The sequence below is a fragment of the Klebsiella sp. Ech2A genome, assembly GCF_030078455.1.
Lineage (GTDB): Bacteria > Pseudomonadota > Gammaproteobacteria > Enterobacterales > Enterobacteriaceae > Klebsiella > Klebsiella terrigena.
Window position 1 is genome coordinate 1 of sequence record NZ_JAQGFU010000012.1, and the last position, 56,125, is coordinate 56,125.

General features: G+C 57.2%; 57 protein-coding genes and 3 pseudogenes. 20 read left to right on the top strand and 40 right to left on the bottom strand.

Annotated elements, in window-relative coordinates; translation table 11 throughout:
* The 17 genes from PFH44_RS04735 to PFH44_RS04815 form a co-directional block, all read right to left on the bottom strand.
* Positions 1-510 (bottom strand): iron-containing alcohol dehydrogenase (locus tag PFH44_RS04735; protein WP_283824439.1); only part of this gene is annotated, 510 nt, incomplete at its 3' end.
* Positions 511-525: 15 nt separating this feature from the next.
* Complete coding sequence (locus PFH44_RS04740) at positions 526-783, bottom strand: EutN/CcmL family microcompartment protein (protein ID WP_159871445.1); 258 nt, start codon at positions 781-783, stop codon at positions 526-528.
* Positions 784-809: 26 nt separating this feature from the next.
* Complete coding sequence (locus PFH44_RS04745) at positions 810-2,411, bottom strand: acetaldehyde dehydrogenase (acetylating) (protein WP_283824440.1); 1,602 nt, start codon at positions 2,409-2,411, stop codon at positions 810-812.
* A 53-nt stretch (positions 2,412-2,464) separates the two neighbouring features.
* Entirely contained in the window at positions 2,465-2,743 is a 279-nt protein-coding gene (locus PFH44_RS04750) for a BMC domain-containing protein (protein ID WP_015585230.1), read from the bottom strand.
* Positions 2,744-2,757: 14 nt separating this feature from the next.
* Complete coding sequence (locus tag PFH44_RS04755) at positions 2,758-3,042, bottom strand: BMC domain-containing protein (RefSeq protein ID WP_041143877.1); 285 nt, start codon at positions 3,040-3,042, stop codon at positions 2,758-2,760.
* A 16-nt stretch (positions 3,043-3,058) separates the two neighbouring features.
* Positions 3,059-3,337 carry a BMC domain-containing protein gene (locus PFH44_RS04760; protein ID WP_010634659.1) on the bottom strand — a complete coding sequence of 93 codons (279 nt, stop codon included), beginning with the start codon at positions 3,335-3,337 and terminating at the stop codon, positions 3,059-3,061.
* A 424-nt stretch (positions 3,338-3,761) separates the two neighbouring features.
* Positions 3,762-4,280 (bottom strand): FidL-like protein, encoded by a 519-nt coding sequence (locus tag PFH44_RS04765; RefSeq protein ID WP_283824441.1) that lies wholly within the window; start codon positions 4,278-4,280, stop codon positions 3,762-3,764.
* Entirely contained in the window at positions 4,277-5,089 is an 813-nt protein-coding gene (locus PFH44_RS04770) for a winged helix-turn-helix domain-containing protein (RefSeq protein WP_283824442.1), read from the bottom strand. Before PFH44_RS04770 ends, PFH44_RS04765 begins: the two co-directional genes overlap by 4 nt.
* Positions 5,090-5,133: 44 nt before the next feature.
* Positions 5,134-5,718, bottom strand: coding sequence for a TetR/AcrR family transcriptional regulator (locus PFH44_RS04775; protein ID WP_045860243.1), 585 nt, complete (start codon positions 5,716-5,718; stop codon positions 5,134-5,136).
* 149 nt (positions 5,719-5,867) lie between these two features.
* On the bottom strand, positions 5,868-6,614 hold the full coding sequence (dagF, locus tag PFH44_RS04780; RefSeq protein WP_259224051.1) for a 2-dehydro-3-deoxy-phosphogluconate aldolase: 747 nt from the start codon (positions 6,612-6,614) through the stop codon (positions 5,868-5,870).
* Entirely contained in the window at positions 6,601-7,710 is a 1,110-nt protein-coding gene (dgaE, locus tag PFH44_RS04785) for a D-glucosaminate-6-phosphate ammonia lyase (protein WP_283824443.1), read from the bottom strand. Before dgaE ends, dagF begins: the two co-directional genes overlap by 14 nt.
* 3 nt (positions 7,711-7,713) lie before the next feature.
* The gene (locus PFH44_RS04790; RefSeq protein ID WP_164846786.1) at positions 7,714-8,574 is read right to left on the bottom strand and encodes a PTS system mannose/fructose/sorbose family transporter subunit IID; all 861 of its coding nucleotides are present in this window, start codon (positions 8,572-8,574) and stop codon (positions 7,714-7,716) included.
* Positions 8,571-9,320 (bottom strand): PTS mannose/fructose/sorbose/N-acetylgalactosamine transporter subunit IIC, encoded by a 750-nt coding sequence (locus PFH44_RS04795; RefSeq protein ID WP_045860234.1) that lies wholly within the window; start codon positions 9,318-9,320, stop codon positions 8,571-8,573. Before PFH44_RS04795 ends, PFH44_RS04790 begins: the two co-directional genes overlap by 4 nt.
* A gap of 24 nt (positions 9,321-9,344) precedes the next feature.
* A complete protein-coding gene (locus PFH44_RS04800) occupies positions 9,345-9,830 on the bottom strand; it encodes a PTS sugar transporter subunit IIB (RefSeq protein ID WP_283824444.1) in 486 nt (161 codons plus the stop codon).
* A 10-nt stretch (positions 9,831-9,840) separates the two neighbouring features.
* The gene (locus PFH44_RS04805; protein WP_045860230.1) at positions 9,841-10,269 is read right to left on the bottom strand and encodes a PTS sugar transporter subunit IIA; all 429 of its coding nucleotides are present in this window, start codon (positions 10,267-10,269) and stop codon (positions 9,841-9,843) included.
* A gap of 120 nt (positions 10,270-10,389) precedes the next feature.
* Positions 10,390-13,191, bottom strand: coding sequence for a transcriptional regulator DagR (dagR, locus tag PFH44_RS04810; protein WP_283824471.1), 2,802 nt, complete (start codon positions 13,189-13,191; stop codon positions 10,390-10,392).
* 191 nt (positions 13,192-13,382) lie between these two features.
* Positions 13,383-14,165 carry an NAD(P)H-dependent oxidoreductase gene (locus PFH44_RS04815; RefSeq protein WP_045860226.1) on the bottom strand — a complete coding sequence of 261 codons (783 nt, stop codon included), beginning with the start codon at positions 14,163-14,165 and terminating at the stop codon, positions 13,383-13,385.
* An 87-nt stretch (positions 14,166-14,252) separates the two neighbouring features.
* Here PFH44_RS04815 and PFH44_RS04820 point away from each other — a divergent pair, with 87 nt between their 5' ends.
* From PFH44_RS04820 to PFH44_RS04835, 4 genes are all read left to right on the top strand, one after another.
* The gene (locus tag PFH44_RS04820) at positions 14,253-15,152 is read left to right on the top strand and encodes a LysR family transcriptional regulator (RefSeq protein WP_123710242.1); all 900 of its coding nucleotides are present in this window, start codon (positions 14,253-14,255) and stop codon (positions 15,150-15,152) included.
* A gap of 3 nt (positions 15,153-15,155) precedes the next feature.
* A complete protein-coding gene (locus PFH44_RS04825; RefSeq protein ID WP_045860222.1) occupies positions 15,156-15,575 on the top strand; it encodes a FosA family fosfomycin resistance glutathione transferase in 420 nt (139 codons plus the stop codon).
* Positions 15,576-15,692: 117 nt separating this feature from the next.
* Positions 15,693-15,980 (top strand): BrnT family toxin, encoded by a 288-nt coding sequence (locus tag PFH44_RS04830; RefSeq protein ID WP_076946524.1) that lies wholly within the window; start codon positions 15,693-15,695, stop codon positions 15,978-15,980.
* Positions 15,967-16,272, top strand: a complete 306-nt coding sequence (locus tag PFH44_RS04835; RefSeq protein WP_222826159.1) for a BrnA antitoxin family protein — start codon at positions 15,967-15,969, stop codon at positions 16,270-16,272. Before PFH44_RS04830 ends, PFH44_RS04835 begins: the two co-directional genes overlap by 14 nt.
* A gap of 133 nt (positions 16,273-16,405) precedes the next feature.
* Here the strand turns inward: PFH44_RS04835 and symE are convergent.
* From symE to PFH44_RS04865, 6 genes and pseudogenes are all read right to left on the bottom strand, one after another.
* Positions 16,406-16,741, bottom strand: a pseudogene (gene symE / locus PFH44_RS04840) (endoribonuclease SymE).
* Between the two features lie 340 nt (positions 16,742-17,081).
* Entirely contained in the window at positions 17,082-18,785 is a 1,704-nt protein-coding gene (locus PFH44_RS04845; protein ID WP_283824445.1) for a restriction endonuclease subunit S, read from the bottom strand.
* Entirely contained in the window at positions 18,785-20,254 is a 1,470-nt protein-coding gene (locus PFH44_RS04850) for an N-6 DNA methylase (RefSeq protein WP_283824446.1), read from the bottom strand. The genes PFH44_RS04845 and PFH44_RS04850 overlap by 1 nt, the downstream gene beginning before the upstream one ends.
* Before the next feature lie 74 nt (positions 20,255-20,328).
* Positions 20,329-22,758 (bottom strand): EcoAI/FtnUII family type I restriction enzme subunit R, encoded by a 2,430-nt coding sequence (hsdR, locus tag PFH44_RS04855; protein WP_283824447.1) that lies wholly within the window; start codon positions 22,756-22,758, stop codon positions 20,329-20,331.
* 46 nt (positions 22,759-22,804) lie between these two features.
* A complete protein-coding gene (locus PFH44_RS04860; RefSeq protein ID WP_283824448.1) occupies positions 22,805-23,593 on the bottom strand; it encodes a hypothetical protein in 789 nt (262 codons plus the stop codon).
* 27 nt (positions 23,594-23,620) lie between these two features.
* Positions 23,621-25,033, bottom strand: coding sequence for an aminotransferase-like domain-containing protein (locus tag PFH44_RS04865; RefSeq protein WP_045860214.1), 1,413 nt, complete (start codon positions 25,031-25,033; stop codon positions 23,621-23,623).
* 177 nt (positions 25,034-25,210) lie between these two features.
* Between PFH44_RS04865 and PFH44_RS04870 the strand changes: the two genes are divergently transcribed.
* From PFH44_RS04870 to PFH44_RS04885, 4 genes are all read left to right on the top strand, one after another.
* Positions 25,211-25,375 carry a DUF1127 domain-containing protein gene (locus PFH44_RS04870; RefSeq protein ID WP_283824449.1) on the top strand — a complete coding sequence of 55 codons (165 nt, stop codon included), beginning with the start codon at positions 25,211-25,213 and terminating at the stop codon, positions 25,373-25,375.
* A gap of 451 nt (positions 25,376-25,826) precedes the next feature.
* Complete coding sequence (locus PFH44_RS04875) at positions 25,827-26,291, top strand: MarR family winged helix-turn-helix transcriptional regulator (RefSeq protein WP_283824450.1); 465 nt, start codon at positions 25,827-25,829, stop codon at positions 26,289-26,291.
* Positions 26,292-26,297: 6 nt separating this feature from the next.
* Positions 26,298-27,365 (top strand): HlyD family secretion protein, encoded by a 1,068-nt coding sequence (locus tag PFH44_RS04880; RefSeq protein WP_283824451.1) that lies wholly within the window; start codon positions 26,298-26,300, stop codon positions 27,363-27,365.
* Positions 27,355-28,419 (top strand): DUF2955 domain-containing protein, encoded by a 1,065-nt coding sequence (locus PFH44_RS04885; RefSeq protein WP_283824452.1) that lies wholly within the window; start codon positions 27,355-27,357, stop codon positions 28,417-28,419. Before PFH44_RS04880 ends, PFH44_RS04885 begins: the two co-directional genes overlap by 11 nt.
* Before the next feature lie 2 nt (positions 28,420-28,421).
* Here the strand turns inward: PFH44_RS04885 and PFH44_RS04890 are convergent, their stop codons facing one another.
* The 7 genes from PFH44_RS04890 to PFH44_RS04920 form a co-directional block, all read right to left on the bottom strand.
* Positions 28,422-28,670: a putative Se/S carrier protein gene (locus PFH44_RS04890; RefSeq protein ID WP_283824453.1), complete on the bottom strand. Its 249-nt coding sequence runs from the start codon at positions 28,668-28,670 to the stop codon at positions 28,422-28,424.
* The gene (gene yjiL / locus PFH44_RS04895) at positions 28,667-29,434 is read right to left on the bottom strand and encodes a putative 2-hydroxyacyl-CoA dehydratase activator YjiL (protein WP_283824454.1); all 768 of its coding nucleotides are present in this window, start codon (positions 29,432-29,434) and stop codon (positions 28,667-28,669) included. The genes PFH44_RS04890 and yjiL overlap by 4 nt, the downstream gene beginning before the upstream one ends.
* Positions 29,435-29,443: 9 nt before the next feature.
* On the bottom strand, positions 29,444-30,595 hold the full coding sequence (locus PFH44_RS04900; protein WP_045860203.1) for a double-cubane-cluster-containing anaerobic reductase: 1,152 nt from the start codon (positions 30,593-30,595) through the stop codon (positions 29,444-29,446).
* A gap of 107 nt (positions 30,596-30,702) precedes the next feature.
* Positions 30,703-30,942: a DUF2164 domain-containing protein gene (locus tag PFH44_RS04905; RefSeq protein WP_041143893.1), complete on the bottom strand. Its 240-nt coding sequence runs from the start codon at positions 30,940-30,942 to the stop codon at positions 30,703-30,705.
* Between the two features lie 223 nt (positions 30,943-31,165).
* Positions 31,166-32,449: a DUF445 domain-containing protein gene (locus tag PFH44_RS04910; RefSeq protein WP_283824455.1), complete on the bottom strand. Its 1,284-nt coding sequence runs from the start codon at positions 32,447-32,449 to the stop codon at positions 31,166-31,168.
* Complete coding sequence (locus tag PFH44_RS04915) at positions 32,442-33,104, bottom strand: LysE family translocator (RefSeq protein ID WP_283824456.1); 663 nt, start codon at positions 33,102-33,104, stop codon at positions 32,442-32,444. Before PFH44_RS04915 ends, PFH44_RS04910 begins: the two co-directional genes overlap by 8 nt.
* 46 nt (positions 33,105-33,150) lie before the next feature.
* On the bottom strand, positions 33,151-33,966 hold the full coding sequence (locus tag PFH44_RS04920; protein WP_283824457.1) for an AraC family transcriptional regulator: 816 nt from the start codon (positions 33,964-33,966) through the stop codon (positions 33,151-33,153).
* A 217-nt stretch (positions 33,967-34,183) separates the two neighbouring features.
* Here PFH44_RS04920 and PFH44_RS04925 point away from each other — a divergent pair, with 217 nt between their 5' ends.
* The 5 genes from PFH44_RS04925 (at position 34,184) to PFH44_RS04945 (ending at position 37,978) form a co-directional block, all read left to right on the top strand.
* Positions 34,184-35,089, top strand: coding sequence for an Rpn family recombination-promoting nuclease/putative transposase (locus PFH44_RS04925; RefSeq protein WP_283824458.1), 906 nt, complete (start codon positions 34,184-34,186; stop codon positions 35,087-35,089).
* 212 nt (positions 35,090-35,301) lie between these two features.
* On the top strand, positions 35,302-36,672 hold the full coding sequence (locus PFH44_RS04930) for an NAD-dependent succinate-semialdehyde dehydrogenase (protein ID WP_283824459.1): 1,371 nt from the start codon (positions 35,302-35,304) through the stop codon (positions 36,670-36,672).
* Positions 36,673-37,323: 651 nt separating this feature from the next.
* Entirely contained in the window at positions 37,324-37,518 is a 195-nt protein-coding gene (locus PFH44_RS04935) for a hypothetical protein (RefSeq protein WP_283824460.1), read from the top strand.
* A complete protein-coding gene (locus tag PFH44_RS04940) occupies positions 37,505-37,744 on the top strand; it encodes a hypothetical protein (RefSeq protein WP_283824461.1) in 240 nt (79 codons plus the stop codon). Before PFH44_RS04935 ends, PFH44_RS04940 begins: the two co-directional genes overlap by 14 nt.
* A 9-nt stretch (positions 37,745-37,753) precedes the next feature.
* Entirely contained in the window at positions 37,754-37,978 is a 225-nt protein-coding gene (locus tag PFH44_RS04945) for an Hcp family type VI secretion system effector (protein WP_045860188.1), read from the top strand.
* A gap of 224 nt (positions 37,979-38,202) precedes the next feature.
* Here the strand turns inward: PFH44_RS04945 and PFH44_RS04950 are convergent, their stop codons facing one another.
* Positions 38,203-38,748, bottom strand: a complete 546-nt coding sequence (locus PFH44_RS04950; protein WP_045860186.1) for a YfaZ family outer membrane protein — start codon at positions 38,746-38,748, stop codon at positions 38,203-38,205.
* 690 nt (positions 38,749-39,438) lie between these two features.
* Here PFH44_RS04950 and PFH44_RS04955 point away from each other — a divergent pair.
* Together PFH44_RS04955 and PFH44_RS04960 are read left to right on the top strand one after the other, a co-directional pair.
* Complete coding sequence (locus tag PFH44_RS04955) at positions 39,439-40,131, top strand: hypothetical protein (RefSeq protein WP_283824462.1); 693 nt, start codon at positions 39,439-39,441, stop codon at positions 40,129-40,131.
* A gap of 578 nt (positions 40,132-40,709) precedes the next feature.
* A complete protein-coding gene (locus tag PFH44_RS04960) occupies positions 40,710-41,189 on the top strand; it encodes an Hcp family type VI secretion system effector (protein ID WP_283824463.1) in 480 nt (159 codons plus the stop codon).
* A gap of 48 nt (positions 41,190-41,237) precedes the next feature.
* On the opposite strand, the gene yjiA is transcribed toward PFH44_RS04960, so the two are convergent.
* The 9 genes and pseudogenes from yjiA to PFH44_RS05005 form a co-directional block, all read right to left on the bottom strand.
* Positions 41,238-42,194: a GTPase gene (gene yjiA, locus PFH44_RS04965; RefSeq protein WP_283824464.1), complete on the bottom strand. Its 957-nt coding sequence runs from the start codon at positions 42,192-42,194 to the stop codon at positions 41,238-41,240.
* An 11-nt stretch (positions 42,195-42,205) separates the two neighbouring features.
* On the bottom strand, positions 42,206-42,409 hold the full coding sequence (locus PFH44_RS04970) for a YbdD/YjiX family protein (protein ID WP_045860179.1): 204 nt from the start codon (positions 42,407-42,409) through the stop codon (positions 42,206-42,208).
* Between the two features lie 173 nt (positions 42,410-42,582).
* A complete protein-coding gene (locus PFH44_RS04975) occupies positions 42,583-44,733 on the bottom strand; it encodes a carbon starvation CstA family protein (protein ID WP_283824465.1) in 2,151 nt (716 codons plus the stop codon).
* 264 nt (positions 44,734-44,997) lie between these two features.
* Positions 44,998-45,510 carry a 4-hydroxyphenylacetate 3-monooxygenase reductase subunit gene (locus PFH44_RS04980; RefSeq protein ID WP_283824466.1) on the bottom strand — a complete coding sequence of 171 codons (513 nt, stop codon included), beginning with the start codon at positions 45,508-45,510 and terminating at the stop codon, positions 44,998-45,000.
* 19 nt (positions 45,511-45,529) lie between these two features.
* Positions 45,530-47,092 (bottom strand): 4-hydroxyphenylacetate 3-monooxygenase, oxygenase component, encoded by a 1,563-nt coding sequence (hpaB, locus tag PFH44_RS04985; RefSeq protein WP_283824467.1) that lies wholly within the window; start codon positions 47,090-47,092, stop codon positions 45,530-45,532.
* 299 nt (positions 47,093-47,391) lie between these two features.
* Entirely contained in the window at positions 47,392-48,282 is an 891-nt protein-coding gene (gene hpaA, locus PFH44_RS04990) for a 4-hydroxyphenylacetate catabolism regulatory protein HpaA (protein ID WP_045860170.1), read from the bottom strand.
* A 9-nt stretch (positions 48,283-48,291) separates the two neighbouring features.
* On the bottom strand, positions 48,292-49,668 hold the full coding sequence (gene hpaX / locus PFH44_RS04995) for a 4-hydroxyphenylacetate permease (protein WP_045860167.1): 1,377 nt from the start codon (positions 49,666-49,668) through the stop codon (positions 48,292-48,294).
* A 47-nt stretch (positions 49,669-49,715) separates the two neighbouring features.
* Positions 49,716-50,159, bottom strand: a pseudogene (locus tag PFH44_RS05000) (aldolase/citrate lyase family protein); the annotation flags it as partial.
* Positions 50,133-50,423, bottom strand: a pseudogene (locus PFH44_RS05005) (GNAT family N-acetyltransferase); the annotation flags it as partial. The pseudogenes PFH44_RS05000 and PFH44_RS05005, both read right to left, overlap by 27 nt.
* Before the next feature lie 359 nt (positions 50,424-50,782).
* On the opposite strand from PFH44_RS05005, the gene PFH44_RS05010 reads away from it, so the two are divergent.
* From PFH44_RS05010 to gntU, 5 genes are all read left to right on the top strand, one after another.
* Entirely contained in the window at positions 50,783-51,820 is a 1,038-nt protein-coding gene (locus PFH44_RS05010; protein ID WP_283824468.1) for an oxidoreductase, read from the top strand.
* 121 nt (positions 51,821-51,941) lie between these two features.
* Entirely contained in the window at positions 51,942-52,637 is a 696-nt protein-coding gene (yhhW, locus tag PFH44_RS05015; RefSeq protein ID WP_041143039.1) for a quercetin 2,3-dioxygenase, read from the top strand.
* A 180-nt stretch (positions 52,638-52,817) separates the two neighbouring features.
* Positions 52,818-53,813, top strand: a complete 996-nt coding sequence (gene gntR, locus PFH44_RS05020; RefSeq protein WP_041143038.1) for a gluconate operon transcriptional repressor GntR — start codon at positions 52,818-52,820, stop codon at positions 53,811-53,813.
* Positions 53,814-53,998: 185 nt separating this feature from the next.
* Positions 53,999-54,529 carry a gluconokinase gene (gene gntK / locus PFH44_RS05025; RefSeq protein WP_045854011.1) on the top strand — a complete coding sequence of 177 codons (531 nt, stop codon included), beginning with the start codon at positions 53,999-54,001 and terminating at the stop codon, positions 54,527-54,529.
* Complete coding sequence (gene gntU / locus PFH44_RS05030) at positions 54,529-55,869, top strand: gluconate transporter (RefSeq protein ID WP_283824469.1); 1,341 nt, start codon at positions 54,529-54,531, stop codon at positions 55,867-55,869. Before gntK ends, gntU begins: the two co-directional genes overlap by 1 nt.
* Positions 55,870-56,125 lie beyond the last annotated feature (256 nt).

A 56,125-nucleotide genomic window follows, 5' to 3' on the forward strand; every position in this document is an offset into this window, starting at 1 on the left:
CGCCGGCGGAACCGAGGCCACCAGCGCCGGGTCGAGAATGGCGATATCCGGCAGCAGCGACGGGTCCACCAGCACCAGCTTTTCGGCGCCGGCTTTCACCACCGAAAAGGCGGTCACTTCCGAGCCGGTACCGCTGGTGGTGGGGATCGCCACGAAGCAGGGGCGCTCGCGGCGGGCGTCCGGACGGGTTTGCGCCAGGGCGAAGATAACCGCTTTGGCGGCATCAATCACCGAACCGCCGCCGAGGGCGATAACCAGATCCGGATAGCGGCTGTCCATCAGCTTCATACCGCGCACGACGGTGGCGATATCCGGGTCGGCCACCACGTCGTCCCATATCTGGAAGGTGATGCTGCGCTGCTGCAGGATCCGGGTCACGCGCTCGGCGAGGCCAAATTTCACCATCGCCTTATCGGTGACCAGCAGGACGCTGCGGGCGGGAAGCTCGCTCAGGACCGCAAGCGCGTCCTGACCAAAGCGGATCCGGGGTTTCAGCAAAAATTCACTCATTGGACTATTCACTCCTTAAGCGTCCCGAAACACGTTCTCGACAATGGCAACCACCGACATGGCCTTATAGCGGTCCCGGTTGAGCGCTAAATACTCTTCAGCCAGCACGATGTCGTGCATGCCTGCGCCGACGCTGTCTACGGCGACCCAGGTCTGGTCCTTCATTGGCCGCTGCTCATCGTCTAACCTGGCGATTAACAGCAGGTTGCTGCCGCGTAGCTCAGCGCATTTCTGCGTGGCGACGACATGTCCGACTACCTTTGCGAGAATCATTGTTTTTATCGCCTTATCTCAATGCATTACTTACCGAGGCGCTCCAGCACCTGGCGGATAACGCGCTCCACGTTCTGCTCGCTGATGTCGCCTTCCGCCTCGACGGCGGCGCGGACCGCAAAACGATCGTCCGCCGTTGCGCTAAGGGTCGCCGCGGCGGTGGCAGGGGCGGTGAAGCGCTGGTCGTCAACAATGCTGCGATGCGGGTTATCGACCGGTGCGACGATGGTGGGCTGCGGCTCGGGACGGCTGCCCGGAGCGCGTAGCTCATCAATGGAGCGCACGCCGTAGCCGACCCTGCGGATGTTGAGCAGGTTCATTGGCCCGACGTTATCGGAGCTGGAACCGCCGCCCACGGCGCCGCAGCCGAGGGTCAATGCCGGGGTAATATTGGTGGTCGCCCCGATGCCGCCCAGCGCCGCCGGGGTGTTGATCAGAATGCGGTTCACCGGTTTTTCGAGGCAGAACTGGCGGATGACGTCCTGGTTGCGGGTGTGGATCACCAGAGTGTGGCCGAGGCCTTCGTTGGTCAGCAGCTCCATCACCCGATTGCAGGCCGCCTTCCAGTCCTCTTCCACGTACAGGCCGAGTACCGGGCACAGCTTTTCGCGCGAATAGGGGTTTTTGTGCGAGACGGTGGTCTGCTCGGCGATCAGCACCCGGGTGCTGGCCGGAACGCTGAAGCCGGCCATCTGGCTCAGATAGAGCGCGGTTTTGCCGACCACTTTCGGGTTGATGGTGCCGTTGGCGCGCAGCAGCAGGGCCGCCATTTTCGCCGCCTCGCCCTCGTTCATAAAGTACGCGCCCTGGGCGTCCAGCTCCCGGCGTACTTCGTCGTAAATGCAGCGTTCGACGATGATCGACTGCTCGGAGGCGCAGATCACCCCGTTATCGAAGGTTTTGCTGGTGATGATATCTTTCACCGCGTGGTGGATATCGGCGCTGCGCTCGATAAACGCCGGGCCGTTACCCGGGCCGCCGCTGATGGTCGGGGTGCCGGAAGCATAGGCCGCGCGCACCATCCCTTCGCCGCCGGTGGCGAGGATCAGCGAGACCTCTTTGCTGTGCATCAGTTCGGAGGTGGCTTCGAGGGTCAGCTGGGTGATGGCGCCGACGCTGCCCGCCGGGGCGCCTGCCGCTTCGGCGGCGCGCTTAACGATCTCTATCGCCTTCCAGCTGCATTCGCGCGCGCCGGGATGCGGGGAAAAGATAATCGCGTTGCCGGCCTTGAGGGCGATCAGCGTTTTATAGATTACGGTTGAGGTCGGGTTGGTTGAGGGGACTAGCGCACAAATCACCCCCAGCGGCACGCCCACGTCCATCACTTTTTTTAGCGGATCGTCATGAATGATGCCGACGGTCTTCATATCTTTGATGGCGTCGTAGACGCGCAGCGAGGCAAAACGGTTCTTCAGCACCTTGTCCTGCCAGTTGCCAAATCCGGTCTCTTCCGAGGCCATTTTCGCCAGCGCTTCGGCGTGGTGCGCCGCTTCCTGGGCCACGTTTTTCACGATGGCGTCGATTTGCTGCTGCGAAAAGGTGGCCAGAATCGCCTGGGCCTTTTTGGCGCTGCGCACCAGTTCCCGCGCGTTCTGGCGGGACTGCAAATCGTTATCCAGTTCAATCATGAGTCTATCCTTCATCAGACGAAAAGAGTGGAGACGGGGCGCGCCCTGTCAGGTCATGCTTTGTGCTGCGACGCGATTTTCTCGATATCGTTATGCGGTCGCGCAATGACGCGAGAGGTGACGACTTCGCCGATGCGTTTCGCCGCTTCCACGCCGGAGTCCACCGCCGCGTTCACCGCGCCGACGTCGCCTTTCACCATCGCGGTGACCAGCCCGGAGCCGACGTTTTCATAGCCAATCAGCTCGACGTTGGCGGCTTTACACATCGCATCGGCGGCTTCAATACAGGCCACCAGACCTTTGGTTTCGATCAGACCAAGCGCTTCTTTCATCATGTTGTCTCCCGTTATTCCGCGACTTTGTAATGCGCGACGATTTTGTTGATGTCGTTATGTGGACGCGCGATAACCAGCGAGGTCACCACTTCCCCGATGCGCTGCGCCGATTCCACGCCGGAATCCACCGCCGCTTTCACCGCGCCGACGTCGCCTTTCACCATTGCGGTGACCAGCCCGGAGCCGACGTTTTCATAGCCAATCAGCTCGACGTTGGCGGCTTTACACATCGCGTCCGCCGCCTCGATACAGGCCACCAGACCTTTGGTTTCGATCAGACCTAATGCATCACCCATTTGCGTTCTCCTGGCCTTAAGCCTTGTGTTTAATAACAATTTTGTTGATGTCGTTATGCGGACGCGCGATAACCAGCGAGGTCACCACCTCGCCGATGCGCTGCGCCGATTCCACGCCGGAATCCACCGCCGCTTTTACCGCCCCGACGTCGCCCTTCACCATTACGGTGACCAGCCCGGAGCCGATGTTTTCATAGCTAATCAGCTCGACGTTGGCGGATTTGCACATCGCATCCGCTGCTTCAATGCAGGCCACCAGGCCTTTGGTTTCAATAAGCCCCAATGCATCACCCATGGTTGTTCCTCCAGACAGGTTTGTGATTCGGGAAAACCGTCCGCGTAACGGCGTCAACACGCGGTAGCGGCGTTCGGGGTTCACTATAGGGATTGGCGGGCGAAGTGAAATTTAAATCCGTGATAGCTATGTTTTTAGTTTTTTACTCTGTGATTTAGCGTTTTAAGGGCCTGTGTTTATCTCTTTGTGCTGGCAGGGGCGATAGGATTGGCTGCGGATGCGGCGTGTTTTTCGCCATCCTGACGGACGGCGGTAAATGTTAATGGATTGATAATTTAATGCTGGGGTCGGGTAATATATCCATTTATTAAGTGTGGTTATGGTCATGTTTTCCGCCGGGAGATAAACGCAAAAAGTGCGGTTTTACAGCGTGAGGCGGCGCGGGAAAAAAATGGGACGGGGCCGGCGTGGGCGGAGCAGGCCGTCAGTCGAGCTTGCTGCCGGACTTGAGGGTGCAAACGTAGAGCGGGGAATTGATCGAGCTGAGCAGAATCGCCTTCTCGTTGAGCTTCTGGGCGTTGAGAAACAGCCCGTCGTGGCTGTCGGACATCTCGCGCATAAAGTAGGCGAAGATGACGTCGGGGGATTCGTCGATCGATGAGGCGCTCGATTCCCACCGGCTGATGCGGTAGTGGCGCTCGGTTGAGGAGATGCGTTTGCTGGTGTAGCTGAATTTAACGTAGCGCTGCAGGTAGAGCCAGCCGGCGGCGGAGTCGGTATAGCCTTCAACGACCATCGAGCCTTTGCCGTGGGCGGCAAAATTGAAGTGAACGTTGCCGTTAACGTTCTCTTTATCCATGTTTTCAAAGCGCATGATGGCTTTGGTCGAGCAGCTCATCGCCCCGTCGTTTTCCGCCGGCAGCAGCTTCCAGGCGCTAAGCCCGGCGGCGGTGATAAACGCCAGGGCTGAGAGGGCGAAAAAAGGCCGGGGTGCGAGTCTCATTGCGGTTTCCAGGAGTAGTAGAAATAGTTGTCGCAATAGCTGAAGGGGTTGTCTTCATGCATCGCGCAGTGGGCGAGGAAGACGCGGCCCAGGCCGTTGGTCTCCAGCCGATCGCCGTAGAAGAAGACAAAACGTTCGCCGGGTTTGCACTCCAGCTTCAGCCGCTGGCGCACGGCGTCAAAGTTGTTGCCGTAGGCGGTTTCGGCCACGGAGCGCAGCATCTCATCGCTGGCCAGCAGTTCGCACTGGCTGTGGGTCATCTGCGTCAGGGTAATGGGGCGCGATTCGCTGCTGCCGAAAAAGCTGAAAAGCACCAGCAGCAGGGCGATGGTCAGCAGGCAGACGCCGGCGATATACCAGCAGGTGCCGCGCGCGTGCCGGGTTGGTTTCGGGCTCTGCGTCGCGGCCGGCGGCACGGCGTCCGGCTCCTCGGGCGGGGGCGACGGCGGTTCCGCCTGCGGCTCCGGCGGCGCGGGGGCGTCCAGCGGATGAACGGTGATTTCCGGGTTCAGCTGCAGCAGCCCGCGCGAGACGGTGACGATAATATTGTCGATCTCGTAGTGGCGGAAGGTTTTGCGCAGCATGCTCAGGTACTGATTGAGGTTGCTGTTCGAGGAGGTTAAGCCGTTGTCGTCCCAGACCTTTTTGAGCACCTCATCGCGGCTGACAATCTCCGGATGACGCAGAAAAAACCACAGTAGCGCGCTGGCGGTGATCGACAGCTGGCTGTCCGCCTCATCGCTTCCCGGTAGGATTAGTGTGCCGTCCGTTGCATCATAAATGAGACGGCCATTGATGTTGTAGCGCATCGCGGCCTCAATCTAATCGCCTGACTTATCAGGCTCAACGTGCTTCACGCGGGAAGCGTCATCCTCGTCAGATCGCTGACCAGCGATCGCCGGTGTTCGGCGCTCATGGTGCGCCCCTCGGTTAGCTCCGATAGCCAGATGCCGTCCGCCGCGTAGCGTACCAGGGTGCCGGTGTGGCCGTTGTCCAGCGCGTCGCCCTGCGCGAGGTGATCCAGCATCCAGTCGCGCCAGCATTTTCGCAGCACCGGCTCATCCGGCATCGCCAGCGACAGCACCATCAGCTGGCGGCTCTCCTGGGTGTCCGTCAGCTCAGGGGCCGACAAATAGTGCAAATAGGCGCGGGTAAAGCGGCCGTAGGAGACGTTATCCGCGGCCATCAGCTCGGCGATCGCCTCTTCCATAATCGCCAGCAGGCGGGCGAAGAGGGCAAAAATCAGCGCCTGCTTGTTGGGGAAGTGGTGCAAAAGACCGCCTTTGCTCACCCCGGCTTCGCGCGCCACGGCGTTCAGCGACAGCGAGGCGATGCCGTCTCTGCCGGCAATCATCGCCGCGGATTCCAGCAGCTGCTGATGCAGGCGGACGGGGTCTTTTTTCCGGTGTTGGGCTTCTATGTTCATGGCCTGAATCATACCGACCAGACGGTATGATTATTTTTGATCGCTATCAATGTGCAGGGGAGTGGGCGGCGGCGGAATGCCGTTATTGCGCGGGGGCTCACAATTCGTCATAGAAATCAGCGCGTGGCGTGCGGCAGTTGCTGCCGCACGCGGCCGGGTCTTTAATCGACAAGATCCTTGACGATACTCATCAGCTGGCGAATATCTTCCGGTCGGGTATTCCCGCTCTGCGGGTCGATGATTGAGCTGTAGATATGCGGCATCACCTGCGCAACGCCGGCCTGCAGGCAGGCCTGCAGAATGGCGGCGAAGTTATTCAGGTCGATACCGCCAGTGGGCTCAATCAGCGTCATGCCGTTTTGCGCGGCGCTTTGAGCGAGGACCTTTAGCTCGTCCAGGGAGCGTTCGCCGCCCATGGGAAAGAACTTAGCGGCGTGCGCGCCCATATCCTGAATCATCCTCACCGCCGCATCGGCGGAGACCCTGGCCGGCGTTCCCTGCGCGCTGCTGACCCCGGTGGAGATAAGCACCTCTCCGGGCCTGCCGGTGGGGCTTATCAGCGCGTTAATCCGCGTGTTCTGTCCGCCGGTGGCGGCCAGTGCGCCTGCCGCAAAGCCGCAGCCGGTAAAGGTCTGATTGACGTGGGCGGGATGAAGCCGCGCCGCAATCATCGCCGCTTTATAGAACTGGGCCGGATCGCCCGCCCCCAGGCCGACGGAAATCGACGGAACTTCCTCCATCCAGCGGCGCACCTCCGTCACGCCCTCATCCGCGGTCGCAAACTGCGCCGATAGCACGCCAATCACCGCATGGCCTTCGGCGGCGTCGTGAATCTCCCGGGCGTTGGCGATATCTTTTGCCAGAACGTTAATCGCGACCCGCCGGCGGTAAAAGTTAATCTGCTGCATGTTCGGTAATCTCCTTGAGTCGCGCGATAATAAGCGCCATCTCACCTTCGGCAATGGTCCGCGGGTCGAGGCTAAACGCGCCCTGGTGCAGGGCGTAGCGGCGGGCATAGATGGCGATTTCGCCGCCGCGCAGCCGGGCTTCGACTTCGCCGGCGTCGAGGCCGAGGGCCGCTTTATCGACCCTGACCCGAATGCGCCAGATCGCCCGCCCGGCTTCGTCCTGTTCGATATCCGCCTTCAGCCCGCGCAAGGCGGATATCGCCTCGGCGAAGGGGCGCAGGGCGGCCGCATCGGGTGCCGGAGCCGCCGCCTGATAGCGGTTGAGGGCGTACACCAGGCCCACCATATTCTCTTTGCCCACCTTCATCGCTCTGGCGATGCCGTTATGCTGTGCCCTGCAGGCCGCGATCCAGGTGCGTTTTCCGCTAATAAAGCCGGAGGTGGGGGCGTTGAAGGCCTTGGCGCCGCTGTAAATCACCATATCCGCGCCGGTGGCGACCCAGCGGCGAAGATCCTCTTCGGCGGCGGCATCGACAATCAGCGGCAGGTTGTGCTGCCGGGCGACCTGGACAAAGTCATCGATGGCGAGCATCCCTTTTTGCACGCAGTGGTGCGATTTCACAAACAGCAGCGCCGCGGTGCGTTCGCTGACGGCGCTCTCCAGCTGCCAGCGCGCGGCGAGATTGCTGGAGCCGACCTCGACCACCCTTCCGCCGCCAAGGCGGATCGCGCTGGTTATCGGCGCGCCGTAGTCGACGTTGTGGCCGCGCAGGATGATGATTTCGTTGGCCATGCCGCTGCTGTCCGGCATCAGCGCCACTTTATCCGGCTCGCCGCGGGTGATTGCCGCGGCCACCGCGATGGCAATCCCCGCCGAGGCGCAGGACGTCAGGTAGCTATCCTCGGCGCCGGTGTGGGTGGAGATAAGCTCTCCGGCGCGCTCGGTGAGCTTATCGATTTCAACGAACGCTGCGGCGGCTTCGGCGGCGGCGTGCATGACCTCCGGGTCAACGGACGAGACGCCGAGGATCGTCATTTTGCCGCAGGCGTTAATCACCCGCTTCAGCCCGAGCTGCTGATAAATATTACCGTTCATGGCCTACAGCACTCCCGTCAGCGAACAAGCGATGCTGATCGCGACAATCGACAGTAAAATCGTGGTGTAGCGCGGACCCTTTTTCAGCAGATAGAAGTAGACGGCAAAGACCGCCGCCAGCGGCAGCAGGCCCGGCGCGATAGAGTCGAGGATCTGCTGCACCACCACCTCGGAGCCTTTCAGCGCGCTGATTTTCAGCGGGGTGGTGATTTTGACGTAGCTTGCCGACAGCGCGCCCATCATGATCAGCCCCAGCACGTTGGCGCCGTAGATCAGCTCCTTGATGCGCCCCCCCTGCAGCAGGCCGATTATCGAATCTCGACCGAGGGTGTAGCCTTTGTGCACCAGCCCGTAGCTTATCGCCATGGTGATCGCCGGGTAGAGGATCAGCGGCGCGATACCGCCAAAGGCGCTGCCGCTGGCGGCAAAGGGGATAAAGATCGCAATCAGCAGCGGCATGACCGCGGCCCAGATGATTGAGTCGCCCATCCCGGCCAGCGGCCCCATCAGGCCGGTTTTGATACCGGTAATGGAGGCGTCGCTAATCGGTTCGCCGCGGGTTTTCTGCTCCTCCATGGCGATAGCGATCCCCTGGATAACCGCGCCGAAGGTTTGCTCGGAGTTAAAGAAGTTGAGGTGGCGCTTCAGGGCCTCGGCCTGCTCCTCTTTCTCCGGATAGAGCTTTTTGATAATCGGCGTCATCGAGGCGCAGAACACCAGGCTTTGCAGACGCTCGTAGGAGCTGGAGACTTCCGCCCCCAGCCAGTAAATCAGCCAGGCCTTGGTGATATCGGCCTTGCTCAGCGCCCGGCTTTCGCGGGCCCGTTCAACCAGCTCATGTTGCATGACATCGCTACTCATTATGCCGCCCCTTCATTTTTGGCGAGGCCTTTAATCAGGAAGGCCACGCAGGTACCGAAAATCGCCATCGCCATGATGTCCACCTTCAGGTAGAGCACCGCAAAGAATCCGCCGATAAACCACGGCAGCAGGCTCTTCTTACCAATCACCATGATGGTGATGGCGAAGCCCAGCGCGGGCAGGATGCCGCCCATAATTTCAAACGAGTGGGTCAGCCAGTGCGGCATCAGCTTGAGGAACTTCTCGACCACGCTCTGCCCGAAGTAGTTGGCGGCGAAGACCACCGGGAAGCGCAGCAGCAGCCCAAGCAGGGCCGGGTAGATGAAGGCGCAGCGCATGATCCCCGTCATGTTGGCGCTTTCGGCGTGCTTATCGGCCATGTGCACCCACGCCGCGTTCAGCGTCCGGCGCAGCTGATCGAGGAATACCCCGATCACGCCGAACGGAATCGCCAGCGCGATCGCCAGGTTCGGCTCCATCCCCGCCTTCACGGCAATCGGGATGGCGATACAGGCGGCCAGCGCCGGATCCGACGGAACGTTACCGCCCGGGGTGGAGGTGACGCCCAGATAGACCAGCTGCATACCTGCGCCGATGATCATCGCGGTTTTCATATCGCCCAGCAGCAGGCCGACGAAAACGGCAATCACCACGGGCTGCAGCAGCATGGCGGAGAAGGTATAGCCTAAACGTAATCGAGCGAACCAGTAATAGAGTCCCATCAGGCTCGCAAAAAGTAATGTGTCCATAGTTTTTACCTGCTTATCAACTGGTTAGAATTTTTTCAGGATGTCGTCCAGTGACTGGGGCTTATCTTCCGGGATCGTCTGGAAGAACACCTGAATTCCGCTGTTTTTCAGCTCACCCAGGATGCCGACGTCTTTTTCATCGAGGGTGATGTTCTGAAATACCGCTTTCCGGTTTGGTCCGCCGCCGAGCCCGCCGACCTGAATCGAGGCGACGTCGAAACCCTGCTGCACGGCCTGCTGGATGGCGCTGAGGGACGGAAACAGCACCAGCACGTTCCCCTCGCCGAGGTGGTTCTCCCGCCAGGCCGCGGTAAAGCTGGCGTTGCTGAAACAGTCGACTTTGATATTCGGCGGCGCCGCCATCAGGTAGATATTTTTCATAAACGGATCGGCGTCGAGCTCGTCGCTGACCACGGCGATACGGTTAGCCTGCGACTGGCCGACCCACTTGGTGACGACCTGGCCGTGAATCAGACGGCTATCGATACGACATAAAACGATTTTTGCCATGATGGGCTCCTTAATGGTTTAACTGGTTCACGTGGGCGACGACATCGCGGCAGCTGCTGCGTCCGGCTTCCACCAGCTCGCTAACGCAGCCGGTCAGCGGCCCCTGTTCGCGTTTATCCAGCGCTTCCAGCAGCAGCGAAGCGTTGAGGCCGCAAATCACGGCGATCGGATAATCGGCGCTCAGGCGGGCGGCGACGTTAGAGGTGGTGCCGCCGATAAAGTCGGTGAGGATCAGCGAGCCTTCCGGCATCGACTTCACCGTCGCCTCAACGCGCTGGTAATACTCGCCGAGGGTATCGACGGGCATCAGGGCGATTTCCGTCACGCCTTCAATTTCGCCCGTGACCATGCGCAGGCTGTTGCAAAGCGGCGTGCCCCAGCCTCCGTGCGTCAGCAGCAGAATTTGCGGTAATGGGTGTGCAGGTACAGTAGATGACAAGGTGGCCTCCTGGCGCCGTTTTATAGACGCTATGGATAGAGCAAAGGCCGTGCCAGCATTAGTGTCATCTGCGGGAGATGAGGAGGGCTGGCGGGCCGATGGGCCGCGCCAGCAAAGGGATTAGCTATACAATAATTCGTAGATATAAATATATTCCGCATCCGATAAGCGGATAGCGTAGGCCTCTTCCACCGGGTGGAAGGCGGATTTAATGACACTAAAGGCGTGAGTATCCATATTGGGCTTCATTTCCAGCGCCATCTGTAACGGTTTGCGGTTAATCACGATACGCTCGACCATACAGCAGCAGTGGATCAGGAAGCGTAGTGTCACCTGGCGGCTGGGAGCGATCGCCAGGGTCGCGCGCAGCTGGCTGAGCACGCCCTCCATCTCTTTGAGGATGCGCTGCGGGTTGAGCACCGAAATATGGTTGATGATGCTCTCCATGGTCAGCGCGCTGATAAACCGGGACGCGCTGCGCTCCATCTCCAGCCGCCGCTCGGCGCTGGAGAGATCGGGGGTTAGCAGGCTTAACACCAGCTCCGGGCCCTGCTCGGAAAAGAGCTCCTCCAGCGAGATAAACGGAATATCCGGCAGCCCGGGCTGGAAGGTCCCGACGATGCCCGCCAGCCGCTCGTGGGCGCTAATGGCCTGCTGCACGCGCTCCGGGCTGCGCACTTCGTTATAGTCGAGGATCACCATGCGGGTGTCCTGCGACATCAGCTCGCCGAAGCTCTCCTCCAGCACCGTTTTAATTTTCTCCGCCGTACCCATCCCGGTAATGCAGGAGATGACCAGCACCTTGCCGACGTTTTCCTGCTGCGGGGTGCACAGCTGGCTGGGGATGCCTTTTTCCTGCATAAGCGCCGCCAGGCGCGGCAGGTCGCTGGTCTCGTAGCTCAGATCGAGACCTATCTCCAGCAGGCTGGTCAGGGTGATATCCGGCATTAGCAGAACGTCTATCTGGAACAGCTTGCTGATGGTGCTGCCGAAATGCACCAGCGAGCCGATATCGACGATCAGGATCAGCCGCTGCCAGCGCCGCGCCTGCATCAGCCGGATTAACGCATCCAGGGTGTCGTGCACCGACTGTTCGAACGGCATATCGATGGCGTTGAACAGCTCGCGTTCCAGCACCCGATTGACGTACTGCGCCATGCTGGTGGCGGTGGTGGCGCCGTGGGCGATCAGTATCACTCCGCAGTCGGGGCTGACGCCGATCCGCTGGCGGTAATGGCGGCACTCCTTGAGGAACAGGCACAGCCAGACCACCTCCGTCGCCGGGCACTGGATATTTAGCAGGTCGTTGATTTTCCTGCATAGTCGGGTGGCGTTCTCATACTCATCTTTGCAGCGATCGAGAATCAAGCTTGAGGAGTAGAGCTGCGGGATCAGCCCTCGCTGGACATAGCCGATGAGCGCCAGCAGGTGCTTGCGCAGGGGATTGACCAGATTTTCCGGCAGGGAAAAGCCCAGGATCTGCTCGACATAGCTAATCAGCAGAGCGACGCGCTCTTCAATCTGGTCGCCATAGCGCGGGGAACGCGTGCCGCTGTCGCGGCTGTAGAGGCCATATTCGAAAATGGAGCTGAGCTTGTTTTTGAGAATGGCCAGCGTCTCTGCGGGCGGAACGTTACTGTTGCGCAGATTGACGTATTCCCGGGTCAGGAAGCTGTAGAACAAATCGCTCTCTTCGATGCCGCCGTCGCCGCCCGCCGGGCTTTTAAGCTGCGGCAGCGTGCGGGCGTCAATACTGAGCAGGGGTTTACCGTTGAACAGCGCGTCGACCAGCATCCGCTGCTCCTGCGTGGGGTTCGTGGCGCCGTCCGCCAGCTTGCCATCCAGCAGCAGGACATCGTGCTGCGCCGCCATCCCCGATGCCCAGGCCTGGGCGCATAAAAACTGGATGTCGCTTTTTAGCTGACCGATATTGCCTTCCAGCGGCTTATTCAGCAGCCACAGCAGCAGCGTTTTATCGATGCTTACCGAGCGCTCGATCTTGCGGCTCTCCCGCTGCAGGAAGCCGATAATCAGTTCGATCTGCTCCTCCAGCGAACGCTGACGGATGCCGGGAAGATCGATGGCGACCTGAATGCGCCGTTGAAAAGTGCGCAGCAGCGACGAGCTCACCGGCTCGGTGGTGGCGCAGATCAGGCGTACGGTGATGCTTCGCGCCGGGCCGCTGGCGCCCAGCGGGCGATACTCGCCTTTATCCAGCAGCGAGAAGAGCTTCTCCTGGCCTTCATAGGGCAGGCGGTGAACCTCGTCGAGCAGCAGGTAGCCGCCGTCGGCCTGTTCAATCAGGCCCGTCTTGCTCTCCGTTGCGCCGGTAAACGCCCCCTGCCGATGGCCAAAGAGGTGGGAGGAGAGCAGCTCCGGGTTGTTGGCGTACTCGGCGCAGTTAAAGTAGACGAGCGGCGGAGGGCTATCGTCGGTGTGCTCGCAGGCGTAGCGGTGCATCAGCTCGGCGAAAAAAGTCTTTCCGACGCCGGAGGGGCCGGTCAGCAGCACGTGTAGCCCGTGCGGGTAGAGCACCGCCGCTTTGCCTTTTTCCACCGCATCCCGCAGGCTGCGGTCGTGGCCGATTAACAGCGTGAACGGATCGCTGACCGACGGCAGATCCCGGTCGGGAAGCAGGTCGCTAATGGCGCCGATCTCGCGCTCCGACTCAGCCAGCGGCCGATCCAGCAGGGTTTGCGTGGCCTGCAGATGCAGAAAGAATACCGGGCGCCCGCGGGTTTTGATAACCAGCCCGTCGCTCCACAGCTGGTTTAAATCTTTACTGACGGAGTTGCGCGCCAGGCCGAGGTTAAAACCGATTTGCTCCGCGGTGAAGGCGCCGGCTCCAGCGGCCAGGTCGTCCCGGCTGATGGTCTGCGTCAGCCGCTCCAGTTCACGCAGTACTACCTCAATACGTCTCATCTCGTTACCGGATTGCTTAAAGGTGATGCTTGAGAACATACACCATCCTGGCCGATGAGAAAGAGACGGGAAACGAAGTTGCGGGCCTCTGACCGCAACAAATAGCCGTTTCGGGATAAATAAACGCGTCAGGGACTAAATCAGCCTATTTGAGCGGCGACGCCGGGTTGGCCATACGTCGCCCGCTGCGCTTAATCCACCCGCTGATGGATGGTTAGCCCGCTCTCACCGACCGCCAGTTCCGGGCGCAGCGTCAGGGAGGGGATCAGATAGTCGCCGTGGTTTTGCCGGCGGAACGGGATTGGCGCGGTGCTCGCCAGCGTATCCAGCCGCTGCCCGAGTTCCCGGCACTGCTGCGCAAAGCGCTGCTCGTCCGTTTTCTCGGTGCGGTAGAACACCAGAGGCGGCAGCACCTCGAAGCCGGGATAAAACAGCATCCCGTGCTGGATCGGAAACAGGATATCGTTAATCGGTCCGTTAATGCCGCGCGGGGCGTAGTGCTCCTCCCAGCCGCCAGTGGTGACAACCAGCATTGCCCGTTTGCCTGCCAGGGTGCCTTCGCCGTAGCGGTCGCCCCAGTGGTGGTCGCTGTGCTCCCCGACGCCGTAGGCAAAACCGTAGGCGTAAACCCGGTCAATCCAGCCTTTCATAATGGCGGGCATCGAGAACCACCACAGCGGGAACTGGAAAATCACCGTATCCGCCCACAGCAGCTTCTCCTGCTCCGCAACGATATCCGCGCTTTGGGTTCCCTGTTCAAAGGCCTGCTTTGAATCGAGGGTCGAGCGCCAGAACTCGCCGACCGGCGGGGCGCTGCTGTCGTCAGCATCAAAGCCCGCTTTCCAGCGCATGGCGTAGAGATCGGAAACCTGCACCTCGTGGCCGGCATCGTGCAGATGCCGGACGGCAAAATCTTTTAGCGTGCCGTTCAGGGAGCGCGGTTCCGGATGGGCGTAAATCAGCAGTACTTTCATGAGAATCACCTCTGAGTCATGGAGAGCTGCAGAGTAGGCGGCTGGCCGCTATAGTAGAAATTAATTACTTAAATCTCAGGTATAGCCGTGATTAATTTACATCGTCTGGATCTCAACCTGCTGCGCACCCTCGACGTGCTGCTGAGCGAGAATAACGTCACCCGAGCGGCGCAGCGGCTGAACCTGTCGCAGCCGTCGGTCAGCATCCAGCTGGCGCGCCTGCGGGAAATTTTTGCCGACCCGCTGCTGCTGCCCGGTCCGCGCGGGATGCTGCCCACCGCCCGCGCCGATGCGCTACGCGGGCCATTGCGTGATGCCCTGCAGGCGCTGGAGCTGGCGGTCGCCCCCGCCGACAGTTTCGACCCGCTGACGGCGGCGCAGACCTGGCGCATAGCGGCGACGGACTATATGGCCTCGGCGATCCTGCTGCCGGCGCTGAATATCCTGCGCCGCGCGTCCCCGTCGAGCCGGCTGGCGGTCTTCGAGCTCCAGCCTTCGCGCCTGGTGCAGCAGGCGGAGCGTGACGAGGTCGATCTGTTCTTTCATACCCGCGACGGCGCTCCGCCGGAGCTGCATCAGCGGCTGCTGTTCAGCGAGCGCTACGTGCTGGCGGGCAGAGCGGGGCATCCGGCGCTAACGGCGTCGTTGAGCCTGGCGCAGTTTTGTCAGCTGGATCAGGTTATGGTCTCCCCGGACGGCGGCGGCTTCAGCGCCGCGACCGATATCGCGCTGGCCAACCTTGGGCTTTCGCGGCGGGTTGTCCTCTCGGTGCCACATTTCCTGTTTATGCTGGAAACGCTGCGCAGCAGCGATCTGGTCGCCATGCTGCCGGAGCGGCTGCTGCGCGGGATGAGCGGGCTGACGGTTATCGAGCCGCCGCTGGCGATTGCCGGGTTTGATATGCTGATGCTGTGGCACGAGCGCTGGCACCGCGACCCGGCGCACCGCTGGCTGCGCCAGCAAATTGTGAGTTCACTGGAGGATTGAGCCATGTTAAGCGGATTGAATCACCTGACCCTGGCGGTCAGCAGCCTGGCGCCGAGCGTGGCGTTTTATCAGCAGCTGCTGGGGATGAGGCTGCACGCGCGCTGGGATAGCGGCGCCTATCTCTCCTGCGGCGATCTGTGGCTGTGCCTGTCCCTCGATCCGCAGCGGCGCATCACTCCGCCGGAGGAGAGCGACTACACCCACTACGCGTTTAGCGTCGCCGAGGCCGATTTCGCCGGGTTCAGCGCCCGCCTGGAAACGGCCGGCGTGGCGGTGTGGAAGGTGAACCGCAGCGAAGGGGCGTCATATTATTTCCTCGACCCGGACGGCCACAAGCTGGAGCTGCACGTCGGCAGCCTCGCTCAGCGCCTGGCGGCGTGCCGCGAGCAGCCGTATAAGGGGATGGTGTTTTTCGACGAGTGAACAGGGCATAACCTTTACAAATCAGCCCCTGAAAATGTGAGGTTTTTTCCAACATTGATCGTATACTTGCCTGATAATTGTATATACGTTTTTGTATATACAATTGGGATAAGTGCTATGCCAATGGAGTTTGAATGGGATGCAAACAAGGCAGCAAGCAATCTAAGAAAACATGGAATTCGGTTCGAGGAGGCGGTACTGGTTTTTGACGATCCGCAGCATCTTTCCCACCAGGATCGTTATGAAAACGGTGAGCATCGATGGCAAACCATCGGCCTCGTTCATGGAATTATCGTTATTCTTGTGGTGCATTCGGTCCGCTTTGAAAGCGGGGCTGAGGTGATTCGCATCATCAGCGCCCGGAAGGCGGACGGCAAAGAGAGGAGTCGTTATGAGCACAGTTAAATACAAGCGCGACAATCCGGCCGGGCTTAGCGCTCAGCGTGAAGACGAGCTCAGAGCGCTGGCGAACAAAGCGGATGGCGAAATTGATTACAGCGATATCCCCGCTTCAGGTGATGAACAGTGGCCGGACGCGGTGCGCGGTAAATTCTACCGACCGTTGAAAACCCAGGCCTCTGTCCGCATCGATGCTGATGTGATGGAATGGCTTAAACGCCCGGGAAAAGGCTATCAAACCCGGCTGAACGCGATTCTGCGGGAAGCCATGCTGCGCGAGCAGAATAAGAAATCGTAGCTATTCCCGACGTTCGGCGCGCGATAGATATTGCCCCACTGGGGGCGCTTGCCGCGTCTTGTGGGGAGACGAGTCAGCAGGCGACCGGGAAAACCCGTAGCCCCGGTAAGCAAAGCGCCACCGGGGATTGAGCTTATGCCAGCTTAGGTTTTTGCCCGGCGATCGCGTCGATTAACACCTGTACCTGTTTCTGCTTGCGCGCCGACAGCTTGCTGACCTGGCGCAGAGAGGCGGTGAGTTCCGGTTCCGGCTGCCTGGCGGTAATGACGATACAGCCGTTCATCACCTTAAGATCCACTTCGGTGCCGGTGGCAAAACCCGCCGCCTCCAGCCACTGACCCTTCATGGTCAACGCCGGAATACGCTAGTAATCAGGATGACGCGTCGCATAGCTCACGGTTAAATGACGGTTATTCGTGGGGGAGACTTCTGGATCGGTGAATTCTGCAATAGAATGCGGGGTAGTCATGATGGCTATTTCCTATCAATAGTGATTGTGATTAGCGAGGCGCTCGTGTTGCAGCACGGGCGTCTTGCGTTATACCCAAAATAATTCGAGTTGCATGAAGGCGGCCAGGGAGTTAATCCCCAGGAGCGTACATGAGTACGTGACTGGGGTGAACGAGCGCAGCCAACGCACAGGCAACTTGAAGTATGACGGGTATAAATACCTGTACATATCATCAGGAAATAGAAGAAAAGTCCAGCTGAAAATGAATGAAAATAACGGCGGGGATAGAGGGAAGGATTATTTCTGGTGATGGGAATAAAGCGGCTATTTAGCCGCTTTATTGGTTTCTGGGGAAGGGTTAATTTATGGCGGCGTCGGTGAGGGCGTCGGCCAGCTGGAGCTGGGTCTGTTGGGAATTTTTAGTCCGGATTTTGATCATTTCTAATAAATCAATAAATTCAGATAATTTGTCAATTATGCGTTGCTGTTCTTTTTGAGGTGCTATTGCTACTAGCATATTTTTCATAATAGTTCCATTAACATTCGCTTGCCCACATTGTTGTTTTACATATGGCATAATTTGATATTTTCTAAAAAGAGGTACTTGCATATTCAGATTCAGGAAGTCAGGAATGGCATCAACCTTAATCGTTCTTATTCTTATTAAATATGAAGCAAAGGAGAATATATTATTCTCACCTTTGAAAATTCCTGTTTTACCCACTAAATCTGCACTGTTAGTTCTATTGTATAAGATGTCATCGTATTCAAGATATAAGAATGGCAATTCTTCAATTGAGTTGTCGACAACTTGTTGATTACCTATTGTAACTTTACCATTCTGGATATCTCCCATCTTGAATACAGGTACGCCAATGTCAGAGATAAATGTCTTATGAGATAAACCATATTCTGTTGATATACTGAAATTGCCAATACGGCACCATTCCCAACCCTCCGGCAATTCAAACGGTTTTTCCTCATCGCTAATTGGTGGCAACGGTTTTTGCTTTTTAATTTTCCCGTCTTTTACCAGCTGCGCTTTCTCCTGCGCAATACGTTTGAGTAGTTCAGAGGCCGGTTCGTCGTTCGGATCCTGCGGCACCAGTTTGCCCATCACCGCCAGTTGTAGAATGGTCTGTTTTAAGGCGTCAATGCTGGCTTCGGTGGTAAACAGCGTATCGAAATGCTCGCTGATACGCGCCCAGTTTTCGGCCAGTTCTTCGGCGTTCTGGCTGTCGGTTAGCGTGGTTAGCAGGGTTTCAACCAGCTGTTGATGGGCGTCCAGACCGGTCAGGGAGTGCTGTTCTAGGCGTGTACAAAGGCCTAGAAGTTCATGTGTTTTCTTTGCGATTTTTCTTTGTTCTTCAAGTGGTGGTACAGCAAGAACAATAGGATATATTTTTCTTCCTGAAATTACTGGTTGTGCAGTTGCGCTTTCATCCTCTTTTAAATTTGTCGCTTTCAATAATATTTCAACATAGTCTAAATCAAAGTTACTTTCTGAAAAATGAGTGATGAAGGCATTATCAGTTACCCAAGCATGATTAGGTGTTATATGAATAGAACCACAATAATAACCAACTCTTCCGATGACTAATGTTCTCTTCGCAACATTGTATGAATCATGGTAGCCATTGATACCATTACCGCCGTATACAGGATACTCTCCAAGAGTATTCATTTGGTTGGAGGTTAGTGCATCTCCAGATGACACTTTGAATATATTACCAAACCGTACCCACTCCCACCCCTCCGGCAGCTCAAACGGCTTCTCTTCCTCGCTAATCTCCGGCAGCGGCTTGGGCTTTTTAATTTTCCCCTGCTTCACCAGCTCGGCTTTTTCTACCGCAATACGCTCCAGCAGCGCTGACGCCGGTTCGTCGTTCGGATCCTGCGGCACCAGCTTGCCGCGCACCGCCAGCTCCAGAATCAGCTCGCGCAGTTTCTTAATGCCGTACAGGTCAATCTTACCCGAGCTGCCGCGCCCGGCCGTGGAGCGGGTTTGCAGCGCCGTGGTCCAGGTATCGATATGCTCGACAATCAGTTTTTCCACCGCCATCAGTTGGCCTCCTTGCCGGAGAGTGCCTTGCCGAGAATATCGCGCAGCTGGTGGCGCAGGGTCTGGATCTCTTCCTGCTGCTTCGCGTACTGCGCCAGCAATTCGTCCGGATCGTGGCTGACGGTTTCCGCCTGATGCGGGTTCTTGATGTCGAGGTTAAAGTTGCGGGCAATCACCTCGTCGATGCTGACCTTCCACGCCTGCTCGTTCTCGACGCGGCTGGCGAAGCCGTCGGCCTCGTTGCCCCACCAGTCGATCTCGGCCTGGAACTCATCAAACTTCATTGGCTTAGTTTTGCTGTAGTTCTTCACGCCCGCCGGGTACGGATGTTCGTAGAACCAGATCTCTTTGGTCGGCTGACCTTTGGTAAAGAACAGCAGGTTGGTTTTAATCCCGGTGTACGGGTTAAACACGCCGTTCGGCAGACGCACGATGGTGTGCAGGTTGCACTCCTCGGTGAGTAGCTTTTTGATCTTGGTTTTCACACCTTCGCCAAACAGCGTGCCGTCCGGCAGCACCACCGCCGCGCGGCCGTTTTTCGCCAGCACTTCAATGATCAACTGCAGAAACAGATCCGCCGTTTCGCGGGTCTGCATTTCTGCCGGGAAGTTCTTCTCGATGCCATCCTCTTCAGTGCCGCCGAACGGCGGGTTGGTGACGATGACATCCAGCTGTTCATCCCACGACGACAGAGGCTTGTTGAGGGTGTTGTCGTGACGAATTTGCACCGGCACTTCAATGCCGTGCAGCAGCATATTGGTGGTTGCCAGCAGGTGCGGGAGCTGTTTTTTCTCCACGCCGTGGATCTGCTTTTGCAGCGTCTGGTGATCGGCCACGCTCTGCACGTACTTATTTTTCACGTGATCGAACGCGCAGGCGAGGAAGCCGCCGGTGCCGCAGGCCGGATCCATAATCGACTCACCAAGTTTCGGATCGACGCGATCGACCATAAAGCGGGTGACGGCGCGCGGGGTATAAAATTCACCGGCATTGCCTGCCGATTGCAGATCTTTAAGGATCTGTTCATAAATATCGCCGAACAGGTGGCGCTCGCTGGCGCTGGTAAAGTCGATTTCGTTCAGCTTGTTGATCACCTGACGCAGCAGGGTGCCGTTTTTCATGTAGTTATAGGCATCGCTGAACGCCTGCCTGACCACAAAGCCGCGCGGGTTCTTATCAATCGGCGCGGTGAGGTTTTTCAGCGTTGGGAATAGATCGTCGTTGACGAACTCCAGCAGGGCGTCTCCGGTAATGCCCTCGGCGTTTGCCGCCCAGGTGCGCCACAGGTAGCGCTTCGGGATCGGATACTGGTAGTTATCTTGTTCCAGCTCCAGCGCCTCTTCCTGGGCGTCAAAGATTTTCAGAAACAGCAGCCAGGAGAGCTGGCCGAGGCGCTGCGCATCGCCGTCCACGCCGGCGTCTTTGCGCATAATGTCCTGTAATGATTTGATAACCGAGCTGATCGACATGATGTGTTCCATGTTTCATTAACAATAAGGCCTTCTGCTACGCGGTGGCAGCAGAAGGCACAAAAGGGGAGTGGTTACGCGGAGCGGGGCGGTAAGTGGTAGATTTCGCTCTCCAGCTCGCTGATGGCCTGATTATACCCGTTACGGTCGCCGAATCCGCTTTTAATGATCTCCGGCAGCGTACCCATGCTGTCGAACGGCTTGAGCTTCAGCACCTGAATACTCTCTATTTCCTGCACGCCCGCGTCGGCGTATTTATCCAGCAGCGTATTCAGCACCGCCTGCGCGGCGTCGGAGTATTTGGTGAAGTAGTTGCGCTTACGCACGTTCTCCGCCCGCTCTTTGCGGGTTAACGGCGGCTGACCATACACCACGTGGCATAGCATGTCGAACGGGTCGAGCTCTTTACCGACCTCTTCCGCCAGCACTTCCCAGATTATACCCTGCTGTTCCAGCTCCTTGATGATGGCCTGTTTGCGCTCGGCACCCTGCCATTTGCGGGTGAAATCATCCAGCGAGGCGTACTCTTTGAGCAGCGTTTTACGGGTGTAGTCTTTGAAGGATTCGGTGACCAGCTTGCCGTCGGCGTCGTAATACTGCACGCGCTGGGCGATCACGCCGACGGCGACACCGTTGACGTGAAACTTACGCACCTTGTTCTCGTCGTCTTCCGGCAACGGACCGACATCGTCTGAACCGGTGACGGTATATGGAGCAGGATCTTCATCGGCGCCGATAATATCGTCTTCGGCCTCTTCCTCGTGCTCGTCGAACTGCTCTTCAAAATCAGACTCCGGATCGGCGATATCTTGCGGCGTGGTCTCCATCACCTTTTCCGGGATGCCGTCAAAGCGCTCGTCGGCGAACAGTTCGGTGGCCTTTTTGAAATCGAGGATGGTGAACCACAGCTTGCCATAGCGTTCATCGATGCGGGTGCCGCGGCCGATGATCTGCTTGAATTTGGTCATCGACTGAATGTTTTGGTCCAGCACCACCAGTTTGCAGGTTTTGGCATCCACGCCTGTGGTCATCAGCTCGGAAGTGGTCGCGATAACCGGATAGGCTTTTTTAGGGTTAATAAAGTTATCCAACTGGGCTTTGCCGATGTCGTCATCGCCGGTGATTTTCATCACGTACTTGTCGTTCTTTTTGACCTGTTCCGGATTGAGATTGACCAGCGCACGGCGCATGCGCTCCGCGTGATCGATGTCGTTACAGAAGATAATGGTTTTATCCATCGGGTTGGTGCGCTTGAGGTAATCCGTGATGGTTTTTGCCACCAGTTCGGTGCGCTCATCAATCACCATCGTGCGGTCAAAATCTTTCTGGTTGTAGATACGGTCGTCGATCAGCTCGCCGCTTTTATCCGTCTGGCCTTTGGTGGGACGCCAGCCCTGGAGATCGACGTCGATATCGACGCGTACCACTTTATACGGGGCGAGGAAGCCGTCTTCGATACCTTCTTTAAGCGAGTAGATATAGACCGGGTCACCGAAGTAATCGGTGCTGGAGACTTCATGAGTCTCTTTCGGCGTGGCGGTTAAACCAACCTGCGTGGCGGCGCTGAAGTAGTCGAGGATTTCGCGCCACGCGCTGTCTTCCGAGGCGCTGCCGCGATGGCATTCGTCGATCACAATCAGATCAAAGAAATCCGGCGCCACTTGTTTAAAGGCTTTTTGATCTTCTTCCGGGCCGGTGATGGCCTGGTATAGTGCGAGGTGGATTTCAAATGCCGGATCGATAGTGCGCCCGGTGACTTTGGTCATCGCCGCGCCAAACGGCAGGAAGTCGTTATTTTTGGTCTGATCGACCAGAATGTTGCGATCGGCGAGGAACAGGATCCGCTTCTTACTTTTGGCTTTCCATAAGCGCCAGATAATCTGGAAAGCGGTGTAGGTTTTCCCGGTGCCGGTTGCCATCACCAGCAGAACGCGGTTTTGCCCGGCAGAGACGGCTTCAATGGTTTTATTGACGGCCTGTAGCTGATAATAACGCGGCGATTTACCGCTGCCGTCGTCGTAGTAGTCCTGGGTAATCACCGGAAGCTGGGCTGCGGTGTAGCCTTTCCAGACGCAGAGCTTGTGCCAGAGTTCGGCTGGGGATGGAAATTCGTCCAGGGTAATGTGTTTTTCGAGCAGCTCGCCTTCGGCTGCCGTGGCATCGCGGAAAATAAAACCGTCGCCGTTGGTCGCGAAGACGAAAGGAATGTCCAGCAGGCGCGCGTACTCGATGCCCTGCTGCATCCCTTTGCCGATTTCATGTTTGTTGGCTTTGGCTTCAATCACCGCCAGCGGAATGCCCGGCTTGTGATACAACACGATATCGGCGGATTTCACCGTTCTACGCGCTGCGACTTTACCGCGCACGATGACCTTACCGTCCCGGAGTTTGACTTCTTGTCTGATTTGCGTTGTGTCGTTCCAGCCAGCATCGAGGATGGCGGGAATAACGCGTTTGGTGATGATGTCTGCTTCCGTCAGGGTACTCAGGTTCAGGTCAGCCATAGTGCTCTCTTTACGTGAACAGGAACTTTCTGATTTTACATAAGTATCAATACCGTGAGAAGGTATTTATACACGCATTCAAGAATAAGTTTTTATTGATTTCATTAATGTGTAATGGATTGGTTTTTAAATGATAAGATAATTCGCAAAATTCTTTTTTGTTTACTATTTCATTTCCGTCTACTAATCTTATTTGACTGGATGAATAATAAGAAATGCTTATTGATAAAAGTAGGATGACTGCACTGACTGGTTTTTTGTAGTATATCGATAAGTAATGAAATGATGGGGCTATTAATAATCTGTATGTGAGTATAAGAGCAAGCACTGCCAGTATAAAGCCTATGGTTAGATCAATATTTCCAGATGGTTTGTTAAAATCTCCGGTAAGGAAAATCCTGTTGATTGCGATGCAAAATAAGAAGAAAACTAATATATTGATAACCGCGTAGGTTTGAACTACTTGAAAGAAATAAACACTATTCCACACTTTTTTTTTGAATCTGGTTATTGTAGACATACACAGCCAGAAAAAAATACCAAATTTTATTGGTTGAATTAATAAAAGAACATACCAGTAAAGTTGATTAAATATTAATTTAAAGCTAGCTATGGGGGATATTTTTATTGAAAGTAAACTGAATGCTGTTATCAAGGAGCCTACAATTAGTATCGACTTGAAAAGATTAGCGCCAGAGTTTACCAGTGGAGAATATTCATGAGTGCCATCATATATCTCCGGGTGTTTAATGAATATATACATTTCTGAGAGGAAATCATATCCCGGAATAATTTTTAATGCATTGGTCAAAAATTGTTTTAAGTTACTTTCCATATATTTTCCATTAGTTAAGATGATTAATCACTCCATCGCCACCTTCACCGCATCCCCCAGCTTCACCATCACCTCCCGGTGCTTGTCGATCGGCGGCAGGGCGCAGTTGATCCTTAAGCAGTTGCGGTATTTTCCTGAGGCTGAAAACAGCGAGCCCGGCGCGACCTGGATTTTCAGCTGGCACAGCTGCTTCGCGACGCAGACCATATCGACGTGCTCGGGGAGCTCGACCCACAGCATATAGCCGCCCTTCGGTCGGGTGACGCAGATGCCGCAGGGGAAATACTCCCGCAGCCAGCAGGTGTAAATTTCCATATTGCGCTGGTAGATCTGCCTCATCCGCCGCAGGTGGCGGTGGTAGTGACCTTCGCGGATAAAGTTACAGGCGGCCAGCTGGGTTGAGGGCACGTTGGTCCCGCTGGCGGCGTATTTCATCTGCAGCAGGCGATCGTAGTAGCGGCCCGGCGCGATCCAGCCGATGCGCAGGCCCGGCGCGATAGTTTTGGTAAACGAGCTGCAGAGCATCACCCGGCCGTCGATATCCCACGAATGAATGGTGCGCGGGCGCGGGTAGTCGGTGGCCAGCTCGCCGTAAATATCATCCTCGAAAATGACGATATCGTGGCGCTGGGCAAGAGTCAGCACCGCGCGCTTGCGGGCGTCCGGCATGATAAAGCCCTGCGGATTATTGCAGTTCGGTACCAGGATTACGCCCTTGATCGGCCACTGCTCCAGCGCCAGCTCCAGGGCTTCGACGCTGATCCCGCTGTCCGGATCGGTGGGGATCTCAATGGCCTTGAGCCCCAAACCGCGCAGCAGCTGCATGGTGCCGTAATAGGACGGGGATTCAACGGCGACGATATCGCCGGGCTGGCATACCGACAGCAGCGCCAGCGATAGCGCGCTGTGGCAGCCGCTGGTGATGATCAGATCGTCGGCGGTGACCACCGAGCCGCCGTCGAGCATCAGGCGGGCGATTTGTTCGCGCAGCTCGCGGCGTCCGGCCAGCTCGTCGTAGTTCAGCACCTCGCTGAGATTATGCTGGATAACCCGGCTCAGCTCGCGCCAGATGGGCTTCAGGCTCGGCTGGGTGACGTCAGGCGAGCCGCCGCCGAAGGGGATAATGCTTTTGTCATTGCGCGCGTCGAGCATGGTCAGCACCTGATCCCACTGGGTGATTTCCACCGGGCGCTGGACCGGGCGCGACATCGGCGGTACCGGCGGCTGGGCTTTACGCGGGGCGACAAAGTAGCCGGAACGCGGCTGGGGGACGATCATCTGCTGCTGTTCCAGCGTCTGATAGGCCTGCTGCACGGTACTGATGCTCACCCCGTGCTCCTGACTCAGGCTGCGAACCGAAGGCAGCTTCTCTCCGTGGCGATACAGCCCTTGCTCAATACGCTCCGCCAGCAGGCTGGCCAGATGTTGGTAACGCGTCATGCTGTATCCCTTATTGTCGCCATACAGATTGATAAACCAGTACAGATGGGCGGTGAAAATCCCACGCAGATACTGTTTTAGCCAATCTGTATGTTAAAGAAAAGTGTTTTTTGAATCTGTATTGTCTCCCCACGGATCCGCGAAGATAAAGCCTCTGGCAAGGTGAGGAGGTGGAGTATGGAATTTCATGAGAATCGGGTAAGGCAGCCGTTTATTGGTTTTGTCCTGGTAGGCAGAGCGTTCAAAAAATGGTGGCTGCGGATGCAAACGCGCCGGGTTTTGCAGCAAATGAGCGACGCACAGCTAAAAGACGTCGGGCTGCGGCGGGATCAGGTCAATTAAAAAATGCGTTTTTTCCGGATGAGGGCGTAAACGTCTCATCCTGGCTCCCGGCCTGCGCTTCCGCAGGCTGCGAGCCGTAACCGTCCAGGCCAGCAGTCTGCCTGGCCCGGCGCGCTCGGGAGCTGGCGTCCCCCGGGATCGTTACATTCAGCGTATTTATCAATTCATGCTTCTCCTCTCTTCGTTTCTTGATACTTATCGTGATAAGTATTATTTTTCTCACAGCTATTAGCCTGGCCACCAGGGCTATTTTGTTTGTCATTTTGAACCTGAGCAGCGCTCGACAAAATACGAAAGTATTTTGCACGCCCTTCAGGGCGGCCCGGAGGATGAGCGTAGCGAGTGACTTCTCACGTACTACCCGTACGTTCCGGTTTCTCCGCGCGCTTCGCGTTCAAACTGCCTGCGCCAATAACGCCTGGTGGGATAGGCTCTACATGAGGAAAGAAAGATGACCGAAGATGAACTGTTTGCCCGCCGTCCGATGGGGATGCGCATGGCGATGGTGGTCCGCCAGTGGCGCGCGACTATCGATGCCGCCATCACCGACACCGGCCTGACCCAGTCAAGCTGGACGGTGCTGATGCAGCTGTATCAGCTGGGGGACAACGTCTCGGTCAGCGAACTGGCGGAGGTGCAGGGCATTGAGCTGCCGCCGCTGATGCGCACCCTCACACAGCTGGAGAAGCAGGGCTATCTGCTGCGTTCCACATCGCCCTATGACAAACGCATACGCCTGCTGACGCTGACGGCGGAAGGCCGATCGATGCTGGAAGAGCTGAATCGCGTGATCGCGGTTTACCAGGAGCGGGTTACCCGGGCCATTCCTGCGGACGATCTCGCCACCTTCAGCGCCACTTTAAATAACATCGCCTGCAATTTGCGGACAATCCGCGAAGAAGATAACAAGATCTAAAAAACTATGATGACGCCAGAACAAAAATTTGCCCGCTGGGTAAGGGTGAGTATTGCCGCTTTCCTGGCGATCTTCGCCTGGTTTATCGTTGCCGACATCTGGATCCCGCTCACGCCGGACTCCACGGTGATGCGCGTGGTGACGCCGGTATCGCCGCGGGTTTCCGGCTATGTTGCACGGGTCTATGTGCACAACAACAGCCAGGTGAAGAAAGGGGATCTGCTCTACGAGCTGGACCCGACGCCGTTTAGCAATAAAGTGCAGGCCGCGCAAATCGCCTTTGCGCAGGCGAAGCTGAGCAACCAGCAGCTGGACGCGCAGATCGCCGCCGCCCGCGCCAACCTGCGTACCGCGCAGTTCACCGCCCGTAACGACAAAGTTACGCTCGATCGCTACCAGCGCCTGAGTACGATGCAGAGCGTCTCGCAGTCGGATCTGGATAAGGTGCGCACCACCTGGCAGACCAGCGAGCAGTCGGTCAGCGCGCTCAACGCCAGCATCCAGAATCTGCTGATCCAGCGCGGCGAACGCGACGATGCGCGCAACGTGACGCTGCAAAAATATCGCAACGCGCTGGAGGAGGCGCAGCTGAACCTCGCCTGGAGCAGGATCTACGCCGAAACCGACGGCATGGTCAGCAACCTTCAGCTTAGCCCTGGCCTGTATGCCACCGCCGCCACGCCGCTGCTGGCGCTGGTGAGCAACCATACGGATATCGTCGCCGATTTTCGCGAGAAGAGCCTGCGCCATACCGGCGTGAACACCGACGCCGCGGTGGTCTTTGATGCGCTGCCGGGCAAAGTTTACCCGGCGCACGTCACCAGCAGCGACGCCGGGATTTTGGCCGGCCAGGAGCAGGTTAACGGCCAGCTGTCGCAGCCGGAGCAGTCCACTCGCTGGGTGCGTGACGCCCAGCGGATGCGCATTCACGTCGCGCTTGACGAGCCGCTCGACAAACCGCTGCCGACCGGCGCCCGCGCGACGGTACAGCTTTACAACAGCGACGGTCCGTTTGCCCGCACCTTTGCCAGCGTGCAGATCCATCTGGTGAGCCTGCTGCACTATGTCTATTAATACGCTGGCCCGGGTATTTACGCCGCACGGCAATATTGTCTATACGGCGAATGATTTTCGCCAGACGCTGCGCATCGCCGTTGCCGGGACCGTCGCTCTGAGCATTTCGACCTTCTACGACGTGCAGTACGGGGTCTTCTTCGTGGTCTATCCGCTGATGCTGCTGTCGCTGGTGCCGGTGTTTAACCGGCACGTCGCGCGGCAGTTTCTGTTCAGCGCGGCGGTAAACTGCGTGGAAATGGTGCTGATCGTCGGCTATCTGTCGCAGTGGCCGGTGATTATGACCCTGGTGGTCTTCGGCCTCTACGTGATGCGCTTTCGTTTTATGAGTCAGGGGCCGCTGTTTCTGCTGGGCTCGATGGGCGTGGTCTGTCAGAGCACGATGCTCAACTTTATGAGCTATCCCACCAGCAACTGGCATACGCTGATGTTTTCCAATATCGAAGCCTGCGTGATGGCAGTGGCCCTCAGCGCGCTGCTGAACTATCTGATCCCGGACGTTGAGCCGCGCCGGCCGCCGCCGCGGATTGAGAAGGATGCCGCCCGCATTCGCCATGAATCTCTGCTTTCCGGCAGCGTCGCGACAATGATTTTCGTGGTTTTCCAGATCTGCGATCTCAGCGATTCCCTGTCAGCGCTGATGGCCGGGATCCTGATCCTCTTCCCGATGCACTACCGCGGCGCGGTGATCAGCTCCATCTGGCGCGTGGTGGGCGTGGTGCTGGCCTGTCTCTACATTCTGGTGGTGCAGCTGCTTATTTATGATTTCAGCAACCATATGGTGCTGATGATGCCGCTGATCGCGCTCGGCCTGGCCTTCAGCGCGCGCCTCCACGTGATGGAGAAAGTGGGGGCCGGCGTGGGCTTCGCCAGCATCACCACCATCGGCATCATGTTTGGTCAGAACCTGCACCCGGATCAGGACCTGATCTTCAGCGATCTGTACCGGATTAGCTCGGTCACGATCTCGCTTATAGTCACCCTGACGCTGGTGTTTCTCGTCCACCGCATTCTGAACTGCTTTGCGCCGACGCGGTTCGTTATTACCGAATAGGATCAGGCCGGGAAGGTGGCGATGCAGCGCCACTCTTCGGCGACGTAGCGATAAATCGACTCCGTGGCGCCGGGAATCACCCACCGTAGCTCCTCTCCAGGCAGGCAGCGAAGAGAGATGCACAGGCCGCAGCCGCCGTGCAGCTGGCGCGGGATATCCTTCACCTGGAAGGCGATCCCCGCCGCCTGCAGGGCCTTGCGGGTGCGCACGACCCCCGGCGTCGAGTGAAATAAAAACAGATACTCCGTCATCCGCGGCGCCTCTGGCGCAGGCCAATCAGCGCCGCGCCAACCGCGCCGGCAAACTGGGCGTCAGGATGGGTGTGCACCGCTATCCCGGCGTGGCCTTCGAGCATGCGCGCAAAGGCGGCGCAGCGGCTGACGCCGCCGGTAAACAGCAGCGGCCCCTCGGCTGAAAGCCGGGAGATAAAGTTGGCGCTGCGGCGGGCCATGGCGTTGATCACGCCGGCCAGAATCGCTTCCGGCGCGATGCCCGCCGAGCGCAGGCTAATCACTTCGGATTCGGCAAATACCGTGCACATGCTGGTGATGGCGTGCGGCTCGATGCCTTCGGTGATGCTATCCAGCTGCTCAACGCTGGCGCCGAGGGTGCGCGAGATAACCTCCAGAAAGCGCCCGGTGCCCGCCGCGCATTTATCGTTCATCAGGAAGTCGGTGAGATTGCCGTCTTCATCAAGCTGGATGACCTTGCTATCCTGGCCGCCAATATCGATAACCATGCGGGTGGCGGGCGCCAGCAGACGCGCGCCGAGGCCGTGGCAGGAAATCTCCGTTACCTGTTTATCGGCAAAATCCACCAGCTGGCGGCCGTAGCCGGTTAAGGTTAAAAATGGCCGCTCGGCAAGATCGGCGCTGAGGGCTTGCCACGCCTCGTGGATGGCATCCGCCGGGCGAAAGGGCGTCGGGCAGAGAAAGCGCCGCTGGATAACGCCCTCTTGCAGCAGGATCCCTTTCGTGGCGGTGGATCCGGAATCAATACCTACCGTAAAAGTCACGCGCGCTCCTTACAGCATCTCAATAAAGGCCGCGACGCGGGTGCTGAGCTGGCCGATGTCCGCCGTCGAATAGTCGGTCTCAATCGCGATGTAGGGGAGGTTGTGCCGCTGGCGAACGTGGCGCTTAATCGCCATCGATTCAACCGCATAGGTATGACAGGCCTGCAGGATGACGTCCACCACGCCGTCGGCCTGATATTCGTCAACCATCTGGCTAAGCAGGGTTAAGCGCTGATCGTTTGGCGAGATGCACGAGCAGCCGATGGCGAGATACTTATCGGTCAGCGCATCGTAAACGTCGCCCGTCTCCTCCACGCAGCGCTCGGTCGCCTTGGCGCCGGTGCAGTTTTCAAAGCCCACCACCCAGCCGCCGTTCTCTTCAATGGCGCGCACGACTTTTTCCGCCGCGCCGCCAATCGGGCAGCCGGTGATCAGAATGCGCGGACGCGCCGCCAGCCGCTGGCCATCCTGCCACTGCTGGCGCACGCGATCGGCCATGTCGTCGAGCTCGTCGCTTAGCGCGGCTTTATCAAAGCGGAAGGTCGCGCCGTACACCACTTTCAGAATATCGCTGCCGCTGAGGGCGGGAGGATTGAGCTGCCCGACGCGATAGAAATTCGCCAGCGCCCGCCGCTCGCGGTTCTTGAGGCGCACGGCGTCGCGCAGCGCGGCTTCGCTGATTGTGCGGCCAAAGCGCGCTTCGACCGCCCGCTGTAGGCGCAGGATCTCGGCTTTCCACAGCGCGCGGGAGGCATCGTCGTTGGCGCTGTTCGGCAGCTGCATTACGTGCACCGGCTTGAATTCGGCCATGTACTCATACATTTTCTTTTTGCCGTCGCAGGTGGTTTCACCCACCACCAGATCGGAAAAATAGAAGTAGGGGCATTTATCCGTTTTGCCAAACCCGTAGCTGCTTTTAATCAGCGGGCAGAGATTACGCGGCAGATCTTTTTCCGCCTCTTCGATGGTTTCATCCGAGGTTGAGCACAGCGAGACGACGACGGCGCCTGCCGCCATCGGGATCTCCTGGGGCATAAAGGTGCAGTAGGTTCCGACCAGAGGGATATTTTGCTCTTTCAGGTCCATCACCGTGAGAAAGCCCTTCTGGCGGGCCTCGGAGAACTGGTCAAAAATGGCGGGTAGATCGGTAATTAGCGACATGGTTTTCCTTCCCCGTACACGGGAGATAATGAAAGAGCCGCATTATAACCATGTCAATAGTGTGTGTTTATTGATCTCCCGCCGATGTCGGCCTATTGCGGGCAACATCAGAACACTTTCTTCGCGTCCATCTCTTCCTGGATCCGCTCGCTGTAGGCCACGTGGGTGCGAATGGCTTCCTCAATCCCGGCGTTATAAAACAGGGGTCCCAGCTGTTCGGCGATAAAATCCACGAAGAACTCGGCATCAAACTGTTCCAGCTCAAGGTCAAAATTTCTTTCGCAGTAGGTACATAGCTTTTCGCGAAGCTGCTCGCGCTCGCCGGGGCTCAGGTTGATTTCAGCCATTTTTACTCCTTAAAAGTGTTCCGGATTCACGGCAAGCTCAGCTGGGGATCCCGCGCCGGTAACGGGTCTGGTTCTGCCGCCGGAAGGTCGATAAACGATCCTACCTTAGGATTGCCGTATTTGCTGGAAAAATAGAGCGCATGCGTTTCACTGGCGATTCGTCTCAAGCAGTATTCTACCCGGATAGGCTAACCGCAGGGCCCCGCCGCAAGCGCGGGGCCGCTTAGCGTAAAAACAGCGACGGGATCTGCGAGAGCAGCCACAGCAGCAGGCCGATGGTACCCCCGACGAGGGTACCGTTAATGCGGATAAACTGCAGATCCTTACCGATATTCAGCTCGATCTGCCGCGACATATCGCGGGAGTCCCAGCTCTTCACCGTATCGCTAATATGACGGGTCAGGAAGGTGGCAAACTCCGGCGCCACCCGGTGCGCCGCCTGCTCCAGATGCTCATTCAGCGACTCGCGAAGGGCGTCATCGTGGAGCAGCGTTTCCCCAAACCACTGCCCGGCCTCGGCGATCCGCTGCTTGATCCGCGAATCGTCGCTATTCACGTCATTTTTAATCCATCCGCGCAGGTCGGCCCACACCTCGCCAAGATAGCGGTTAAACGTCTCGTCATTTTTCAGATAGGCCTTCATGTTGTCCGCTTTTTGCGCCATCAGTGGATCGGTTTTCAGGCTATCGATCAGCTTCTGCGCCGCGCGATCGAAGGCCTGGCGGATCTGATGGGTGCGATCCTGGCTCACCTCGTCAAGAAGCGTATTCACCGCATCGGTGACCATTTCGGCGCTGTGCTCGCCCAGCCATTCGGTGGGGAGAATTTTGGCCTTGAGCGGATGCTCGGTCTCCAGCCAGCGGATGATGCCGCGGGCAATAAAGGCGCGGGAGCTGTCGCGCTGCAGTAGGGCGATAAGCTGGCTGATAAGGGAATCCAGCAGCTTCTGGTGCCGGTTATCGCGGGTTAATCCTTCGAGCATCATAGCGCTGGTTTGCGTCAGGTCGACCTTGTCGATGGCCTTGTGCACCGCGCGGCGCAGCAGGCGCTGAATGCGCGCATCGTCGGTGAGCTCGAGGAAGCCGCTCATTACCTGCAGCAGATGCTGGCCCACCCGCCGGGCGTTCGCCGGCTGGCTGAACCAGTTGCCGAGCATCAGCGCCGGCTCGTAGCGGCGGATCAGCGCGACCAGCGAAGGGGTGTCGAGGAATTTTTCCTGCACGAAAAAGCCGAGATTGTCGGCAATTCGGTCCTTATTACGCGGGATAATCGCCGTATGGCGAGAGACAAACGGCAGCGGAATGCGGCGAAACAGCGCCACCACCGCAAACCAGTCCGCCAGCGCGCCGACCATCGCCGCTTCGGAGATAGCCTTCAGCGCGCTGACCCACGGCGTCGGCGGCAGCAGTAGGGTAGCGACAAAAATCGCGGCCGCCACGAGCAGCAGCGACAGGGCCAGCAGTTTGGCCCGTTTTAGTTCAGCAAGTTTTTCCATAGCCTTAAGCATATAACCTGACGGCTAACTCATGCAAAAACTGCCAGATAATCCAGCCGCCAAAGCCCATCAGTACCGCGCCGGCCGCCCGTTCAACTCGCCAGATGACGGCGCCAAGGCGGCGCTGAACCTGCGGCAGGGCGATCAGCGATACCAGCAGTAAATCCCACAGCAGCACGACGCTGGTCATCCACACTCCGCTGGTTATCTGCTGGGCGAGGGTCACCTGCGGGCCAAGCAGGGAGGTCATCAGCGCGAGGTAAAACAGGGCGTTTTTGGGGTTAAGCAGCGCCGAGGCCAGCCCCAGCAGCAGCTGTCTGGCAAGCGAAGGGCGCCGGGCTGCCGCCGCTTCCAGGGGAAATGCGCCGGGCCGACTCCGCCACAGCTGGCCGCCGAGCCACAGCAGCCAGGCCGCCCCCAGCAGCGCGATTGCGCTAAACAGCAGCGGGGCGTGGCGCACCATGCTCCAGCCGACGATGGCGACTGCAATATACAGCCCGTTACCCAGCGCGATGCCGATGCACAGGCCGGCGCTACCGCGCAGGCGATAGCGGATGGCGTAGCCCATCAGGAGAAAGAAATCTGGCCCGGGACTCAGCAGGGCAACGAAGTGGGAGAGCGCCAGCGCCGGAAACGCGGGCGGGAAAAGCGAAGTAAGCATGTCCATAGTGACCTCGGAATAAATCTGAGATCACCCTACGCAAGGCTCGGCGCTAATTATTGTCTGATATTGATCGGCCAAGGGCGTACTGGCGCGGCGTGGCGGCGGTGTAGCTGACGAAGGTTTTATGGAAGTGGCTCTGATCGGCAAATCCGGCCTGATAGCCGACGTCGGCTATCTCGTCCCCGGCGCGCAGGCGGCGCCTGGCGTACTCGATCCGCGCCATATTGATAAAGCTGGCCGGCGTCAGGCCGGTATCCTGCTTAAAGGTGCGGATCAGGGTCTCTTTGCGCAGCGCAAATTCGTCGGCCAGCGCATCCAGCGAAAGCGGTGCCGGCAGGCTTGCGGTCACCCTGTTGAGCAGCCGTTCGCTGCTGTCGTGAAGGCGTTCCGGTGGCATCGGGCATAGCGGCAGCTCCCGCAGCAGCCGCGCGATGGCGGCGGGTAGCTCGGCGGTCCGCTGCTGCAGCGTCAGCTGGACGATATGCTGATACTGAAGGAAAAGATCGGCACCGCGCAGCATCGGCTGCGGCGCGGCAAGCCGCACGGCGCCGGAAAGGGCAGGAAGCTGTGCCCGACACCAGTCAACGTCGAGATAGAGCATGTGGTAGCTGCGCGGCCGTCCGGCAAGGGGATTACAGCTGTGCGGCGCGCCGGGTGGGATAGCTATCAGGTCACTGGGGCGCAGCAGGTACTCCCGTCCGTTGCAGATGCAGCGCGTTTCACCCGCAATAATGGCCCCCAGCGAAAGCTGCGGGTGGCTGTGACGTTTATACGCCCGGCGGCTGTCCCAGGTGCTGCGCAGCTCCAGCCAGGGGAGCGTTGCGTCGCGCCAGAAGGTTTGCGGGATATCGCGAGTGTGGTTCACAAAAGCTCCTGCAGCGAAAGGATTATGGATTTATAGCACGACCGCCGGCGGCTGTCTCCGGCGGGCGTTTTGCGAGCGGGCAGGCGAAAAAATGTCGTTATTACCGCTGGATAAAAATATCCTCCGTCCCGGCACGCAAAGAGATAAACGGCGGCGTGTAGGCGGGGTGACCGGCAGGTAGAGTCGCTTTAGCACTTCTCCGCGTAGGCTGACTGCAATGGAAAAAAGCCCGACGTCGACGCCGCATGATGCGGTTTTTAAAAAGTTTCTCCGGCATGCGGATACCGCGCGGGATTTTCTGGACATCCACCTGCCGTCCTCGCTACGCCCGCTCTGCGATCTGGAGACGCTGCGGCTGGAATCCGCAAGTTTTATTGAGGAGGACCTGCGTGCCTGCTACTCCGATGTGCTTTGGTCGCTGAAAACCACCGCCGGCGAGGGCTATATTTACGTCGTTATTGAGCACCAAAGTTCGCCGGACGCCCATATGGCCTTCAGGCTGATGCGCTATGCCATTGCGGCGATGCAGCGTCATCTGGATGCCGGCCACAAGCGCCTGCCGCTGGTGGTGCCCATGCTGTTCTATCACGGCATCGCCACGCCTTACCCTTACTCGCTGTGCTGGCTGGATGGCTTTACCCATCCGGTACATGCCCGCAGGTTATATGCGACCGCTTTTCCGCTGGTGGATATTACGACAATCCCGGATGACGAAATCGTCCAGCACCGACGCGTAGCGTTGCTGGAGTTCATGCAAAAGCATGTCCGCCAGCGCGATTTGACGAAGCTGGTTGAACAGATAATCACCATTTTGATTAAGGAATACACTAATGACAGCCAGCTAAAAACGCTGTTTAATTACCTGGTATATTCCGGCGATGCCCCTCGTTTTGGCAGGTTTATTCGTGAGCTTGCCCGGCGGGCGCCGCAACATCATAAGGAGGAACTGATGACTATTGCGGAAAGACTCCAGGAAGTTGGGCGTAGAAAAGGTAGGCTTGAAGGGCGGAGAGCCGAAGGGCTGCGCATTGCCCGTACCATGCTGGCGAACGGCATCGCTCTGGAGACGGTGCTGCGTATCACCGGTCTGTCAGAAGAGGAGGTTACCGCCGCGAAGCGTTGATTGTGTCGCGGCATGGCCTTATCAGGCGGCCATACCGCGATGACCCATTTCCCCCTTAAGCCCGTTCTGCGCCGAATATGCTCTGACAATCTCCGGCCGGAATCCTCCGTAAATACCTAACTTTACCTTTACGTCCAGCTATCTCTACTAACCTTAATGTCCTGAGCGGTATTTATGACTGCATTAATGACGATACTAAGGAGACATACGACATGGCCTATCAGACGGTGAATCCTGCAAATAATCGGCTTATTAAAGAGTACGCCCCGCACAGCGATGCCGACGTGGAGGCGGCGCTGCAGAGAGCGGATGCGCTCTATCACTCCGCATGGTCGAAGGGCGATATTGCCCAGCGCTTACCTATTCTGCACAGGCTGGCGGACCTCATCGATAGTCGGGTTGAGGAGCTGGCAAAAATTGCCAGCCAGGAGATGGGCAAGCTCATCGGCCAAAGCCGCGGTGAGGTGAAGCTCTGCGCGCAGATCGCCCGCTATTACGCCGATAACGCCGAGCGCTTTCTCGCCCCGGTGAAGTATCCCTCTGAGCTCGGCGAGGCGTGGGTTGAACACCATCCGATCGGCGTGCTGATGGCGGTGGAGCCGTGGAACTTCCCCTATTACCAGCTGATGCGCGTGCTGGCACCGAACCTGGCGGCGGGGAATCCGGTTCTCGCCAAGCACGCCAGCATCGTTCCACACTGCGCGGAAACCTTCGCTCATCTGGTTCGTGAGGCCGGTGCGCCGGAGGGGGCGTGGACTAATCTGTTTATCTCCCAGGATCAGGTGGCGAAGATTATTGCCGACGATCGCGTGCGGGGAGCGGCGCTGACCGGCTCGGAAAAAGCGGGTGGCGTCGTGGCGGCGCAGGCGGCGAAGCACATCAAGAAATCGACCCTCGAGCTGGGCGGCAACGATGTCTTCGTGGTGCTGGATGATGCCAGCCTCGACAAGGCGGTGAAGACCGGCATACAGGCGCGGCTCAACAATGCCGGTCAGGTTTGTACCGCGGCGAAGCGTTTTATCCTGCATGAAAAAATCGCCGAGCGCTTCCTGAGCCAGTTTACCGAGGCGTTCCGTCAGGTGAAGATCGGCGATCCGCTGGATGAGAGCACCACGCTGGGGCCGCTCTCCTCCAAAGATGCTCTGGAGACGTTGACTAAACAGGTTGATGAGGCGGTGAAGCATGGCGCCAGGCTGCATCTTGGCGGCAAGCCGGCGCAGTGCGAGGGCAACTATTTTGCACCGACCATTCTGACCGGCATCACCCGCGATAATCCGGCGTACTTTGAAGAGTTCTTCGGCCCGGTAGCGCAAATTTATGTGGTGAAGGATGACGATGAGGCGATCCGCCTGGCGAACGATTCGCACTACGGGCTCGGCGGCGCGATATTCAGTCAGGATACCGAGCGGGCGAAGCGAATGGCGTCACGAATTGAGACCGGGATGGTCTATATCAACTGGCTGACCGATACCGCGCCGGAGCTGCCGTTTGGCGGCGTGAAGCGCTCCGGTTTTGGCCGCGAGCTGGCGGATCTGGGGATTCGAGAGTTTGTGAACCAGAAGCTGGTGGTGATCCGCCGGTAAGATTAGGATGCAATAAGAAAAACCTGCCATCAGGCAGGTTTTTTGCGCCTATTGGGAAGATCGGAAGGTAACTCCATCGCCAACACAGGTGCCATCAATCTGTCTCTTTGTTAAGAGTTTTATTGATATTTGATTAATTGATATACATCAACTTAGATCTTATTTAATGCGGGTTGTGTATTTTTAGAACGATCTATTAAAAGTTATGCGAAGCGAAAATTTTTATCCGGAATATAAACGATTAACTGTCAAATTAGTGCCGTGTAAATGATGTTTGCAAGTGTGAACGTTTATTGTGTAAGTTGGCGTGATGCGGTTTTGTATATTAAAAAAGATGCTTGTGGATATGTAAGAGTGGTCGACATGATAAGGTATCATTCTTAAAAAGAATAACTGTGTCTTCTTCAGTATATTTTATGGCATGTATCATGCTCCAGTTAGTATTACAGGTAACTATAGCTGATGAAAGTGGAATGGATGATCTTATGTCATTTGGTCAATGACAAACTGTGTATGCATCGAAGCGAAAAATGTAACCCTTTAAATAGTCCAGTATTAAATGATGAGTCTGGTGTGGAGGATGATATTTCTATTACTGAGCATGCGCGGTAAAGGCAGGCTATCGGGATGGTCAAATATGAGGAAGGTATGATGGAAACCGGAAGCAGTGAAAAAATAGCCGACAGGATTGCGAATATTTTCCTGTCGCCAGATACGATATATTTCCTCATTGAACCTGCCGTCAAATTTTTCGTGGATGCGATTCACATTGCCGTTACCCGCGGACAGCCCGAATTTGAAAAAATAATAAATATGGTTGGAGAGAAATTACATGTCCTTCAATAAGGTAACACGCGGCTTGTTAGACATTCTGCTGTTTGCCATCGTAAATACCTGGGACGTTGTCCAGTCAATCATTTTTATCGGCGGCTTTATTGTCTGCATCATGCTGCCTGTGGTGTGGCCGATGAAATTTGTCTATATGGCCGTATGGTTCATTACTGCCTGGGCCATATCAAAGCTCGTCGATCGTTTAGACGAGTATCGTAAAAAAGGTAAAAATATAAATTAAGGATATCGCATGTCAAATCCAGCCTATTTGTGGTTTATCGATGAAAATGGATCTCCAATTGTTGGAGGTTCCATGGTACTCGGGGATGAAGATTCAATTGAGGTAAAATCGCTCTCTCATCACCTGACTATTCCGACTGACCGTAACACCGGGTGTTATGAAACCATCCAGTGGAAGTATACGGATGGGAACATCATCTTTAAAGATGGCTGGAACGAGCGAGCCACTGCCTAACGGGATGCGGGCTATCATAGACTCGGACTTCCGAGTCTTGCTTGTCTCTTAGAGTTGAACCGGGTATCTCAGCAGGACGCACTTTAGATACAGCATCAATAGCGGGCGGAGCTGGGGATTCGAGAGTTTGTGAACCAGAAGCTGGTGGTGATCCGCCGCTAAGTTAGGATGCAAAAAGAAAAACCTGCCGTCAGGCAGGTTTTTTTGCGCTTTTATCGGGGTTATTAGAAGGTAACGCCGCCGCCAACATAGGCGCCATCGATCAGGGTGTGGTTCGGACGGCCGTCTTTCCCGTCGACGCTCACGTGGCGGTAACCCACTTTCAGCGTTACCGGGGTAATCGGGCTCCAGCTCACGCCGCCGTTGGCTTCAACGTAGTTTTTCACGCTGTTGTTCAGTCCTTCCGGTGCGGCATAGCCTTCACCGAATACGTGGATACTGTCGGTCAGCGCAACGTTAACGCCGCCACCGATTGGGAACGCCACGCCGTTATCGCCTTTTTTCGGCCCAAGGTAGATGGCTTTTGCGCCGGCATTGAACATCACCGGGCCAACTTCCAGGTTATAACCCGCGCCAACACCCCCGGTCTGGGTACCGTCGTCGGTATTTTTGAGCCAGTTGCTTTCGGCATAAACGCCGGAGGAGGATTTACCCAGTTCCATATTGAGGTTGGTAAAGTTTTTCCCCTGTTCGACGGTAAAGCCCATCGCCATTGCTGAGCCGGAAACGGCGGTCAGCGCAGAAAGGATAAGGATATTGAGCTTTTTCATGGTTTATGCCTCGTCATTAAATTAATCTGAGGACACCCTAACAAGCGACGTTTACGACTGCAAATGTGATGGCTGTCGCAGTTTTATGCTGAGATTGTTATTAAAACCCTCTACTGATGTTGTTGATTAGTTGATTTATCGCAGCGTCAATGATTAACGTTTTGGCGTTTAGACTAAGTTTAATTTTTTTCCTAAACATCAGTTGAACGAGGCGGGAGATATTGATTGGCGCTGAACTAATTCGCTTTCTAATAATTTCCGAAAATGTTTCCATAGTAACAAGTAAAAACTTAAATTTACATTTTTGTGATTAAAAATGACTCAGCAATACCTTAAAACAGGTTCTGCCGATGAGGAATGCTGAGTAGTGATGAGCGTTATTGACGTAGAGAAACGGCACCCGGCTAATGCTTTTATTGTTGTTGATGCAGTTTATCTTACCTCTTTATTATTTAACGTTCTGGTAATTATTAAATTGATGGTGTGAATATGTCACTGCCTATTGTGCTGGTGCGTGAGAAATCTAAAACAGATGATGTAATAATCTTGTAATTGTTGCGTTATTTAAACTGCATTTTTATCTGCTTAATATCCGATCGCGATCGCAACCCTATCTCTAAATAGACGTTTACCCGAAAATGTAGAGTGTTTAAACTTTGCTCATGGAGTTAGTAATTGCAAGGAGCGGCTATGTACTATCGAAATGAAGTTGTCAGTTATTTACAGGCTAACAGAATTCTCGCATTGAAGCTTGACCATGCATTAACGGGTGTCGGAAAGACAGTATCAGAACAGATTAAATTGACGGGCGTGGGCGCTAAACGTGCGCTGTATTATACATCCTGCTTTACGGATGAATATCAGGAGGTATGTCAGCGGCAGAAGAGTGAGGATGTCCGGTTTACTATGGGTGTGACCCATCTTTTACGGCATAGCGATGTTGTCTATGAAATGCTCAAAATATATTTTGAAGAAATATTTAAATACAAAACGTCCGATCAAATAGAGCATATCCAAAAAATGCTGATGGCGGTCAATGTGCATATTGCCGCCAGCTCTCTTACCAAAGTAGGCTTCGCTTTAGCGGCTGCTACATCGGTGGCTGTTAGCATGAATCTTAGACTTGAATTGAGCAGCCTAGCCGGTAGGGCGATTGGTACGGCGTCAATGATAGCTGGTATTTATGGCATTTTTCAGAAGGCCGCCGATAGCGCCTGGCGTCTGCATATTACCTCCCCTGCTTATTACGACGCGTTATATGCAAGAGAACTTGAAATGATGTATTTCCTGGTGGAGCCGATTTTTGAACGCGCTGGCGCCTTTAGCGCTCACCGGATCTCCGACGCGGATATTGCGGATATCATAGCTAAAATGATTCGATAGCTATGATTAATTTCCTCAAAAGATTTTTATGCTGGCAATGTCGGTTTTTATTTTCCATGTATGAGCCTGGACTGCTCACTCTGGTATTTGCAATGGCTGCACAGTACTTTTTTCCAGGTAGCCCCATTTGGCCTGTAGGCGTGTTCGCCATATTAGTGATAGTGATGGTTGGGCGCTATGTGAAATGGTAGTGCAAGAAAATGAGGATATTATATGGTGTTTTCAGCGTGATTGGTGGAATGGTGATATACATCAGGAGAATGCTTTTGTGGCTATGCCGTCAATTATTTTCTTTATACGCGCCTTCGATTTGCGTAATCATCTTTATATTGATTTATATACCTTTGTTTCCTGATGGTCCATTCTGGCCTGTAGGATTGTTCATAATATTAATAATCTATATATTTGCGCGCTACGTGAAATGGTAGCACCAAAAATAAACTTTTTATCAAATTGATTTATGCCCTAAATATTTCGAGCCGCGGCGGCCCATAAGGGCGAGGCATCATGCATGCGCCGAGTAGTAAAGCCAGCGCGCATGCGGCTTGAAGTTCGACGGGTATATAAGGAAATGAAATATGTCTACTCCCGCACACCTGTGGCTTGAGGATGAAAACGGTTCTCCGATTGTTGGCGGTTGTTTAATGCCTCTGCGTTTAGGCTCCATCGAATTAAAATCATTCTCGCACGGCGTCACCATGCCCGTTGATACGAACCGGGGCAAACTTACCGGCACGCGCATTCATCGGCCGATCGCCATCGTGAAAGAGTTCGACCGGGCGACGCCCGTTCTCTATCGCGCCGTGTGTGAGGGGCGGACCCTGAAGAAAGCCACCATCAGGATGTACCGCATTATGGAGTCAGGCATTGAGTCCGAGTATTTCAATATCATCCTCGAAAACGTCAAAATCACCACGGTTTCGCCGTACCTTTCTCCCAACGCTCTGAGCAGCACCCACCTTGAAACCCTCGAGCTGCGCTATGAGGCCATAACCTGGAAGTACACCGAAGGAAACGTTATCTATCGTGATACCTGGAATGAGTTCTGCACTTCCTGATGCCTTCACGCGAGCCCTCTTCCACGGGAAGAGGGTCCCTGCGAACCGCTACTTCCGCAATCCGGCAAACGCCGCCCGAATCTCCTCTTCCGGCAGGTTAATGCCGATAAACACCAGCGTGCTGTGCGGCTGGTCTTCGCCCCAGGGGCGGTCCCAGTCGGCGCTGTACAGGCGCTGGACGCCCTGGAACAGCAGGCGGTTAGGCTCGCCGTCAATCCACAGCATCCCCTTGTAGCGCATCAGCTGCTCGGCGAATGAGAGCAGCAGGTTTTCCATAACCCGCGACACTTCGCTGATATCCACCGGGTAGTCCAGCTCCACCACGATCGACGACACGTCGTTTTGCTGGTCGGCAATAAAGTGGAAGCGCGGCTTAGCGCTCACCACCCGCTCTTCCAGCATAAAGCCGCCGGTATTAAACAGCTGGCCCAGATCGATATCGCCGTGGGTGACCGCGTAAATCGGCGCCCGGGCGTTGATGCGCGCCAGCCGTTCGCGCAGCGCCTCGCTGCTGCCCGCGACGTCGGTTTTGGTCAGAAGAATACGGTCGGCGTAGCCCACCTGCGACTGGGCGATGGTGAACTGATTCATCTGCTGGTCGGCGTGGACCGCATCAACCAGCGCAATCACCCCATCCAGCAGGTAGCGTTCACAGAGGATCTCATGGGAGAAAAAGGTCTGAATAATCGGGCCGGGATCGGCCATGCCGGTGCACTCAATCACCAGCCGGTCGAAGGCAATCTCGCCGCGATCGCGGCTGTCGAGCAGGTCGAGCAGGGCGTCTTCCAGCTCGTTGGAACGCGTGCAGCAGATGCAGCCGTTGGTCAGGGTTTTGATCTGGGTGGCGCGATCGCCAATCAGCTGGTCATCAACGGAGACTTCACCAAATTCGTTTTCGATCACCGCGATTTTAAAGCCGTGCTGCGCGTTGAGAATATGCCGCAGCAGGGTGGTTTTGCCTGCGCCAAGAAATCCGGTCAGCAGGGTGACTGCAATCGGTGTCATGCGTGCCTCCATTAACAGCAGCGTACGCCGCCTTCTCCGCTCCCGCCGTAGCGCGCTTGCTGGCGCTCGCGGAAGAATTCGTTGTAGGTCATATACGGCTTATCCGGATGGTTGGCTTTCATATGCTCAACGTAGTTGTCGTAGTCCGGAATGCCAATCAGCATCTTCGCCGCCTGACCGAGGTACTTCTTTGCTTCGCCTAAGTTACCAAACATCAAATTATCCTTACAGGCATAAAGTTCGCTGATGCAGGCGATGTGACCTGCTATTTTGCATCCGGGTTGCGCCCGCCGTTCTCAGGTACCGTGCGTCCGCTGCGCAGGGATGCCAATAATGTCCGAGTCGCTCACTGAAAAGCCCCGCCGAAGCGGGGCCGAACGGGGCTGGATTAGTGGTGTGAAGAGGTCTTCACGCCGCCTTCCGGCACCGGCACGTACGGGGTCTCTTTGTCAGTGCGTACCTTATTGTTACGCACGTTGATCCACGTTTTGATGCCGTAGAAGATGATGCTGTAGACCACCACCAGGAACAGGATGCTTAAACCGGCGTTGGTGTAGTTGTTGACCACGATATGGTTCATGTTGGCAATCTGCTGCGGGCTAAGCTCGCCGCCGGCGGCAATCTTCTCTTTGTACTGCTGGGCCATAAAGAAGAAGCCTTCCATCTGCGGGTTGGTGCTGAACAGTTTCAGACCCAGCGCCCAGGTGGTGCACAGCAGGAGCCATGCGGCCGGGATCACGGTAACCCAGATGTATTTGGTGCGCTGCATTTTGACCAGCACCACGGTGCCAAGAACCAGCGCCACGGCGGCCAGCATCTGGTTAGAGATACCGAACAGCGGCCACAGGCTCTTCACGCCGCCCAGCGGGTCGACCACGCCCTGATACAGCAGGTAGCCCCACAGGCCTACGCAGCCCGCGGTCCCCACGATACCGGCAACCAGCGAATCGGTTTTCTTCAGGAATGGTACGAAGTTGCCCAGCAGATCCTGCAGCATAAAGCGGCCTGCGCGGGTACCGGCATCGAGGGCAGTCAGGATAAACAGCGCCTCAAACAGAATACCGAAGTGGTACCAGAAGCCCATATCCGCCATCGGGATGATTTTGTGGAACACGTGCGCGATACCGACGGCCAGGGTCGGCGCGCCGCCCGCGCGGTTCAGCACCGAGGGTTCACCGATGTCTTTCGCCGTTTGCAGGATCTGCTCAGGCGAAATCACAAAGCCCCAGGAGCTGACGGTAGCCGCCGCATGGACGGTGACTTCTTTCAGCTGCGCGGCAATCATCGCGGCGTTTTCGCCGCCCATTTCATGCAGGTTCGGCATCACGATACCGAGGCCGGCCGGCGGGGTGTTCATCGCAAAATAGAGGCCCGGCTCGATGATAGACGCTGCCACCAGCGCCATGACCGCCACGAAGGACTCCATCAGCATTGCGCCATAGCCGATAAAGCGCGCGTCGGTTTCATTCGCCAGCAGCTTCGGCGTGGTGCCGGAAGCGATCAGCGCATGGAAGCCGGAGACCGCGCCGCAGGCGATGGTGATAAACAGGAACGGGAACAGGGCGCCTTTCCACAGCGGGCCGGTACCGTCGATGTACTGGGTGACCGCCGGCATTTTCAGGTCCGGGTTAAGGATAACGATACCCAGCGCCAGGCCGACGATGACGCCGATTTTCAGGAACGTCGCCAGGTAGTCGCGCGGCGCCAGAATCAGCCACACCGGCAGCAGGGCGGAGATAAACGCGTAGCCGATCAGGGTAAAGGTGATGGTGGTGTCTTTAAAGGTCAGCGCCGGGCCCCAGTACGGGTCGTGGGCAATCACGCCGCCGAAGTAGATGGCGGCCACCAGCAGCACGATGCCAATCACCGACACTTCGCCCACGCGGCCGGGGCGCAGGAAGCGCATGTAGATCCCCATAAACAGCGCGATCGGCACGGTTGAGCAGACGGTGAAGACGCCCCACGGGCTTTCCGCCAGCGCCTTCACGACGATCAGCGCCAGCACCGCAAGGATGATGATCATAATCAGGAAGCAGCCGAACAGGGCAATCGACCCCGGAATCGGGCCCATCTCTTCTTTGATCATTTCACCCAGCGATGAACCGTTACGGCGCGAGGAGATAAACAGCACCATAAAGTCCTGCACCGCCCCCGCCAGAACCACGCCCGCCAGCAGCCACAGCGTGCCGGGCAGGTAGCCCATCTGCGCGGCCAGCACCGGGCCGACCAGCGGGCCGGCGCCGGCAATCGCGGCAAAGTGGTGGCCGAACAGCACGTAGCGGTTGGTCGGCACGTAGTTCAGGCCATCGTTGTTAATGACCGCCGGCGTTGCGCGGGTTGGGTCGAGCTTCATCACCTTTTGGGCGATGTACAGGCTGTAGTAGCGGTAGGCCACCAGATAGACCGATACCGATGCGACGACAATCCACAGGGCGCTAACGTGCTCCCCGCGACGCAGGGCGACGACCGAAAGGCAAAATGCCCCGATGATTCCAAGAATCACCCAGGGTATGTGCTTGAATAGTTTTTTAGTATCCATAGTAAAACCTGGCGTTATGAGTTGAATAATTGGCCGAAGCCGTCTGAACGTAATTTTGCGGAGGTATTGAGTCACTATGCTGGGGACGATCTTGCCAGAACTTTGCGCGCGTAAAGTTGGGTAAATCAACGAGTGGTTGTATGGCGGATTAAGCGGTCACTTGCGGGAGTAAGCGGTTGGGCAGGAAATGAACAGTGGGATAATATGTGATTGAGATCACAAGAATTTCTCCCCCCCTTTCAGCAGGGGGGAGAGCATGTTTGGCTAGACGGCTGCCGCCATCTCCATCATCACCGGATGGAAACGACGCTTGAAGTAAATCAGCCCGTGGCCTTCCTGGCTTAGGGTGATGTTCTTGATCTCGACCAGATAGACCAGGTGGCTGCCGATGGCCTGCACCTGGCTGATATCGCCTTCGAGACTGGCCAGCGAATCCTTCAGCACCGGCTGCCCGAGCACGCCCTTCTGCCAGCACGAGAGGCTGAAGCGCTCCTCCATCGTCACCCCGGTCATTCCGGCAAAGTGGCGCGCCATCACCTCCTGCTCGTGGTTCAGGACGTTAATGCACAGCCTGCCGTTGCCCTGGAATACCGGGTTCATTGCACTGTTGGCGTTGATACACACCATCACCGACGGCGGGGTATCGGTTACCGAGCACACCGCGGTGGCGGTGATGCCGCAGCGGCCGGCATCGCCTTCGGTGGTGATCACGTTCACCGCCGCCGACAGGCTGGACATGGCATCGCGAAAGCGCAGGCGTTGTTCATCTAATTGCATTGTGACCTCCCGCTGTGAATTACTTCAGCAGCTTATCCAGGATATTGATATCAGAGTTATTGTGCAGGTGCGGCACCGTCCAGCCGTGCTGGTCATACTCGGAAAGGCAGCGATCGACCATCGCCATCATTTTGTCCATGTTGCCGGAGCTCTGCGCCTGGCGCAGGCACTGCAGGCGAATCTCGTCCTGGCTACCGGAGTAGTTGATTTCATACAGCTCGTGGCGGCCGCCGAACTCGCTGCCGATCGCGTCCCACATCAGCTTGAGGATCTTGATGCGTTCGACGTGATCCATGCCGTTCGATCCGCGGACGTATTTCGCCAGATACTGGTCGATCTGCGGATTGTTGAGGTCGCGCGCGCTGGACGGGAGATAGATCAGGCCGCTGGTGACGTTACGCTCGATAATGTTTTTGATTTTGGCGTAGGCCATTGGCGCCATTACGCGGTAGGTTTGCAGCGCAGCGTGATCCGGCAGGTACGCGCCGTTCACCCACGGCGTCGCCTCGTAGCACATCGAATCGCTCAGCGCCCAGAACATGTTGCGCCAGGCCACCACTTCGCCGAGATCCGCCTGCACGCCGCGGAACTCCAGGGTGCCGGTACACTCCAGCGAGCGCTTGAGCAGGGCGGTGATAAAGTCGAGCTTAACCGCCAGGCGTACGCAGGCCTGCAGCGGGTACATGCGGGCGAAGCCGCCCTCCATCGTCCAGCGGCGGCAACGATCGAAATCGCGATAGATCAGCACGTTCTCCCATGGGATCAGCACCTTATCCATCACCAGGATCGCGTCGTTCTCGTCGAAGCGGCTGGAGAGCGGGTAGTCATACGGCGATCCGGTGGCGCCGGCGACCATTTCGTAGGAGGCGCGGGAGATAAGCTTCACCCCTTCGGCGTCCATCGGGGCGACGAACATCAGCGCGAAGTCCGGGTTTTCCCCCATCACCTGCGCGGATCCGAAGCCAATCATGTTGTAGTGGGTCAGCGCCGAGTTGGTGGCGACGACTTTCGCCCCGCTGACCACGATCCCGGCGTCGGTCTCTTTTTCCAGCTTGATGTAGACATCTTTCACCTCATCGGCCGGCTTATGGCGGTCGATCGGCGGGTTGACGATGGCGTGGTTAAAGTACAGGCCGGTTTCCTGAATGCGGGTGTACCAGCTGCGGGCGTTCTGTTCGAACTGGCCGTAAAACGCCGGGTTGGCGCCCAGCGCGCAGCCGAAGGCGGCCTTGTAGTCCGGGGTGCGGCCCATCCAGCCGTAGCTCAGGCGCGACCACTCAGCGATGGCGTCGCGCTGCTGGCGCAGATCGTCGGCGCTCTTCGCCACGCGGAAGAACTTATGCGTATAGCCGCCGCTGCCGGTATCGGTGTTCCAGCACAGGGAGTCCTGCAGCGTCGGTTTGTGCAGCGCATCGTACAGCTGGCCGACGGAGGCGGCGGCGTTGCGGAACGCCGGGTGCGTGGTGACGTCCTTGACGCGCTCGCCGTAGATATAAATTTCGCGGCCGTCCTGCAGGCTCTTCAGGTACTCTTCCCCGGTTAACGGGCGTTTAGCGTCTGCGCGGAAATCTTCAGGTTTCATCGGGACCTCTCAGTATTAAGCGGCATATCCCGTCATGCTTCGGAAGGCGCCTTTTCGGCCGCGGCGCGAAGCATTCAGGGTACAAAGGTTAAATTTATGTTTTCTTTTTGTTGTTTAATTGAAGCGGTTTACGTGGGTTCCGTGAAGAGACTTTTAGGTCAACGGCAGGTACTTTTCAGGCGGGATGGCGTTCTGTGATCCGGGTTGGTTTTTCGCTGTTTTGCCGCCGCGCGCCGGGGATGGCGGCGGCGGATTTCCCCGGACGCGTCTGGCGCCCGGGCGCCGCCGGCAGGGAAAGCTCAGGAGACCGGTACTTTTTGCGTTCTGAAGGCGCTGGGCGAGCAGCCGACCAGGCGATGAAAAAAGCGGGCAAAATAGGCCGGATCTTTAAACCCCAGCTGCCAGGCGATTTCGTTGACCGCGCTATCGGAGAACAGCAGCAGTCGCTTGGCCTCGCGCAGCTGCCGGTCGAAGATAAGGCGCTTCGGCGGCCGGTTGGCAAAGCGCCGGCAGATGTCGGTCAGCCTTGATTCGGTAATATGCAGCTCATTGGCGTAATCCGGCACCGTCCAGTGCTGGTGGTAGTGGCCGTCGATGGTCTGGTTAAAGCGCTGGAACAGCTTGAGCTCGCCGCGGATGCCGCTGGCGGCGTGGTCGTCGAGCCTGGCGTTACGCAACAGCAGGGTGAACACCGCCTGCGCCAGCAGCACCAGCGTATGCTCGCGCCCCGCCAGCTGCGCGGTCGATTCGCGCTCAATCAGCCGCCAGTAGTGGGCCAGCGCCGCGAGCTCGTCCGGCTTATCGGCCAGCGACAGGCACATCCCCGGCAGGCCAAAGGCCTCCCGGGTGCCGGGATAGAGCACCTCCAGCAGCGGCCAGATCAGATCCTCCCGCACGGTCAGCACGTGACCATCGCTCTCGGAGCCGGTGATAAACGCGTGCGGCACCGACGGCGGCGTCAGGACGAACAGCGGCGCCTGCACCGAGTAGCGGTGGTCGTCGAGCTGCAGCTCAATCTGCCCGGTATCGAGAAAGTGCATCTGAAAATACTGGTCGTGGCGATGGGCCTGCATGTCGCGGCCAAAAAAGGCCGCCATGCGGGCAAACGACTGGTAGTGCACGTCTTCCGTGCCCAGGCTTTCATCGTACTCTTTATTGATATCGATATTGGCGATCGAACGCTGGGGCATAGCCGCTCCTTAAGGCGTGGCGCGCGGGCGCGAGGCTTTCATCGGAATGGCCCATATAATCACGGCGCCAATCACCAGCAGGCTGGCGACGAACCACAGGCCGCTGTTAAAGCTGCCGGTCAGATCCTTCAGCCAGCCGATCATAAATGGACTGAGCGCCGAACCGATATTGCCGGTGGCGTTGATCACGGCGATCCCGATGGCCCGCGCGCGCAGGCTGATCGACTGGTCCGGCGTGGTCCAGAAAATGGCCATTGCGCTGAACGATCCGGTCGAGGCCATGACGATCCCCAGCATCTGGATCAGGTTGTGATCGGTCGCCGAGGCCAGCAGCCAGCCGGCGGCGGCAAACAGGAACGGCAGGGCGGTATGGTGCTTGCGCTCCTGACATTTATCCGAGTGTCGGCTCCAGTAAATCATCCCCAGAATGGTGCAGATCTGCGGGATCGCCGCCAGCAGGCCGATGGTGATATTGCTGCTTCCCTCGTTAAAGCTTTTGAGGATCTGCGGCGTCCAGATGCTGATCGCGCTGAGCGTATTGGTCAGGCAAAAATAGGCCAGGGTGTACATCAGCACGATCGGCGTGAAGACTTCGCGCCACAGGCTGCGCTGCTGCATCGCGTGGTGGCTGATGGCGCCTTCCGGCTGTACCAGCGTCAGCCGGTCGTTATCCATCATCTCCTGCAGGCACTTTTTGTCCTCCGCGGTCAGCCATTTGGCTTTTGCCGGGGAGTCATCCAGCCAGTACCAGACCATGATGCCCAGCAGCACCGACGGGAAGCCTTCGAGCAAAAACAGCCACTGCCAGCCGTGGAGATTAAACAGGCCGTCCAGCGACAGAATATAGCCGGAGACAATCGAACCGATGGCGGTAGTCACCGGCATGGCAATCATAAACAGGGCGTTGGCGCGGGCGCGGAAAAATGCCGGAAACCAGTAGGTTAAATAGAGCAGGATGCCGGGCAGAAAGCCGGCCTCGGTGATCCCCACCAGCATGCGCAGCACGTACAGGCTATTAGGGCCGGTGGCGAACATCGTGGCGGTGGAGGCGATCCCCCACAGCACCATGATGGTGGCTATCCAGCGGCGGGCGCCGACGATGCTGAGCATGATATTGCTCGGAATACCGAAGATGACGTAGGTGGCGTAGAACAACGTGGTGGCCAGGCCGAACATGGTGGCGTTGAGCCCCAGATCCTGGCCCATCGTCAGCCCGGCAAAGCCGATATTGATGCGGTCGAGAAATGAAAAGATAAACAGCACGAACAAAAATACGATCAGGCGGCGAAACAGCTTATTGATAACCGACTGCTGCTGCGCCGTCAGCTGCTTGTGCTGATTGGCGGGATCGCGCGTCTCCGGAATGGCTGATGATGTGTCGCTCATGGTCTTTCCTCTAATGGGAATTTTTGTAGGGTCGCGATGTGGCGTTCTTAATAGACGCCGGACTGGGCTGTCGTTCCGATTGCGCCAAAGCGCTCGGCTAAGGCTTCGGCGGCGCGGGCGAGCAGGGTGGTGTCGACGCCGACGGCGACAAACAGCGCGCCGAGCGCCAGATAGCGTTTTGCCAGCTGCTCATTGGCCATCAGGATCCCCGGCGCTTTGCCCGCCCGGCGGATTTGCACGATGGCGCTTTCAATTGCCGCCTGCACTTCAGGATGCTGCGGATTGCCGCCGAAGCCCATATCGGCGCTGAGATCCGCCGGGCCGATAAACACGCCGTCCACCCCCTCAACGTCGAGGATCTGCGGCAGGTTTTTCAGCGCCTCACGGGTTTCAATCTGCACCAGCACGCACATGGCGTCGTTGGCCTGGTGGAGATAGTTCGGGATGCGGTTCCAGCGCGAAGCGCGGGCCAGGGCGCTGCCGACGCCGCGTCCGTGAAAGGGCGCCGCCACGCTCATACCGAAGGTCGCGACGTGGCTACGGCGCGGGCGGGATTCAACGCTCAGCATCAGGTGGCCGACGACCTGCTCATCGATGCTGGCGACCAGATGGTGGCCGTTGGGCCGGGGCTGTAGCCGCTCCTGCCACATTTCCATTGCCGGATGAGGAAGCTGTAGCGTGTCGTGATAGACCTCCGGGTGTGCAGTCAGCTGACGTAACGGTTCTGCATCGCGCGGTTCGGCGTGGCGTATCACTATCTCACTCATTCCTCTTCTCCTTAGTGCCTGCATATCAGGCTTTATCTGCTCATTGCGTCCCTTTCAACATCCCTGACTTTAAAAAAGGCGTCAACGGCTAATTTTTGCAAAAAGAAGTAGACAAGTGCGAATGAGAATGATTATTATTGTCCTGCATTCAGGGAGACCCTTGCGGAAAGCCTGAAAGCACGACATTGCTCACATTGCTTCCAGTATTACTTTAGCCAGCCAGGTGCTGGCTTTTTTTTTGCCTTTTTTTGCCGGTCATTTTCCGCCATCGTCAGTGGGTTAAGGGTTAAGTTCGTCGCCGGGGTGCGCTATGGTTAGCAGCAGAAACCTCAACTAAGGACTGCGTTATGACTCTGCACTGCGCATTTATTGGATTCGGTAAAAGCACCACCCGCTACCATCTTCCTTACGTTCTGCACCGCAAAGACCGCTGGCACGTGGCGCACATCTATCGCCGCAGCGCGAAGCCGGAAGAGCAGGCCCCGCAGTACTCGCATATTCACTTCACCAGCGATCTCGATGAGGTACTTAACGATCCTCAGGTCAGGCTGGTGATTGTCTGCACCCACGCCGACAGCCACTTTGACTACGCGAAGCGCGCGCTGGAAGCCGGCAAGAACGTGCTGGTGGAAAAACCCTTCACCCCGACGCTGGCGGAAGCGAAAGCGCTGTTTGCGCTGGCAAAAAGCAAGGGGCTGACGGTAACGCCGTACCAGAACCGCCGCTTTGACTCCTGCTTCCTGACCGCTAAGAAGGCGATTGAAAGCGGTAAGCTGGGCGAGATCGTTGAAATTGAAAGCCACTTCGATCTCTATCGCCCGACGGCGGAAACGCAGCCCGGACTGGCGCAGGATGGCGCTTTTTACGGCCTCGGCGTGCATACTCTGGATCAGATAATCTCCCTGTTCGGCCGCCCGGATCGCGTGGCGTACGACATCCGCAGCCTGCGTAATAAGGCCAACCCGGATGATACCTTTGAAGCCCAGCTATTCTACGGCGACCTGAAGGCGATTGCTAAAACCAGCTATCTGGTGAAGCTGGCGTATCCGAAATTTATCGTTCACGGCCATAAAGGGTCGTTTATCAAATACGGCATCGACCAGCAGGAAACCAGCCTGAAGGCGAATATCATGCCGGGCGAGCCGGGCTTTGCGGCAGACGAGAGCATCGGCCTGCTGGAGTACGTGGATGATAGCGGCGCGAGCGTGCGCGAAGAGCTGCGGGTGGAGCCCGGCGACTACGGGCGGGTGTATGATTCGCTCTACGAGACCCTGGTAAACGGTGCCGAGAATTACGTCAAGGAATCTGACGTTCTCACCAATATGGAGATCCTCGAACGCGGCTTCAGACAGCCATCGCCGGCCACAATAACCCTCGATAAATAAGCTTCCTGAGCTCCTCTGCTCTTATTCATATTTTTTGAACAGAGGAGTCAATTTTCACCCTCTATGATCGTTAGCGGAATGGGTCCACACTTATTCCATCGAAAACATACGGGGATGCAACATGATCTACTTACGCAAAGCTAACGAACGCGGTCACGCTAATCATGGCTGGCTCGATTCCTGGCATACTTTCTCTTTCGCCAACTATTACGACGCCAATTTTATGGGCTTTTCCGCTCTGCGCGTGATTAACGATGACGTGATTGACGCCGGCCAGGGCTTCGGGACCCACCCGCATAAAGATATGGAAATTCTGACCTACGTGCTGGAAGGGGTGGTTGAACACCAGGACAGCATGGGTAACAAAGAGCAGGTTCCTGCCGGTGAATTCCAGATCATGAGCGCCGGTACCGGGGTTCGTCACTCGGAATACAACCCGAGCAGCACCGAACGTCTGCACCTGTATCAAATCTGGATTATGCCGGAAGAGAACGGCATCGCTCCGCGCTATGAGCAGCGCCGGTTTGATGCGCTGCAGGGCAAACAGCTGGTGCTGTCGCCGGACGCTCGCGAAGGCTCGCTGAAAGTGCATCAGGATATGGAGCTGTACCGCTGGGCGCTGCTGAAAGACGAGCAGTCGGTCCATCAGATTGCCGCGGAACGTCGCGTGTGGATTCAGGTCGTCAAAGGTGAAGTGACCATCAACGGCACCAAAGCGACCACCAGCGATGGCCTGGCGATTTGGGATGAGCAGGCTATCTCGGTTCATGCCGATAGCGACAGCGAAATCCTGCTGTTCGATCTGCCGCCGGTTTAATACTCACTCCTGCTTTTTGTCGTTCACCCGGTCGCCAGCGCGGCCGGGGATTTTTGGCGCAGCTCGCACGATTGCGGCCATTAACGCTAAATAAAGTCGTTAGCGCGCGTTTCTCCGGGAAGGTTGCGCTTTGTCCGTGATAAACTGAGAGAATCTCTCCCATTTATTACAGTCAGGACGATGAAAAAGAAAAGACCCGTACTTCAGGATGTAGCCGATCTTGTCGGCGTGACCAAAATGACGGTCAGTCGCTTTTTACGTAACCCGGAACAGGTTTCCGAGGCTCTGCGTGGCAAGATTGCCGTTGCTCTCGATGAACTGGGTTATATCCCCAATCGTGCCCCTGATATTCTCTCCAACGCGACCAGCCGCGCCATCGGCGTGCTCCTGCCCTCGTTAACCAACCAGGTCTTTTCTGAAGTGCTGCGCGGCATTGAAAGCGTCACCGATGCTTTTGGCTATCAGACCATGCTGGCGCACTACGGCTATAAGCCTGAAATGGAAGAAAAACGCCTCGAATCGATGCTCTCGTGGAACATCGATGGCCTGATCCTCACCGAACGTACCCACACGCCGCGGACGCTGAAAATGATCGAAGTCGCCGGGATCCCGGTGGTCGAGCTGATGGACAGCCGCTCGCCGTGCCTCGATATCGCCGTCGGTTTTGATAACTTCGACGCTGCGCGCCAGATGACCGCCGCCATTATTGCCCGCGGCCATCGCCACGTGGCCTATCTTGGCGCACGTCTTGATGAACGTACTATCATCAAGCAGAAGGGGTACGAGCAGGCGATGCACGACGCGGGCATGACGCCGTACAGCGTGATGGTCGAACAATCTTCTTCCTACTCGTCAGGGATTGAGCTGATGCGCCAGGCGCGTCGCGAATATCCGCAGCTTGACGGGATCTTCTGCACCAACGATGACCTCGCGGTCGGCGCGGCCTTTGAGTGCCAGCGTCTGGGATTACGCATTCCGGACGATATGGCGATTGCCGGCTTCCACGGCCACGACATTGGCCAGGTTATGGAGCCGCGTCTTGCCAGCGTGCTGACGCCGCGTGAGCGGATGGGGCGCATCGGCGCCGAGCGCCTGCTGGCGCGGATTCGTGGTGAGACGGTTACCCCTAAGATGTTAGATTTAGGTTTCACATTGTCACCGGGTGGATCAATTTAAACTGACAAGTTTGAAGTAGATCACACATATTCACTTCTGGCACGAATGGTGATTGCTTCTCCCTAAGTCCGGCATGACAATGTTACCGATAACAGTTACCCGTAACAATTAACCTGTGCGCGCGCCGTCACGTCGAATCCAAACGACCTGAAGGACAACGCGTATGTGTCCAGTGGGAGGAAGCTTTGAGCACGACTAACCATGATCACCACGTCTATGTCCTGATGGGCGTTTCCGGCAGTGGAAAATCCGCCGTCGCCAGCGAAGTGGCGCATCAGATGCATGCCGCGTTTCTCGACGGCGACTTTCTGCATCCGCGTAGCAATATCAACAAGATGGCTTCCGGCGAGCCGCTGAATGACGACGATCGCACGCCGTGGCTGCAGGCGCTGAACGACGCCGCCTTCGCCATGCAGCGGACCAATAAAGTGTCGCTTATCGTGTGCTCGGCGCTGAAAAAAAGCTATCGCGACATTCTGCGCAAAGGCAACCCGAACCTCTCCTTCGTCTACCTGAAAGGTGATTTCGACCTGATCGAAAGCCGCCTGAAGGCGCGCAAGGGCCACTTCTTCAAAACCCAGATGCTGGTAACGCAGTTTGAAACGCTGCAGGAGCCCGGCGCGGACGAAGGCGATGTGTTAATCGTCGATATTGATCAATCGCTGGAAGGCGTGGTCGCGAGCACCATTGAGGTGATCAACAAAGGCAGTAACTAGTGAGTACATTAACGCTTGTTTTAACAGCAGTCGGCTCCGTTTTGCTGCTGCTGTTTTTAGTCATGAAGGCGCGTATGCATGCCTTCGTGGCCTTGATGGTGGTTTCTATTGGTGCAGGCCTCTTTTCCGGGATGCCGCTGGATAAAATTGCGGCAACCATGGAAAAAGGGATGGGTGGGACGCTCGGCTTTCTGGCGATCGTCGTGGCGCTGGGGGCGATGTTCGGTAAGATCCTTCATGAAACCGGCGCCGTCGACCAGATAGCCGTTAAGATGCTGAAATCTTTCGGCCACAGCCGGGCGCATTACGCCATTGGCCTGGCCGGCCTTATCTGCGCGCTGCCGCTGTTTTTCGAAGTGGCTATCGTGCTGCTGATTAGCGTCGCCTTCTCGATGGCGCGCCATACCGGCACCAACCTGGTGAAGCTGGTGATTCCGCTGTTTGCCGGCGTTGCCGCCGCTGCGGCATTTCTGCTGCCGGGGCCCGCGCCTATGCTGCTGGCGTCGCAAATGCACGCCGATTTTGGCTGGATGATCCTGATTGGCCTCTGCGCCGCGATCCCGGGGATGATTATCGCCGGACCGCTGTGGGGCAACTTTATCAGCCGCTATGTCGAACTGCATATTCCTGACGACATCAGCGAGCCGAGCCTCGGTGAAGGCAAGATGCCGTCGTTCGCCTTTAGCCTGTCGCTGATCCTGCTGCCGCTGGTGCTGGTGGGGCTGAAAACGATCGCCGCGCGCTTTGTCCCGGTTGGCTCAAGCACCTATGAATGGTTCGAATTTATCGGCCATCCGTTCACCGCGATTCTGGTGGCGTGCCTGGTGGCGATTTATGGCCTGGCGGTACGTCAGGGGATGGCGAAAGATCGGGTGATGGAGATCTGCGGCCACGCGCTGCAGCCGGCGGGGATTATCCTGCTGGTCATCGGTGCCGGCGGCGTCTTTAAGCAGGTGCTGGTGGATTCCGGCGTCGGCCCGGCGCTCGGTGAAGCGCTGACCGGTATGGGTCTGCCGATTGCGATTACCTGCTTCGTGCTGGCGGCCGCGGTGCGCATTATCCAGGGCTCTGCGACGGTCGCCTGCTTAACGGCGGTTGGTCTGGTGATGCCGGTTATCGAGCAGCTGAACTACAGCGGCGCGCAAATGGCGGCCCTGTCGATTTGTATCGCCGGCGGTTCAATCGTCGTGAGCCACGTCAACGACGCGGGCTTCTGGCTGTTCGGTAAGTTTACCGGCGCAACGGAAGCTCAGACGCTGAAGACCTGGACCATGATGGAAACCATTCTCGGCACCACCGGCGCCATAGTCGGTATGATTGCGTTTTCGCTGCTTAGCTAAACGTTAAATAAGAGAGCCCGGCGCTGCGCTGCCGGGCTCTTTTCGCCTGACGGCAGACGCCGTTTTTATCCTCGCTTCCTGCCCGCATCCATGCCCCCTTTTTCGCCTGATTCCGCGCCATAATGAGCGCTACGACAAAAGCCTGACGCCTCAGCAGCCCAGGTACCGCAAGGGTTTGTCGGGTTTCGCCGCGCTGCCGGTAGCGACCCGTTTTCCGCGTAAATCCATAATCCAGATCAATAAAAACGCGGCGGAA

What these genes read in the sequence shown, in the direction of transcription:
- PFH44_RS04905 (WP_041143893.1), bottom strand. Translation starts at nt 30,942, where the DNA reads ATGGCTGAAATCAACCTGAGCCCCGGCGAGCGCGAGCAGCTTCGCGAA.
- dgaE (WP_283824443.1), bottom strand. Translation starts at nt 7,710, where the DNA reads ATGAACGGTAATATTTATCAGCAGCTCGGGCTGAAGCGGGTGATTAAC.
- PFH44_RS04770 (WP_283824442.1), bottom strand. Translation starts at nt 5,089, where the DNA reads ATGCGCTACAACATCAATGGCCGTCTCATTTATGATGCAACGGACGGC.
- dagR (WP_283824471.1), bottom strand. Translation starts at nt 13,191, where the DNA reads ATGAGACGTATTGAGGTAGTACTGCGTGAACTGGAGCGGCTGACGCAG.
- PFH44_RS04950 (WP_045860186.1), bottom strand. Translation starts at nt 38,748, where the DNA reads ATGAAAAAGCTCAATATCCTTATCCTTTCTGCGCTGACCGCCGTTTCC.
- PFH44_RS04750 (WP_015585230.1), bottom strand. Translation starts at nt 2,743, where the DNA reads ATGAAAGAAGCGCTTGGTCTGATCGAAACCAAAGGTCTGGTGGCCTGT.
- PFH44_RS04800 (WP_283824444.1), bottom strand. Translation starts at nt 9,830, where the DNA reads ATGGCAAAAATCGTTTTATGTCGTATCGATAGCCGTCTGATTCACGGC.
- PFH44_RS04760 (WP_010634659.1), bottom strand. Translation starts at nt 3,337, where the DNA reads ATGGGTGATGCATTGGGGCTTATTGAAACCAAAGGCCTGGTGGCCTGC.
- PFH44_RS04955 (WP_283824462.1), top strand. Translation starts at nt 39,439, where the DNA reads ATGTACTATCGAAATGAAGTTGTCAGTTATTTACAGGCTAACAGAATT.
- PFH44_RS04795 (WP_045860234.1), bottom strand. Translation starts at nt 9,320, where the DNA reads ATGGACACATTACTTTTTGCGAGCCTGATGGGACTCTATTACTGGTTC.
- gntR (WP_041143038.1), top strand. Translation starts at nt 52,818, where the DNA reads ATGAAAAAGAAAAGACCCGTACTTCAGGATGTAGCCGATCTTGTCGGC.
- PFH44_RS04860 (WP_283824448.1), bottom strand. Translation starts at nt 23,593, where the DNA reads ATGGAAAGTAACTTAAAACAATTTTTGACCAATGCATTAAAAATTATT.
- PFH44_RS04845 (WP_283824445.1), bottom strand. Translation starts at nt 18,785, where the DNA reads ATGGCGGTGGAAAAACTGATTGTCGAGCATATCGATACCTGGACCACG.
- PFH44_RS04755 (WP_041143877.1), bottom strand. Translation starts at nt 3,042, where the DNA reads ATGGGTGATGCATTAGGTCTGATCGAAACCAAAGGTCTGGTGGCCTGT.
- PFH44_RS04925 (WP_283824458.1), top strand. Translation starts at nt 34,184, where the DNA reads ATGGAAAAAAGCCCGACGTCGACGCCGCATGATGCGGTTTTTAAAAAG.
- PFH44_RS04850 (WP_283824446.1), bottom strand. Translation starts at nt 20,254, where the DNA reads ATGTCGATCAGCTCGGTTATCAAATCATTACAGGACATTATGCGCAAA.
- PFH44_RS04745 (WP_283824440.1), bottom strand. Translation starts at nt 2,411, where the DNA reads ATGATTGAACTGGATAACGATTTGCAGTCCCGCCAGAACGCGCGGGAA.
- PFH44_RS04825 (WP_045860222.1), top strand. Translation starts at nt 15,156, where the DNA reads ATGTTAAGCGGATTGAATCACCTGACCCTGGCGGTCAGCAGCCTGGCG.
- PFH44_RS04875 (WP_283824450.1), top strand. Translation starts at nt 25,827, where the DNA reads ATGACCGAAGATGAACTGTTTGCCCGCCGTCCGATGGGGATGCGCATG.
- PFH44_RS04765 (WP_283824441.1), bottom strand. Translation starts at nt 4,280, where the DNA reads ATGAGACTCGCACCCCGGCCTTTTTTCGCCCTCTCAGCCCTGGCGTTT.
- PFH44_RS04900 (WP_045860203.1), bottom strand. Translation starts at nt 30,595, where the DNA reads ATGTCGCTAATTACCGATCTACCCGCCATTTTTGACCAGTTCTCCGAG.
- hpaA (WP_045860170.1), bottom strand. Translation starts at nt 48,282, where the DNA reads ATGCCCCAGCGTTCGATCGCCAATATCGATATCAATAAAGAGTACGAT.
- PFH44_RS04885 (WP_283824452.1), top strand. Translation starts at nt 27,355, where the DNA reads ATGTCTATTAATACGCTGGCCCGGGTATTTACGCCGCACGGCAATATT.
- PFH44_RS04940 (WP_283824461.1), top strand. Translation starts at nt 37,505, where the DNA reads ATGTCCTTCAATAAGGTAACACGCGGCTTGTTAGACATTCTGCTGTTT.
- yhhW (WP_041143039.1), top strand. Translation starts at nt 51,942, where the DNA reads ATGATCTACTTACGCAAAGCTAACGAACGCGGTCACGCTAATCATGGC.
- PFH44_RS04890 (WP_283824453.1), bottom strand. Translation starts at nt 28,670, where the DNA reads ATGACGGAGTATCTGTTTTTATTTCACTCGACGCCGGGGGTCGTGCGC.
- PFH44_RS04815 (WP_045860226.1), bottom strand. Translation starts at nt 14,165, where the DNA reads ATGAAAGTACTGCTGATTTACGCCCATCCGGAACCGCGCTCCCTGAAC.
- PFH44_RS04945 (WP_045860188.1), top strand. Translation starts at nt 37,754, where the DNA reads ATGTCAAATCCAGCCTATTTGTGGTTTATCGATGAAAATGGATCTCCA.
- PFH44_RS04970 (WP_045860179.1), bottom strand. Translation starts at nt 42,409, where the DNA reads ATGTTTGGTAACTTAGGCGAAGCAAAGAAGTACCTCGGTCAGGCGGCG.
- hsdR (WP_283824447.1), bottom strand. Translation starts at nt 22,758, where the DNA reads ATGGCTGACCTGAACCTGAGTACCCTGACGGAAGCAGACATCATCACC.
- PFH44_RS04960 (WP_283824463.1), top strand. Translation starts at nt 40,710, where the DNA reads ATGTCTACTCCCGCACACCTGTGGCTTGAGGATGAAAACGGTTCTCCG.
- PFH44_RS04835 (WP_222826159.1), top strand. Translation starts at nt 15,967, where the DNA reads ATGAGCACAGTTAAATACAAGCGCGACAATCCGGCCGGGCTTAGCGCT.
- PFH44_RS04870 (WP_283824449.1), top strand. Translation starts at nt 25,211, where the DNA reads ATGGAATTTCATGAGAATCGGGTAAGGCAGCCGTTTATTGGTTTTGTC.
- PFH44_RS04740 (WP_159871445.1), bottom strand. Translation starts at nt 783, where the DNA reads ATGATTCTCGCAAAGGTAGTCGGACATGTCGTCGCCACGCAGAAATGC.
- PFH44_RS04915 (WP_283824456.1), bottom strand. Translation starts at nt 33,104, where the DNA reads ATGGACATGCTTACTTCGCTTTTCCCGCCCGCGTTTCCGGCGCTGGCG.
- PFH44_RS04830 (WP_076946524.1), top strand. Translation starts at nt 15,693, where the DNA reads ATGCCAATGGAGTTTGAATGGGATGCAAACAAGGCAGCAAGCAATCTA.
- PFH44_RS04910 (WP_283824455.1), bottom strand. Translation starts at nt 32,449, where the DNA reads ATGCTTAAGGCTATGGAAAAACTTGCTGAACTAAAACGGGCCAAACTG.
- PFH44_RS05010 (WP_283824468.1), top strand. Translation starts at nt 50,783, where the DNA reads ATGACTCTGCACTGCGCATTTATTGGATTCGGTAAAAGCACCACCCGC.
- yjiA (WP_283824464.1), bottom strand. Translation starts at nt 42,194, where the DNA reads ATGACACCGATTGCAGTCACCCTGCTGACCGGATTTCTTGGCGCAGGC.
- hpaB (WP_283824467.1), bottom strand. Translation starts at nt 47,092, where the DNA reads ATGAAACCTGAAGATTTCCGCGCAGACGCTAAACGCCCGTTAACCGGG.
- PFH44_RS04975 (WP_283824465.1), bottom strand. Translation starts at nt 44,733, where the DNA reads ATGGATACTAAAAAACTATTCAAGCACATACCCTGGGTGATTCTTGGA.
- PFH44_RS04865 (WP_045860214.1), bottom strand. Translation starts at nt 25,033, where the DNA reads ATGACGCGTTACCAACATCTGGCCAGCCTGCTGGCGGAGCGTATTGAG.
- PFH44_RS04980 (WP_283824466.1), bottom strand. Translation starts at nt 45,510, where the DNA reads ATGCAATTAGATGAACAACGCCTGCGCTTTCGCGATGCCATGTCCAGC.
- PFH44_RS04935 (WP_283824460.1), top strand. Translation starts at nt 37,324, where the DNA reads ATGGAAACCGGAAGCAGTGAAAAAATAGCCGACAGGATTGCGAATATT.
- hpaX (WP_045860167.1), bottom strand. Translation starts at nt 49,668, where the DNA reads ATGAGCGACACATCATCAGCCATTCCGGAGACGCGCGATCCCGCCAAT.
- PFH44_RS04880 (WP_283824451.1), top strand. Translation starts at nt 26,298, where the DNA reads ATGATGACGCCAGAACAAAAATTTGCCCGCTGGGTAAGGGTGAGTATT.
- PFH44_RS04930 (WP_283824459.1), top strand. Translation starts at nt 35,302, where the DNA reads ATGGCCTATCAGACGGTGAATCCTGCAAATAATCGGCTTATTAAAGAG.
- PFH44_RS04775 (WP_045860243.1), bottom strand. Translation starts at nt 5,718, where the DNA reads ATGATTCAGGCCATGAACATAGAAGCCCAACACCGGAAAAAAGACCCC.
- dagF (WP_259224051.1), bottom strand. Translation starts at nt 6,614, where the DNA reads ATGCAGCAGATTAACTTTTACCGCCGGCGGGTCGCGATTAACGTTCTG.